Source organism: Methylomonas fluvii, assembly GCF_014850975.1.
Taxonomy (GTDB): Bacteria; Pseudomonadota; Gammaproteobacteria; order Methylococcales; family Methylomonadaceae; genus Methylomonas; species Methylomonas fluvii.
In genome coordinates this window covers 401,897-459,567 of the sequence record NZ_JACXST010000003.1, presented here as the reverse complement: position 1 = coordinate 459,567, position 57,671 = coordinate 401,897, and the positions used below count along the sequence as shown (strand labels likewise).

50 protein-coding genes and 1 pseudogene (2 of these 51 running past the window's edge) are annotated in these 57,671 nt (G+C 51.6%); 10 read left to right on the top strand and 41 right to left on the bottom strand.

Annotated features, from left to right (window positions below; translation table 11 throughout):
* The 9 genes in view from ccmI to ccmA are tightly spaced (each overlapping or abutting the next) and all read right to left on the bottom strand, a layout consistent with a single transcriptional unit that may run on beyond the window.
* Positions 1-173, bottom strand: partial view of a c-type cytochrome biogenesis protein CcmI gene (ccmI, locus tag EBB_RS19600; protein ID WP_192395431.1) — the 5' portion only. The gene continues 1,036 nt to the left of window position 1, outside the view; the window shows 173 of its 1,209 coding nt (coding positions 1-173); its start codon is at positions 171-173; the stop codon falls past the left edge of the window.
* The gene (locus EBB_RS19595) at positions 170-625 is read right to left on the bottom strand and encodes a cytochrome c-type biogenesis protein (RefSeq protein ID WP_192395430.1); all 456 of its coding nucleotides are present in this window, start codon (positions 623-625) and stop codon (positions 170-172) included. Before EBB_RS19595 ends, ccmI begins: the two co-directional genes overlap by 4 nt.
* Positions 622-1,152, bottom strand: coding sequence for a DsbE family thiol:disulfide interchange protein (locus EBB_RS19590; protein ID WP_192395429.1), 531 nt, complete (start codon positions 1,150-1,152; stop codon positions 622-624). Before EBB_RS19590 ends, EBB_RS19595 begins: the two co-directional genes overlap by 4 nt.
* Entirely contained in the window at positions 1,152-3,095 is a 1,944-nt protein-coding gene (locus tag EBB_RS19585; RefSeq protein WP_192395428.1) for a heme lyase CcmF/NrfE family subunit, read from the bottom strand. Before EBB_RS19585 ends, EBB_RS19590 begins: the two co-directional genes overlap by 1 nt.
* The gene (ccmE, locus tag EBB_RS19580) at positions 3,092-3,526 is read right to left on the bottom strand and encodes a cytochrome c maturation protein CcmE (protein ID WP_192395427.1); all 435 of its coding nucleotides are present in this window, start codon (positions 3,524-3,526) and stop codon (positions 3,092-3,094) included. The genes EBB_RS19585 and ccmE overlap by 4 nt, the downstream gene beginning before the upstream one ends.
* On the bottom strand, positions 3,523-3,690 hold the full coding sequence (gene ccmD, locus EBB_RS19575) for a heme exporter protein CcmD (protein ID WP_192395426.1): 168 nt from the start codon (positions 3,688-3,690) through the stop codon (positions 3,523-3,525). Before ccmD ends, ccmE begins: the two co-directional genes overlap by 4 nt.
* The gene (locus EBB_RS19570; RefSeq protein ID WP_192395425.1) at positions 3,687-4,448 is read right to left on the bottom strand and encodes a heme ABC transporter permease; all 762 of its coding nucleotides are present in this window, start codon (positions 4,446-4,448) and stop codon (positions 3,687-3,689) included. Before EBB_RS19570 ends, ccmD begins: the two co-directional genes overlap by 4 nt.
* Positions 4,448-5,122: a heme exporter protein CcmB gene (gene ccmB / locus EBB_RS19565; protein ID WP_192395424.1), complete on the bottom strand. Its 675-nt coding sequence runs from the start codon at positions 5,120-5,122 to the stop codon at positions 4,448-4,450. The genes EBB_RS19570 and ccmB overlap by 1 nt, the downstream gene beginning before the upstream one ends.
* Complete coding sequence (ccmA, locus tag EBB_RS19560) at positions 5,113-5,745, bottom strand: cytochrome c biogenesis heme-transporting ATPase CcmA (RefSeq protein WP_192395423.1); 633 nt, start codon at positions 5,743-5,745, stop codon at positions 5,113-5,115. Before ccmA ends, ccmB begins: the two co-directional genes overlap by 10 nt.
* Before the next feature lie 146 nt (positions 5,746-5,891).
* Here ccmA and purE point away from each other — a divergent pair, with 146 nt between their 5' ends.
* The 3 genes from purE to ftsH all read left to right on the top strand — a co-directional run bounded on the left by purE (position 5,892) and on the right by ftsH (position 9,394).
* Positions 5,892-6,389, top strand: a complete 498-nt coding sequence (purE, locus tag EBB_RS19555) for a 5-(carboxyamino)imidazole ribonucleotide mutase (protein WP_192395422.1) — start codon at positions 5,892-5,894, stop codon at positions 6,387-6,389.
* Entirely contained in the window at positions 6,386-7,480 is a 1,095-nt protein-coding gene (locus EBB_RS19550) for a 5-(carboxyamino)imidazole ribonucleotide synthase (RefSeq protein WP_192395421.1), read from the top strand. Before purE ends, EBB_RS19550 begins: the two co-directional genes overlap by 4 nt.
* 72 nt (positions 7,481-7,552) lie before the next feature.
* Entirely contained in the window at positions 7,553-9,394 is a 1,842-nt protein-coding gene (gene ftsH / locus EBB_RS19545) for an ATP-dependent zinc metalloprotease FtsH (RefSeq protein ID WP_192395420.1), read from the top strand.
* A 33-nt stretch (positions 9,395-9,427) separates the two neighbouring features.
* Here ftsH and EBB_RS19540 read toward each other — a convergent pair whose 3' ends face one another.
* From EBB_RS19540 to EBB_RS19480, 13 genes are all read right to left on the bottom strand, one after another.
* Positions 9,428-10,156, bottom strand: coding sequence for an esterase family protein (locus tag EBB_RS19540; protein ID WP_192395419.1), 729 nt, complete (start codon positions 10,154-10,156; stop codon positions 9,428-9,430).
* A gap of 3 nt (positions 10,157-10,159) precedes the next feature.
* Positions 10,160-11,119, bottom strand: a complete 960-nt coding sequence (locus EBB_RS19535) for an acetylxylan esterase (protein ID WP_192395418.1) — start codon at positions 11,117-11,119, stop codon at positions 10,160-10,162.
* Positions 11,120-11,286: 167 nt separating this feature from the next.
* Positions 11,287-11,592, bottom strand: coding sequence for an integration host factor subunit beta (locus tag EBB_RS19530; protein ID WP_084153381.1), 306 nt, complete (start codon positions 11,590-11,592; stop codon positions 11,287-11,289).
* A 66-nt stretch (positions 11,593-11,658) separates the two neighbouring features.
* On the bottom strand, positions 11,659-13,320 hold the full coding sequence (gene rpsA / locus EBB_RS19525; RefSeq protein WP_020481456.1) for a 30S ribosomal protein S1: 1,662 nt from the start codon (positions 13,318-13,320) through the stop codon (positions 11,659-11,661).
* A gap of 96 nt (positions 13,321-13,416) precedes the next feature.
* Positions 13,417-14,073, bottom strand: a complete 657-nt coding sequence (gene cmk / locus EBB_RS19520) for a (d)CMP kinase (protein ID WP_192395417.1) — start codon at positions 14,071-14,073, stop codon at positions 13,417-13,419.
* A 1-nt stretch (position 14,074) separates the two neighbouring features.
* On the bottom strand, positions 14,075-15,391 hold the full coding sequence (gene aroA, locus EBB_RS19515; RefSeq protein ID WP_192395416.1) for a 3-phosphoshikimate 1-carboxyvinyltransferase: 1,317 nt from the start codon (positions 15,389-15,391) through the stop codon (positions 14,075-14,077).
* A 10-nt stretch (positions 15,392-15,401) separates the two neighbouring features.
* The gene (locus EBB_RS19510; protein WP_192395415.1) at positions 15,402-16,277 is read right to left on the bottom strand and encodes a prephenate dehydrogenase; all 876 of its coding nucleotides are present in this window, start codon (positions 16,275-16,277) and stop codon (positions 15,402-15,404) included.
* Positions 16,270-17,373: a histidinol-phosphate transaminase gene (hisC, locus tag EBB_RS19505; protein ID WP_192395414.1), complete on the bottom strand. Its 1,104-nt coding sequence runs from the start codon at positions 17,371-17,373 to the stop codon at positions 16,270-16,272. The genes EBB_RS19510 and hisC overlap by 8 nt, the downstream gene beginning before the upstream one ends.
* 11 nt (positions 17,374-17,384) lie before the next feature.
* Entirely contained in the window at positions 17,385-18,470 is a 1,086-nt protein-coding gene (pheA, locus tag EBB_RS19500) for a prephenate dehydratase (RefSeq protein WP_192395413.1), read from the bottom strand.
* An 11-nt stretch (positions 18,471-18,481) separates the two neighbouring features.
* Positions 18,482-19,561, bottom strand: coding sequence for a 3-phosphoserine/phosphohydroxythreonine transaminase (gene serC / locus EBB_RS19495; protein WP_192395412.1), 1,080 nt, complete (start codon positions 19,559-19,561; stop codon positions 18,482-18,484).
* A gap of 2 nt (positions 19,562-19,563) precedes the next feature.
* Complete coding sequence (gene gyrA / locus EBB_RS19490) at positions 19,564-22,173, bottom strand: DNA gyrase subunit A (protein WP_192395411.1); 2,610 nt, start codon at positions 22,171-22,173, stop codon at positions 19,564-19,566.
* 126 nt (positions 22,174-22,299) lie between these two features.
* Complete coding sequence (locus EBB_RS19485; RefSeq protein WP_192395410.1) at positions 22,300-23,019, bottom strand: dienelactone hydrolase family protein; 720 nt, start codon at positions 23,017-23,019, stop codon at positions 22,300-22,302.
* Positions 23,020-23,041: 22 nt separating this feature from the next.
* Complete coding sequence (locus tag EBB_RS19480) at positions 23,042-23,524, bottom strand: low molecular weight protein-tyrosine-phosphatase (RefSeq protein ID WP_192396407.1); 483 nt, start codon at positions 23,522-23,524, stop codon at positions 23,042-23,044.
* 125 nt (positions 23,525-23,649) lie between these two features.
* Here EBB_RS19480 and EBB_RS19475 point away from each other — a divergent pair, with 125 nt between their 5' ends.
* Together EBB_RS19475 and EBB_RS19470 are read left to right on the top strand one after the other, a co-directional pair.
* A complete protein-coding gene (locus EBB_RS19475; protein WP_192395409.1) occupies positions 23,650-25,401 on the top strand; it encodes a methyl-accepting chemotaxis protein in 1,752 nt (583 codons plus the stop codon).
* A gap of 146 nt (positions 25,402-25,547) precedes the next feature.
* Entirely contained in the window at positions 25,548-26,378 is an 831-nt protein-coding gene (locus tag EBB_RS19470) for an HDOD domain-containing protein (protein WP_192395408.1), read from the top strand.
* A gap of 108 nt (positions 26,379-26,486) precedes the next feature.
* Here the strand turns inward: EBB_RS19470 and EBB_RS19465 are convergent, their stop codons facing one another.
* The 15 genes from EBB_RS19465 to EBB_RS19395 all read right to left on the bottom strand — a co-directional run bounded on the left by EBB_RS19465 (position 26,487) and on the right by EBB_RS19395 (position 45,004).
* Positions 26,487-27,131 carry a response regulator transcription factor gene (locus EBB_RS19465; protein WP_192395407.1) on the bottom strand — a complete coding sequence of 215 codons (645 nt, stop codon included), beginning with the start codon at positions 27,129-27,131 and terminating at the stop codon, positions 26,487-26,489.
* Positions 27,128-28,441, bottom strand: a complete 1,314-nt coding sequence (locus EBB_RS19460) for a sensor histidine kinase (RefSeq protein WP_192395406.1) — start codon at positions 28,439-28,441, stop codon at positions 27,128-27,130. The genes EBB_RS19465 and EBB_RS19460 overlap by 4 nt, the downstream gene beginning before the upstream one ends.
* A gap of 184 nt (positions 28,442-28,625) precedes the next feature.
* Entirely contained in the window at positions 28,626-32,519 is a 3,894-nt protein-coding gene (gene purL / locus EBB_RS19455) for a phosphoribosylformylglycinamidine synthase (RefSeq protein WP_192395405.1), read from the bottom strand.
* A gap of 99 nt (positions 32,520-32,618) precedes the next feature.
* On the bottom strand, positions 32,619-33,368 hold the full coding sequence (gene bamC / locus EBB_RS19450) for an NlpB/DapX family lipoprotein (protein ID WP_192395404.1): 750 nt from the start codon (positions 33,366-33,368) through the stop codon (positions 32,619-32,621).
* Between the two features lie 2 nt (positions 33,369-33,370).
* On the bottom strand, positions 33,371-34,246 hold the full coding sequence (dapA, locus tag EBB_RS19445; RefSeq protein WP_192395403.1) for a 4-hydroxy-tetrahydrodipicolinate synthase: 876 nt from the start codon (positions 34,244-34,246) through the stop codon (positions 33,371-33,373).
* A gap of 69 nt (positions 34,247-34,315) precedes the next feature.
* Positions 34,316-34,777 (bottom strand): YaiI/YqxD family protein, encoded by a 462-nt coding sequence (locus EBB_RS19440; RefSeq protein WP_192395402.1) that lies wholly within the window; start codon positions 34,775-34,777, stop codon positions 34,316-34,318.
* Positions 34,774-35,469 (bottom strand): phosphatase PAP2 family protein, encoded by a 696-nt coding sequence (locus EBB_RS19435; protein WP_192395401.1) that lies wholly within the window; start codon positions 35,467-35,469, stop codon positions 34,774-34,776. Before EBB_RS19435 ends, EBB_RS19440 begins: the two co-directional genes overlap by 4 nt.
* The gene (locus EBB_RS19430) at positions 35,450-36,991 is read right to left on the bottom strand and encodes an ArnT family glycosyltransferase (RefSeq protein WP_225587605.1); all 1,542 of its coding nucleotides are present in this window, start codon (positions 36,989-36,991) and stop codon (positions 35,450-35,452) included. Before EBB_RS19430 ends, EBB_RS19435 begins: the two co-directional genes overlap by 20 nt.
* Before the next feature lie 6 nt (positions 36,992-36,997).
* The gene (gene recJ / locus EBB_RS19425; protein WP_192395400.1) at positions 36,998-38,743 is read right to left on the bottom strand and encodes a single-stranded-DNA-specific exonuclease RecJ; all 1,746 of its coding nucleotides are present in this window, start codon (positions 38,741-38,743) and stop codon (positions 36,998-37,000) included.
* 54 nt (positions 38,744-38,797) lie between these two features.
* The gene (gene thrC, locus EBB_RS19420) at positions 38,798-39,892 is read right to left on the bottom strand and encodes a threonine synthase (protein WP_192395399.1); all 1,095 of its coding nucleotides are present in this window, start codon (positions 39,890-39,892) and stop codon (positions 38,798-38,800) included.
* Positions 39,893-39,895: 3 nt separating this feature from the next.
* A complete protein-coding gene (locus EBB_RS19415) occupies positions 39,896-41,206 on the bottom strand; it encodes a homoserine dehydrogenase (RefSeq protein WP_192395398.1) in 1,311 nt (436 codons plus the stop codon).
* A gap of 37 nt (positions 41,207-41,243) precedes the next feature.
* Positions 41,244-42,428, bottom strand: a complete 1,185-nt coding sequence (alaC, locus tag EBB_RS19410) for an alanine transaminase (RefSeq protein WP_192395397.1) — start codon at positions 42,426-42,428, stop codon at positions 41,244-41,246.
* Positions 42,429-42,556: 128 nt separating this feature from the next.
* Positions 42,557-42,712, bottom strand: coding sequence for a hypothetical protein (locus EBB_RS19405; protein ID WP_165385966.1), 156 nt, complete (start codon positions 42,710-42,712; stop codon positions 42,557-42,559).
* Positions 42,713-42,791: 79 nt separating this feature from the next.
* A complete protein-coding gene (locus EBB_RS19400) occupies positions 42,792-43,910 on the bottom strand; it encodes a GNAT family N-acetyltransferase/peptidase C39 family protein (protein WP_192395396.1) in 1,119 nt (372 codons plus the stop codon).
* Entirely contained in the window at positions 43,907-45,004 is a 1,098-nt protein-coding gene (locus EBB_RS19395) for a DUF2817 domain-containing protein (protein WP_306790027.1), read from the bottom strand. The genes EBB_RS19400 and EBB_RS19395 overlap by 4 nt, the downstream gene beginning before the upstream one ends.
* Positions 45,005-45,165: 161 nt before the next feature.
* Here EBB_RS19395 and EBB_RS19390 point away from each other — a divergent pair, with 161 nt between their 5' ends.
* The 4 genes and pseudogenes from EBB_RS19390 to EBB_RS26065 form a co-directional block, all read left to right on the top strand.
* Positions 45,166-46,644 (top strand): RimK family ATP-grasp domain-containing protein, encoded by a 1,479-nt coding sequence (locus EBB_RS19390; RefSeq protein WP_192395395.1) that lies wholly within the window; start codon positions 45,166-45,168, stop codon positions 46,642-46,644.
* Entirely contained in the window at positions 46,641-47,549 is a 909-nt protein-coding gene (locus tag EBB_RS19385) for a carbohydrate kinase family protein (RefSeq protein ID WP_192395394.1), read from the top strand. Before EBB_RS19390 ends, EBB_RS19385 begins: the two co-directional genes overlap by 4 nt.
* Positions 47,550-47,869: 320 nt before the next feature.
* On the top strand, positions 47,870-49,099 hold the full coding sequence (locus EBB_RS19380; RefSeq protein ID WP_223146877.1) for a DUF262 domain-containing protein: 1,230 nt from the start codon (positions 47,870-47,872) through the stop codon (positions 49,097-49,099).
* Between the two features lie 53 nt (positions 49,100-49,152).
* A pseudogene (locus EBB_RS26065) lies at positions 49,153-49,644 on the top strand (AlbA family DNA-binding domain-containing protein); the annotation flags it as partial.
* 1,329 nt (positions 49,645-50,973) lie between these two features.
* Here the strand turns inward: EBB_RS26065 and EBB_RS19375 are convergent.
* Entirely contained in the window at positions 50,974-51,858 is an 885-nt protein-coding gene (locus tag EBB_RS19375; RefSeq protein WP_192395393.1) for a LysR family transcriptional regulator, read from the bottom strand.
* Between the two features lie 154 nt (positions 51,859-52,012).
* Here EBB_RS19375 and EBB_RS19370 point away from each other — a divergent pair, with 154 nt between their 5' ends.
* A complete protein-coding gene (locus EBB_RS19370; RefSeq protein ID WP_192395392.1) occupies positions 52,013-52,591 on the top strand; it encodes a beta-class carbonic anhydrase in 579 nt (192 codons plus the stop codon).
* A 524-nt stretch (positions 52,592-53,115) separates the two neighbouring features.
* Here the strand turns inward: EBB_RS19370 and EBB_RS19365 are convergent.
* The 3 genes from EBB_RS19365 to EBB_RS19355 form a co-directional block, all read right to left on the bottom strand.
* Positions 53,116-54,123 (bottom strand): cytochrome-c peroxidase, encoded by a 1,008-nt coding sequence (locus EBB_RS19365; protein ID WP_192395391.1) that lies wholly within the window; start codon positions 54,121-54,123, stop codon positions 53,116-53,118.
* A 267-nt stretch (positions 54,124-54,390) separates the two neighbouring features.
* On the bottom strand, positions 54,391-56,763 hold the full coding sequence (locus tag EBB_RS19360) for a serine protease (protein WP_192395390.1): 2,373 nt from the start codon (positions 56,761-56,763) through the stop codon (positions 54,391-54,393).
* Positions 56,760-57,671, bottom strand: the 3' portion of a protein-coding gene (locus EBB_RS19355; protein ID WP_192395389.1) for a serine protease. It continues 900 nt past the right edge of the window; 912 of the gene's 1,812 nt are visible here — the last part of the coding sequence; its start codon lies beyond the right edge, outside the window — the gene reads right to left on this strand; the stop codon is at positions 56,760-56,762. The genes EBB_RS19360 and EBB_RS19355 overlap by 4 nt, the downstream gene beginning before the upstream one ends.

Genomic DNA, 57,671 nt, shown 5'->3' with positions numbered 1-57,671 from the left:
ACCCCGTTTTGCAGTTGCACTTTCAGTTCAGCGAGTTGTTGGCGCGCAATCGCCGTGTTGCGTTGTTCGCCATCGGCGGTGCGCAGCGGCGTGAGCTTAAACAGAGGCGGTAAAATCACCAGCAAGGCCAGCGCCACTAAAACGGCTATAACTAGCCAAAACTCAAGATTCACGCGTCGTCACCTTTGTCCAAAATACTCTCTAGCTTAGCCCGCTGCTCTTTGCTTAACGGCTCTTCCGTCACAGTCGTCTTGCTGCGCAAAACCCAAACTGTCGCCAAGCCAATGACCAAGAACAGCACCGGCCCCAGCCAAAGCAGCATGGTTTTCAGTTTCAAGGCTGGTTTGTACATGACAAAATCGCCGTAGCGGTCGGTCATGAAATCGACGATGTCCTGGCGGGATTTACCTTGTTGCAACATTTCATAGACTTGCCGGCGCAAGTCCTTGGCTAGGTCGGCGTTGGAATCGGCGATGGTTTGATTCTGGCAAACCAAGCAGCGCAGCTCGGAAATCAAGGTTTGATAGGCCTGTTCCTGCTCGGGTTGCTTGAAGTCACGGTATTCAATGTCGGCCTGGGCTTGATTTAAGGCCAACGCTAAAATCAAGACGTAAAGAAATCTCATGGGTTTTCCGCCTCCAGTCGTTGAATCCACGGCAGAAAGACTTTTTCCAGATCGCCAGGCTGCACCGGCCCGGTATGTTTATAACGAACCACGCCGCGTTTATCGATCACAAAGGTTTCCGGCACGCCATACACACCATAATCAATACCGGTACGACCGTCGGCATCCATCACGCTAACGGTATAAGGATTGCCGTGTTTAGTCAGCCAGGCGTTAGCAGCCGGCATTTCATCTTTGTAATTCAACCCCACGAGGATGACCTTATTTTGCTTGGCCAATTCGATCAATAAAGGGTGTTCTTCCCGGCAGGATACACACCAGGACGCCCAGACATTCAACAACCAGACTTTGCCTTTAAAATCGGCTTGGCTAAGGCGCTGTTCCGGCGTGGCGAGAATCGGCAGGTTAAAAGCCGGCGCGGGTTTGTCGATCAGCGGCGAGGGTATTTCTCTGGGATTGAGATTTAAGCCAATCGCCAAAAACACCGCCAATACGATGAATAAAAGCAGCGGTAACAAATATTTCATCAACTTTGCGAAAGAGGTTTGTTAAGCAAACGATAGCGGCGGTCGCTGGCGGCAATCAAACCGCCCAGGGCCATGAATACCCCGCCCATCCAGATCCAACGAATGAAGGCTTTGTAGTAAACCCGCAAACTCCAGGCGCCTTGTTTGTCTAAAGGCTCACCCAAAGCCACGAACAAATCGCGGAATACGCCGGCATCGATAGCCGCTTCGGTCATCGGCATGGTTTGCACCCGGTATACGCGTTTTTGTGGCGACAGTTCGGCGACCGTTTCACCATTGTGGCTAACGGTCAGATAAGCTTGTTCGGCCCGGTAGTTGGGGCCCTCGGTGCTTTTCACGCCGTGAAACTGAAACACATAGCCGAATAAATCCAGGGTTTCTTCCGGGGCCAAGCGCACGTCGCGCTCGATGCTGTAAACCGAGGTATAAGTAATGCCAATCACGAATACGGCGATACCCAAATGCGCCAAGGTCATGCCGTAAAACCCGGCCGGGATTTGCTTCAAGCGCTCAATTGACCAGCTTTGCAGGCGTTGTTTGAATGCCAAGACAGTAATAGCCAAAGTCCATAACGCCAGACCGGTACCCAAAGCCGCGCCCCAGGAATAAAACGGCATTAACAGCGGCGTCAGTAATGCCAGACCCACGGAGGCCGCAATCAACCAACGCACGCGCAAGCCCAAGGCTTTCAAATCGTCGCTTTTCCAGCGCATCAAGACACCCAAGCCAACTACCAAGGCCAAAGGTGCCATCAGTGGAATGAAAACGGCATTGAAGTAAGGCGGGCCCACCGACAATTTACCCAAACCCAGCGCGTCAACCACTAGCGGATACAGAGTACCCAGCAAGATACTGGCGGCAGTGACGACTAGCAGGACATTATTAATCAGCAACACCGATTCTTTGGAGACCAGCTCAAAACGGGCGTGGCTTTTAACCTGCGGCGCGCGAATAGCGTACAACAGCAAGGAACCGCCCACTACCACCCCGAGGAAGATCAAGATAAACAAGCCACGGGCAGGGTCGCTGGCAAAGGCGTGTACTGAGGTCAATACCCCGGAACGAACCAGAAAGGTGCCGAGTAAGCTCAAGGAAAACGCGAAAATGGCCAGCAATACGGTCCAGGTTTTGAACACCCCGCGCTTCTCGGTGGCGGCCAGCGAGTGAATCAAGGCGGTGCCGACCAACCACGGCATGAAAGAAGCGTTTTCGACCGGGTCCCAAAACCACCAACCACCCCAGCCCAGCTCGTAATACGCCCACCAACTGCCCAGCGTGATACCTATGGTCAAAAACATCCAGGCGATATTGGTCCAGGGTCGCGACCAGCGCGCCCAAGCCGCATCCAATCGCCCTTCCAGCAAAGCAGCTATGGAAAACGCGAACGCCACCGAGAAACCAACATAGCCCATGTACAGCATCGGCGGATGAATCGCCAAACCCGGGTCTTGCAGCAGCGGATTCAAATCACGGCCTTCGGCCGGATAGGGAAACAAACGCTCGAACGGATTGGAGGTCAATAACAAAAACAGGATAAAGCCGATGCTGACTAAACCCATCACTCCCAGCACCCTGGCCCGGGTGGCGTCAGGAATGTGGGCGCTAAATGCCGCGACCAGCGCGGTCCAAATCGACAGCGTCAAAGCCCATAGCAGCAAAGAACCTTCATGCGCGCCCCACACCCCGGAAATCAGATAGATCAGCGGCAACGCGGTATTGGAGTTCTGCGCGACGTAAGCCACAGAAAAGTCGTGGCTGATGAAGCTGGCGGTCAAACAGCCGTAAGCCAGGCCCATGAACAGTAATTGCCCGAAGGCGGCAGGTTTGGCGACATGTACCCAACCGGTGATCGATTTAGCAGCGCCGAAAATCGGCAAGATGCCTTGTACAATCGCCATGCACAAGGCCAGGATTAATGAGAATTGGCCGATTTCCGGGATCATTGTTTAGCCGCCGGTTTTTTCAAGCTGCCGGCCACTTCGGGCGGCATGTAATTCTCGTCATGTTTAGCCAGCACTTCTTCCGCAACAAACACGCCACGGCCATCCAGAGCCCCCTTAGCGACGATGCCCTGCCCTTCCCGGAACAAATCCGGCAAGATGCCTGAATATTCCACCGTCACTTCCTTTTCGAAATCGCTGAGTTTAAATCGCACCAATAAATCGGCATTGGGCCGCTCCACGCTGCCTTTCACCACCATGCCGCCCAAGCGAAATACTGCATTGCTCGGCGCTTTGCCGGCCGCAACGTCACTGGTAGAGAAAAAATACATCAGGTTTTCGTTAAAGGCTTTTAAGGCAAAGGTTGCTGCTAAGCCCAATCCCGCCAACATCAGAATGATCAAAAACAAGCGTTGTTTTCGGATTGGCTTCATCGCGCTTGTGACCGTTTTTGTTTGATAGTGAGTTCGCGTAGCAACTGTTTACGTTGTAGCACCGGCAAGACGATATTCACGACCAACACACATGCCGTCACGCCGTAAGCCGGCCAGACGTAAACGGCGTAACCGCCCATATATAAAAAGCTTTCCCAGCTCATGCTTGTTTCTCCAGTAGCGCTTTTACCCATTGCGAGGTGGTTTCGCGCTTTAATAATTCCAATTTGGCAGCCTGCAATACGGCAATCAAGTAGTAAAACTTGAAAGCCACCGCCATCAGTAACAAGGGCACCAACATGCTAACGTGTATGGACGGCTTATCCATCTTGCTGACGGTCGGTCCTTGATGCAGCGTGTTCCACCATTGCACCGAATAATGAATGATGGGGATATTCACCACGCCCACCAGCGCCAGAATCGACACCGCTCGCGCGGCCGCCCGTTTTTCTTCAATGGCACCGTACAAACTGATCACGCCCAGATACAGAAATAAAAGGATCAATTCCGAGGTTAGGCGCGCGTCCCATACCCACCAAGTGCCCCACATCGGCTTGCCCCACAAGGAACCAGTGACCAGAGCCACAAAGGTAAAGCCGGCACCAATAGGCGCGCTGCTGATCAGCATCACCTCGGCCAGCTTCATGCGCCAAATCAGCGCAATCCCGCCCATGATTGCCATCAGCACGTAAATAAACAAAGACATCCAGGCCGCCGGCACGTGGATATAGATGATTCGGTAACTATCGCCCTGCTGGTAATCGGTGGGGGCCAGATATAAGCCACCATAGAGACCGGCACCGAGCAATAACAGAAAAATAATCGTCAACCAGGGTATAAAACGATCCGCCAGAGCGTAAAAATACGGTGGCGAGGAGGTACGATGAAAAAACCGGCTAACCGGCGCAGGAATCCAAGACATCAATTAACACTCATTTTTAACGCGGCTGCGGTTGGCAACGGCACTAACACTAATGCCGACAGCAACATAGCCAATAAAATATTCAGTTGGGCACCGACTGGCAATCCGCTGGCGGCCCTATCCACGGCGCCGCTGGCGAAGATCAGTACCGGCACATATAAAGGCAATACCAATAAGGACAATAACATACCGCCCCGGCGCAAACCGACTGTCAATGCCACACCGATGGCACCAATCAAGCTCAGCAGCGGAGTAGCTAAGATCAATGTCAGCCATAAAGTTCCCATAGCTTGTTCGGGCAAACCCAAAAACACCGCCAACAAGGGCGCAATCAACAACAAAGGCAGACCGGTCACCAGCCAATGGGCGATGATTTTGCCCAGCACCAAAATCGATAAGGCGTGCGGACTGAGCAGCATCTGCTCCAGCGAGCCGTCATCAAAATCGCTGCGAAACAAGCCATCCAGGGATAACAAAGCCGCCAACAAGGCGGACACCCAAATCACACCCGGCGCCATCGCCCGCAACAAATTGGGTTGTGCGCCTACCGCCAATGGGAACAAAGTCACCACCAACACGAAAAAAAACAAGGGATTGGCCATTTCCGCCCGGCGCCGAAAAGCCAGCAACAAATCCCGGCGAATAATCGCCCAAAAAGCCCGAATTATTGGCATGCTTGCAGGTGAATGCGTTTTAGATTGAGATCAGCCATGCTTAGATCGTGATGCGAAGTCAAAACCGCCATACCGCCTTGAGCAATATGTTCGGCCATCAGCGATTCTATCAATTTGATGCCTTGCCTATCCAGCGAGGTGAACGGTTCGTCGAGTACCCACAACAAATTGTGCGTGATCAACAAGCGGGCCAGCGACAGGCGCCGCTTTTGGCCGGCCGACAAGGTATGCACAGGATTGTCGTCGAATCCGGCCAGCTGCACTTTGTCCAATGCTTGTTCGATGCTGTATTTACCGGCGCTGCCCAGAGCCAACGCAAACTTAAGGTTTTCCAACACCGTCAATTCCTTTTTTGTGCCATCGGCATGACCGACATAAGCCATGTCATCGTAATAGCTGCTATCGGCGATTTTGCTGCCGCACCAATAAATCTCGCCGGTATCGGCTTCTCTGAAGCCGCACAGGATACGCAATAGCGAGGTTTTGCCGCTGCCGTTGGCGCCTTCGAGCAATAACACCTCCCCGGCATTCACGGTAAAACTCAAATCGGAAAACAACAAGCGCTCGTCGCGAAAACACGATAACCCACTGGCTTGCAGCGAAGCGTGTTGCGGGTTTTCCATCCTTCCATCCTTAGGCTGACACATTACAAGGGGCGCTATCTTATCATTAAGCCCGGCATAGTTCGCAATTTGCCGACAGAGAAAATCTCCCCAATTATGCGATAATCGGGCTTGTTTCGATTGACCGCAAATACCGGAGATTTTGCATGACCGCATTGATAGGCATCATCATGGGTTCCACATCCGATTGGGAAACCATGCAACATGCAGCGCAAACCCTAGAGCATCTTGATATTCCGCATGAAGTGGAAGTGGTTTCGGCCCACCGCACCCCAGACAAGTTGTTTAAGTATGCAGAAACCGCGGAAGGCAAAGGCTTGGAAGTCATCATCGCCGGCGCCGGCGGTGCCGCGCATTTGCCGGGCATGACCGCAGCCAAAACCGCGCTGCCGGTGTTGGGCGTACCCGTGCAATCCAAGGCTCTGAACGGCATGGATTCTTTGTTATCCATCGTACAAATGCCGGCCGGTATTCCGGTGGGCACGCTGGCCATCGGCAAGGCTGGCGCCATCAATGCCGCGTTACTGGCCGCCTCTATCATCAGTAATAAACACCCGCAATACCGCCCCGCTCTCGATGCATATCGTCAACAACAAACCGATAGCGTGATCGCCACCCCCGACCCAAGACAGGTGGCCGGATGAAAATTGGCATACTAGGCGGTGGTCAACTCGCCAGAATGATTGCGTTGGCCGGTTATCCACTGGGCTTGAAATTCATCGTGCTTGACCCAGACGAGAATGCCGGCGCTGCCGGTTTAAGCGAACATTTACTGGGCGCTTACGACGATCCGGATTTGTTGGCTCAACTAGCCGAAAAAGCCGACATTGTGACTTACGAATTCGAAAACGTGCCGGCGCATGTCGCCGAATTCCTGTCCAGCCATACTACTGTATACCCACCCGCCGGTGCATTGGCCGTCGCCCAAGACAGATTACTGGAAAAGAATTTCTTCAAGGATTTAGGCATCCGCACCGCACCGTTCGCGGCCATCGATAGCTTAGCCGACTTGGAACAAGCGCTGCCCGAAATCGGCTACCCAGCTATTTTGAAAAGCCGACGCATGGGTTACGACGGCAAGGGCCAGGTGGTTTTAAAATCAGCCGATGAACTGGAATCAGCCTGGCAAAGCATGCAAGGTGCTGCCTCCATCGTCGAAGGTTTCGTGCCGTTTCAGCGTGAAGTATCCATCATTGCTGCTCGCAGTCCATCCGGCGAAATTGCCTACTACCCACTATCTGAAAATCAACATCGCGGCGGCATTCTGCGTGTTGCCGAATGCTGCACTAGCGACCCCGAACAAACGATTGCCGAAAACTATGTGAGTCTGTTGCTGGAAAAACTCGATTACGTCGGCGTCATTGCACTGGAATTGTTCGATCTGAACGGAGAACTCCTGGCCAATGAATTTGCGCCGCGGGTGCATAACTCCGGTCACTGGACCATTGAAGGCTCGGAAACCAGCCAATTCGAAAATCACTTAAGGGCAATTCTGGATTTGCCGCTGGGCTCAACGAAGCCGCGCGGCTATGCCGGTATGGTGAATTTTATCGGCGGCCTGGCCGACGACGCCACATTGTTAAACATTCCCAACGCGCATTTGCATCTGTACGATAAAACGCCGCGGAAGGGCCGAAAAGTCGCGCATGCAACGGTCAGAGCCGACGCGGAATCCGCCTATCGCGAGGCCTTACAGCATTTGGCTAATTTAGCGTTGGCTGTCGACGCATCATGATCTCTTAGCTTGAATCTGGGCGGTTTTGGCACACAAGCCAAAATCGCTCCGCAGAACATAGAGGCCAAAACCATGAAAAAAATTTTATTCTTGTTGTTCATAATGGCCGGCATCGCCATCGCGGCGTTTGTCATTTTTAATCCTGCCCCTGCCACCTACAAATCACAAGGCGATATTCCTTATTCCGACTTCATCCAGGATGTGCGCGGCAAAATGGTAGCCGAAGTGGTGATCGACGGCAGAGCCATCGACGGCCTAAGGCATAACGGCACACGTTTTACCGCTTATAGCCCCGGCGATGTGACGGTGATAGACGATCTATTACAGAACGGTGTGAAGATCGTCGTGCAAAGACCGTTAACCCAATCGACATTCATGCAGGTGTTTTACTCCTGGGCGCCGACCTTTTTGCTGATTGGCGTATTGATTTATTTCATGCGCAAACAACTACTGGGTGCCGGCGCGCAAAACAATTTCGGTAAAAGCCGAGCCAAGTTGATGACGGAGAATCAGGTAAAGATCCGATTCAGCGACGTTGCCGGCGTCGAAGAAGCCAAGCAGGATGTTGCGGAAATGGTCGATTTCCTGAAAGCACCGGGTAAATACGAGGCCCTGGGCGGCAAAATTCCGAGAGGCGTGCTGATGGTCGGCCCTCCCGGAACAGGCAAAACCTTGCTGGCCCGAGCGATTGCAGGGGAAGCCGGTGTGCCGTTCTTCTCAATTTCCGGCTCCGACTTCGTGGAAATGTTTGTCGGCGTTGGTGCGTCCCGCGTTCGAGACTTGTTTGTACAAGCGAAAAAGCAAGCGCCGTGCATCATTTTTATCGACGAAATCGATGCGGTCGGCCGGCAGCGTAGCCCCGGCAATATGGGCGGCACGGAAGAGCGCGAACAAACGCTGAATCAATTATTAGTGGAAATGGACGGCTTTAGCGGCAACGAGGGCATCATCGTCATCGCCGCCACCAATCGTATTGACGTGCTGGACAAAGCCTTGCTGCGCCCTGGACGATTCGACCGGCAAGTGCAAGTTAGTCTACCGGACATCAAAGGCCGCGAACAAATCCTCAGGGTGCACTCAACTAGGGTACCCTTGGCCGATGACGTCAATTTGAATGATCTGGCACGCGGCACGCCGGGCTTTTCCGGCGCCGAATTAGCTAATCTGATCAACGAAGGCGCATTGTTCGCTGCCCGCAATAATCAGCGGGAAATCACGATGAACGATCTGGATAAGGCCCGTGACAAAACCATTATGGGCGCGGAAAAACGGACGATGATTATGAGCCGCGAAGACCTGTTGATGACCGCTTACCACGAAGCCGGTCACGCCATCGTTGGCCGTTTGGTACCCGAGCACGATCCGGTTTACAAAGTCAGTATCATGCCGCGCGGCGGCGCGCTGGGCATCACCATGTTTTTGCCGGAGCGCGATGAATACAGCGCCAGCAAAGACAAATTAGAAGGACAAATCTCCAGCTTGTTCGGCGGCCGAGCCGCGGAAGCGCTGGTTTACGGTAAGAATAAAGTCACCACCGGCGCGAGCAACGACATCCAACGCGCCACGCAATTGGCACGCAACATGGTCACCAAGTGGGGGCTATCCGACAACCTGGGTCCGCTGGACTACGGCGATAACGAAGGCAGCTATTTGGGACCGCAAGCCAAACCCATGTCGGAACACATGGCGCGGTTGATTGATCGGGAAATCAGGTTAATTGTGGACAACAATTATCTAAGAGCCGAAAGCCTGCTGAAGGAAAATATCGATATTCTGCATAATATGGCGCAAGCCTTGTTAGACTGGGAAACATTGGACAAACATCAGATAGATGAATTGATGCAAGGTCGAACCATCGCGCCGCCGACACCTGATGTAAAACAATCATTGGACACAGACACTCCAGAGCAGTAGCGCACTTTTCTCATCGAGCAGAACTGGAGTCTGTCAGATATATAGCGGAGCCATTCTGCGCCAGTAGTGGCCTTGATGCGCGCGCCCTTCCCATTCGTATAAGGCATGGGGAATGCCCTTGGCAGCTAATATGTGACTTAACTCGTGATTGTTCTGCAAAAACGGATCTTCCTTACCGATCACCAAAGTAATTTCCATTTGCTGCAAATGCTTTAATTGCGCTTGGCAATTCAAGTTGGGTAGAAAGTGCGTTGGCGTATGAAAATAGACATGATCGTCATAGTAGCCGTCGAACAGGTTTTTGAAACACTCCACTTCCAGCGTCAAATCGAAACGACCGGAGAAGGCTACTAATTTTTTGAACAAATGCGGGTGGCGGAAAGCAATATTGGCCGCATGATAACCTCCCAAACTACAGCCATGAGCGATGACGCAGGGGTGTGGATTTTTCAAGGCCATGAACGGCATGATTTCGTTCAGTATGTAGTCTTCGAAAAACATGTGCCGCTGAATACGGTCTTTCGGCCGCCGCCAAAAGCAGTAAAAAGTTTCATGATCAATGCTGTCAACACAGTACAGTTGTATGTGTCCCGCTTCAATTTTATTGCGTAACCGTTCGACAATGCCGAGGTTCTCGTACTCGTAAAAACGGCCGTCCCGAGTAGGAAAAATCAGTACTTTGGCCCCGGCGTGACCGAAAACCAGGAACTCCATGTCGCGACCCAAGCGCGGGCTGTACCAGTGGTGATATTCGCGATTCATAATCTAAAGCGACGATTCCCCGAAAAAATTTTGCAGCTCCGCAATCAGCTGTCGCTCCTGATCATGTTGGCGTGGATATTCAAAATGCCCCGCATCCAGTATAAATAAATGTTTGTCACCGGCCCAAGCGTTATAGATTGCAAATTGTCCGGGTGGCGCTACGACCGGGTCGAATAACGCGACGGCGCCATGCAAGGGCTGCAATGCATAACGCGCCGAAACAGCGGCATCATAATAGGCTAATGTGTCAAACACATTATGGTGAGATTGACTATAGGCTTTCAAAGCCGCGGCACTGCCACTGGTAGGCAAGCTTAAACGCAAGGGTTGGTTGCCAAAGGTGGGCACATTCAAGTGCACTCGCTTGATTCTGGCGTCCCATGGCGCGGCCAATGCTCCGATTCCGCCACCAAAGCTAATGCCCATATAGCCGATCTTATCCGCGATTGCCGGATAACGCTCGGCCAGAACGGTTACAGCCAGCCAGAGATCTTCTACACATCCGCCGATCACGTAATGATTAGGATCATCGATGTCTTGCACGACATGTTGATTCGGCTGTTCCGGCAAGCGCTCGCAGCGGCTGCGAGATATGCCGCGAAAGCAAGGAAAAAGCAAAGCGGCGCCCGGTATGTTCAGATGAAAATCGGGTTGCTCTCTGCCGCCATAACCATGGCCGACCACTATGCTCCGAGTAATGGGGTGTGCATCCGGCTCAAGCAACCAGCCGGCTATCTGAAAATCATCGGTAGACCGATAGCTTATGTCATAAACCCGGTAGCCCGCGCGCTGGCATTGGTAATTCAGAGAAAATTGCGGAGAGACCGTTAAGGCTTTTTGATACTTATCCCACCAAAACCGACAGAAATCGGCAGGCTCTTGCGGTGTGGGAACACTTAATAAATCGTCGAGACTGTAGCCATAGCCAGGATCATAGCTGTAATAATGATCGAATAAGCTCACGGGCTACCGGCCTGATTAAATTCTACCTAGGTCCTGTATTAAAGGCCTATTTAGTAGTGTGGCAAAATTTTAAGAGGCGGACTCTGCCGCCACTAGAAATCATCTAAAGTACAACACCATCCCTTACACGGGGCGTTGCGTCGTTATTGTTGGTTTATAAGCTATCGTCAATCGACGATTTTGTATTTTTCCCTGGAAGCATCAACCATATCCCGTAACTCCTTTCCCGGTTTAAAATGCGGCACATGCTTTTCTGTTAAGGACACTGAATCGCCGGTCTTGGGGTTACGTCCCAGTCGTGCAGAACGATGGTGTAATGAAAAACTGCCAAAACCTCTAATTTCTATCCTATCGCCACTTGCCAATGTATCGCTCAAGTGGTCAACAACGCATCTAACTGCCAATTCAACATCTTTAAGCGCGAGATGAGGCTGTTTTCGTGCCAGCATCTCTATCAATTCTGATTTCGTCACATCCAGCCCTGAATAATCAAAAAAGGGTGACATGAGCTAGTCATGCCACCCTTGGAGATGGTTTTACTACTTGTCCATTTGTTTAAAGATATCGCCTAATGTGGCTGTGCCAGCATTTTGTGACGAGTAATCTTTAATAGCATTAGACTCTTCTTCGACATCTTTCGCTTTGATAGACAAAGAAATAGATTTAGTCTTTTTGTCAACGCCGACAAATTTGGCTTCGATTTCTTCGCCTTCTTTTAACAAAGTACGCGCATCTTCGACGCGGTCACGTTGAATTTCAGAAGCGCGCAAGTAACCTTCGACGTTATCCGCCAAAGTTACAATCGCACCTTTAGCATCGATTTCTTTGATGACGCCCTTAACTAAGCTGCCTTTTTCGTGCACAGCAATGTAGTTTTGGAAAGGATCTTGTTCCAGTTGTTTGATGCCCAAGGAGATACGCTCGCGCTCGGAATCAACAGCCAGAATGACGGTTTCGACTTCATCGCCTTTTTTGTAATTGCGAATGGCTTCTTCGTCGTTCTCGTTCCAGGAAATGTCGGACATATGCACCAAACCGTCGATACCGCCGTCCAGACCGATGAAGATACCGAAATCGGTGATCGATTTGATTTTGCCGGAGATTTTGTCGCCTTTGTTGTGAGTAGCGGCAAATTCATCCCATGGGTTCGAACGGCATTGCTTCATGCCCAGCGAAATACGACGGCGTTCTTCGTCGATTTCCAGAACCATGACTTCAACTTCGTCACCCAATTGTACGACTTTAGATGGGTTAACGTTTTTGTTGGTCCAGTCCATTTCGGAAACGTGCACCAAACCTTCAACACCTTCTTCGATTTCCACGAAGCAACCGTAATCAGTCAAGTTGTTAACTTTACCAAACACGCGAGTGCCGGCTGGGTAACGGCGGGCGATGTTTTGCCATGGATCTTCATCCATTTGTTTCATGCCCAATGAGACGCGAGTTTTGTCTTTGTCGAATTTCAGGACTTTAACTTTAACTTCCTGACCGATTTCTACGCACTCTGATGGGTGACGTACGCGACGCCATGCCATGTCGGTGATGTGCAGCAGACCGTCGACGCCGCCCAGATCGATAAACGCACCGTAATCGGTGAGGTTTTTAACGATACCGGTAACAATCGCGCCGTCTTGCAGAGTTTTAACCAACTCTTCACGCTCTGCGCTGTATTCGCTTTCGACGACCGCACGACGTGACAACACCACGTTGTTACGTTTTTGGTCGATTTTGATGACTTTAAATTCCAGATCGCGATTTTCCAGGAAAGCAGTATCGCGGATAGGACGAACGTCAACCAGTGAACCCGGCAAGAAGGCACGCAATGCACCGACTGCCACAGTGAAACCACCACGCACTTTGCCGTTGATGCGGCCGACAATGGTTTCTTGGGTTTCAAAGGCTTTTTCCAGTTCAGCCCAAGCTTTGCTCTTCTTGGCTTTATCACGGGAAAGAAGAGTGGCGCCCAGGCCATCTTCGAATAAATCGAGAGCAACCTCAATTTCGTCGCCTACATTGACCTCAAGGTCGCCGTCGGCATTCAGAAATTGCCATTTAGGAATGACCCCTTCTGATTTGGCTTGTGTGCTGACGATAACAAATTCGTTTTCGATATCAACAACTGTACCAATTAGCATTGCGCCAGGACGCATTTCGGTCTTGGCATAACTCTCTTCAAACAACTCTGCAAAGCTTTCGCCCATCTCTTCTTTCCCAAACTTGCTAAGACTCAAGCAAGCTTTCTCTTCTCTGAAATTAAAATAAAGTCACCGATAACAATTCGGTAACCACCAATAGCCTTAATTGACTAAATTTACTACTTGATCAATCACTTGCTGAATAGTCAAACTGGATGAATCAATATAATGCGCGCCTTCCGGCACGGTGAGCGGAGCCGTAGCTCGCTGCTGATCGCGAAAATCGCGTTCTTCTATTTCCCTAGTGATTTGTGGAAGGTTAGCATCAATCCCCTTTTCAATCAACTGTTTATATCGCCTAAGCGCCCTTTCCTCTGCGCTGGCGGTTAAATAAACCTTGATTTTGGCATCCTGAAACACCACGCTACCCATATCGCGGCCGTCTGCAACCAAACCCGGAAGTCTTTGAAAATCCTTTTGTTTTTGCAACAAAATCGCTCTCACTTCGGGGTACGCGGCGATGATCGACGCGGTATTGCCAGTGGTTTCGGTACCCAGTTGGGCGGTAATATCGGTACCATCAAGCTTAACGACTAACTCGTCACCGCAATCGAATTCTAACGACATAACTTCAGCGACTCTACAAACAGCCGCGATATCAGCCAAATCCAAACCTGATTTTAAAACAGCCACCGCTAATGATCGGTATATCGATCCGCTATCCAAATAATGCCAACCCAACAATTTTGCAACCGCTCGACTGACCGTACCTTTACCGGCGCCGCTGGGGCCATCTATAGTTAATACAGGTGCTTGCATCTTAAAAGCTCGTCAGAGCCAAACCTAATTTGGTCGCCAAATCACGAAACTCGGGGAAGGATGTGTTGACATTCGCACAGTCATTAATGGTAATCGGACCCGACGACCGCAAACCGGCAATCGAAAACGACATTGCGATACGGTGATCGCCATGCGATTCCACTTCACCACTACCGATGTAGCCACCGCCCTTAATCACCATACCATCTTTGGTTGGCTGCGCATCGACACCTAGAATTTGCAAACCATCTGCCATCACTTGGATCCGGTCTGATTCCTTAACCCGCAATTCTTCCGCACCAGTCAATACAGTTTGCCCGTCAGCACAAGCAGCGGCGACAAACAACACTGGAAATTCGTCGATAGCCAACGGCACCAGATGCTCGGGAATATTGATCCCTTTCAACTGTGCGGAACGCACGCGCAGATCGGCAACCGGCTCGCCGCCCACTTCTCTCTCGTTTAATACTTCGATATTCGCCCCCATTAAACGCAAAATATCGATGATACCGGTGCGGGTTGGATTAATCCCTACGTGGCGCAAAGTCACATCGGAATCTGGGGCGATGCTGGCACCCACCAGAAAGAACGCTGCCGATGAAATATCGCTGGGCACATCAATGCGCGCGGCGGTCAATTTGCCTATATTGGTAATACGGGCTGTGCTACCTTCGCGGGTGACTGGATAACCAAAGCCGTTCAACATCCGCTCGGTATGATCGCGGGTCGGGGCAGGTTCGGTGACGCTGGTTTCGCCTTCGGCATACATGCCTGCCAACAGCAAACAGGATTTGACCTGAGCGCTGGCAATCGGCATGTCGTAATGAATGCCTTGCAATTTGCCGGCCTTACCTTTGATATGCAGCGGTGCGGTGCCGTTTTCCTGGGTAACAATCTCGGCACCCATCTGCGCCAGCGGCACGGTGACACGCTTCATCGGCCGCGATTCCAACGATTTATCGCCAGTCAATACACAATCAAACGGTTGGCCGGCCAACAAACCCGACAGCAAACGCATGGAAGTACCGGAATTGCCCAGATACAAAGGTTTCTCGGGTGCTTTCAGGCCATGCTTGCCCACGCCGTGTATTGTCACTTCACCATTGACCGGCCCTTCAATTTCCACGCCCATGGCCCGGAAGGCTTCAAGGGTCGAGATGGCATCTTCCGCATTCAAAAAACCGGTAACGTGCGTGACGCCTTCCGCCAGTGAACCCAGCATAATCGAACGGTGTGACATGGACTTATCGCCCGGCACACGGATTTCGCCGCGCAAACTACCGCCCGGCTGCACTTGAAAAGTAATGGTTTGTGACATGTTAATCTTCTTAGTCTTCTTGTTGATCGAGAAAACGCTGCCGGGCATTTCTGGCATACGTAAAGGTTTCGAACAGTTGCGCGGATTGATCTTCAACCAGCAATTGTTCTATTTTGCTTAATTCCGCTTGAAATTGGCGAATCAAGGGCACGATTTCCTGCTTGTTTGCCAGACAGATGTCCTGCCACATGGTCGGATCGCTGGAGGCGATACGACTGAAATCCCGGAAACCGCCGGCGGCATATTTGAATATCTCGCGCTGTTCGTCTTTGCGCCCCAACAAACCGACCAAGGCGAAAGCCAGAATATGTGGCAAATGGCTGGTGGCGGCCAACACGGTATCATGATGTTCCACTGACATAACCGAAACGCTGGAGCCGATTTTTTCCCAAAATGCTTGGACTTTCGCCAGCGCCTGCTGGTCGGTGCTTTCTAGCGGCGTCAGGATCAGGCGGCGATTGACAAACAAATCGACGGTTGACGCGTCTACGCCGCTGCGCTCCGCACCGGCAATCGGATGAGCCGGTACAAAATTCGCCGGCACGCTGCCGAATACCGCTTCCAGCGCGGATACCACACTGCCTTTAGTGCTGCCGGCATCGCTATAAATAGCGTCCGGATTCCAGTGCGGTTTAATTTGTTCGAAAATAGCCTTCATGCTGCCGACCGGCGTGGCGACGATTACGCAATCGGTATTTTGCAATGCGGCACCGATGTCGGTGTAAAACTCATCAACCACACCGAGTTGTTTAGCCAATTGCATATTCGGCAGATTTTTCTCACGACCGTAGGCAACAACCTCACGGCATAAGCCCTGTGCGCGTGCGGCCCTGGCTATCGAACCGCCGATTAAACCAATACCGATGATGCAGAGGCGGTTAAACACCGCTCAACACCTCGCGCAATGCGTTTATAAATATGGCGTTTTCGCGCTTGGTGCCAATGCTGACACGCAGGTGATTGGGCATTTCATAATTGGCTACCGGTCGCACGATCACACCATTGCGCAACAAGGCCTCGTAAATCGGCATGGCCGCCTGTTTGACATCCACCGAAACAAAATTGCCGGATGAAGGAATCCAGGGCAAATCCAGCCCCTTAAATGCGTCGGTCAATTGCGCCATGCCCGCATTATTAAGAGCCACGGTCTGATTCAGGTAATCTATGTCCCCCAGCGCGGCTTCCGCTGCGGCTAATGCCAGCATGCTGCAATTGAATGGTTGGCGCACTCTGTTCAGCAAATCGGCGATGTCAGGCGAGGAAATCCCGTAACCGATGCGTAAACCCGCCAAGCCATATGCCTTGGAGAACGTACGGGCTATGATCAGATTCGGATAACGATTCGGCCAATCCAGCGATTCGGTTCTGAGGGCAGGATCGACAAATTCATAATATGCCTCATCCAAGACGCACAACACATGAGCAGGCAAATTGGCGATGAAGCTTTCCAGTTCATCTTTATCCAACAAAGTGCCGGTGGGATTATTGGGATTGGCGATAAACACCAAGCGTGTTTGCGGACCGATTTGTTCGTGCATCGCCGGCAAATCATGACCGTAATTTTTGGCCGGCACGACTTTGGCTTTGGCGCCGACGGCTTGTGTCAGAATCGGATACAGCGCGAACGCGTGCTGGGAAAATACCACTTCCAATTCCGGTGTAACAAAAGTCCGCATCACCAATTCCAGAATCTCGCTGGAACCGTTACCCAAGGTAATTTGTTCCGGCAACACACTTAATTTGGCTGATAGCGCCGCTTTCAACGCAAAACCGCTGCCATCGGGATAACGAGTCAGTTCAGGCAGCGTCGCCTGGATCGCGGCAGCCACTTTGGCACCGGTACCAAGAGGATTTTCATTGGAAGCCAGCTTGATGACCTCTGCGATACCTAGCTCACGTTGCAATTCATCAACCGGTTTACCGGGGACGTACGGCACCAGCTGTTGAACGCCGGCAATAGCAAGTTCTAAAAATTTGTTCATCGACCTAAGATTTAAATGACGGCTTTTGGATAAGAGCCGAGGATTTTCAACATTTTGACGTTGTTTTGCAGAGTTTCCAGTGCCTTGGCTACATCAGGATCGTCTCGATGACCATCAATATCGATAAAAAACACGTATTCCCACAAGCCTTGTCGCGAGGGACGTGACTCAATATGCGCCATGCTGATGCCGTATTCGGCAAACGGCCCCAAAATCTTATGCAAGGCGCCGGCTTGATTGCCGGTGGACACCAAAATGGAGGTTTTATCGAGTCCGGTGGATGCCGGCTGCTGCTTGCCAATGACGATAAAGCGTGTGGTATTGTTGGATTCATCTTCAATGTGTTGCTCGATGATATTCAACTCATACAATTCGGCGGCCATCAAGCCGGCTATTGCGGCTTTATTATGATCCAAAGACGCGAGTCTGGCCGCTTCGGCATTACTGCTCACAGCCGTACATGGCACGCCAGGCAAATAAGTATTCAACCATTGCCGACACTGCGCCAACGATTGCTGATGGGAATAGACTTCGTTAATCGCCGCCAAATTATCCATTTTGCCGAGCAGATTTTGATGCACGCGAATTTCCACCTCGCCGCAAATTTGCAATGAGGTAGTCATGAAACGGTCCAGCGTATGTGCGATCACGCCTTCGGTGGAGTTCTCCACCGGCACCACGCCGAACTGACAATGACTGGTTTCCACCGCCAAAAAAATCTCCGGTATCGTCGCCACCGGAATACCCTTTACGGCGTGACCGAAATGTTTGAAGGTTGCTTGCTGAGTAAACGTGCCGACCGGCCCTAAAAACGCTACTTCCAAGGGCTTTTCCAAAGCCAAACAGGCCGACATCAATTCGCGGAATAGATGCACCGAGGCATGGTCACTCAAGGGGCCGGGGTTCAACTCCTTGATTTTACGCAATACTTGAGCTTCGCGATCAGCGCGGTAAAAACTGCCGGTTTCGCCTTCGGCCATTTTGGTTCTCGCTACTTCAATAGCGCACTCCGCCCGTCGATTGATCAACTGTAATATTTGCTGATCAATCGCGTCGATACGTTCGCGCAGCTCCGATAAAGGAATAATCGCCGTCATCTTTTGATTGCTTAGTGAGTACGTTCGAACTCGGCCATGAAATCGATCAAGGCATCGACCCCGGCTTCCGGCATAGCGTTGTAAATACTCGCGCGCATACCGCCGACCGAACGGTGACCGGCGAGCGTGCTGAGGCCGTTTTTCTCGGCCAAGGCCAAAAATTCTTTGTCCAGCGCCGCATCCGCCAACACGAAAGGTACGTTCATTCGGGAGCGATAGTCTTTCACCACCGGATTGCTATAAAGGCTGGATTCATCGATAGCTTGGTATAGCTTGCCAGCCTTACGAATATTTTGTTGTTCAATGGCCGCGATACCGCCTTGCTGCTTCAACCATTGCAGTACCAAACCCAACAAATACCAGTTATAGGTGGCAGGCGTATTCAACATCGAGTCGGCTTTTGCTTGCTGTTGATAATCAAAAACTGCCGGAACGGTTTTTGGTGCCAAGCCGACCAAATCATCGCGGACAATGACCACGGTTACACCGGAAGGCCCCATGTTTTTCTGTGTACCGGCGTAAATAATACCGTAGCGACTGACATCGACCGGACGCGACAAAATGTTCGAAGACATGTCGCACACCAATGGCAAATCGCCGGCATCGGGAACCTCAGAAAACTCGACACCGTGGATAGTTTCGTTAGAGGTGTAGTGCAGATAAGCGGCATCTTTATCGATATTCCAGGTCTCGAACGTTGGAATAGTGGTAAATTTTTCGGCTTCCGACGTGGCAACAAGCTGTACTTCGCAATATTTGCCGGCTTCTTTGATGGCGCTGGTAGACCAGGCGCCGGTATTCACATAACCGGCTTTGGTTTTACCATTGAGAATATTTTGCGGAATCATCGCGAACTGTGCGCTGGCGCCGCCTTGCAGGAATAACACTTTATAATTGGCCGGGATGCCGAGCAGTTCGATCAAATCGTTTTTCACCGCTTCGGCGATAGCCATGAAATGCTTGCCGCGATGGCTCATTTCCATCACTGACATGCCGCTGCCTTGCCAATCCAGCATCTCTTGTTGAGCTTGCAGTAAAACCGATTCCGGCATCATGGACGGGCCGGCACTAAAGTTATAAATCCTTGCCATATTTATTCCTCTTCTCCGCCAGATTCGGCGCTATCTGCTGGGACATCGGTTTCGTCAATATCGCCTTCGGCATCATCTTCTTCATCGCCTAGACCATCGATACGATCAACGCCAACGACTCTTTCGCCCTTATCCAGACGAATGACGGTAACGCCTTGAGTATTTCTGCCGACTACGGAAATTTCCTTCACCCGCGTCCGCACTAAAATACCGCCATCGGTAATCAACATAATTTCGTCGGTATCGTTGACCAATACCGCGCCGACTACTGCACCATTTCGCTCTGAGGTTTGAATCGCAATCAAACCCTGACCGCCGCGTCTATGCTGGGTAAACTCTTCCAGTTTAGTACGCTTGCCGTAGCCGTTTTCGGTGATATTCAAAACCGTGCCTTCGCTGGCGATTATCAGCGAAATCACCTTTTGACCTTCCTGTAAGCGAATACCGCGCACCCCGGTAGCTGTTCTACCCATCGAGCGCACATCGGTTTCGTTGAAGCACACCGCTTTGCCGTCGCTGCTGAATAGTAGGACGTTTTGCTGACCGTCGGTAATCGCCACGCCCACTAAAGTGTCGTTTTCGTTTAAATCGATCGCAATTTTACCGTTGCTGCGTTGGCGTTCGAATTCAGGCAACGGGGTTTTTTTCACGGTACCGGACGAGGTAGCCATAAAAATGTATTTATCGGCGCTGTACTCACGGACCGGCAACATTGCGTTGATTTTCTCGCCCTCTTCCAGCGGCAATAAATTCACAAACGGCTTGCCGCGCGATGCCCGGCTGGCGACCGGTAAATTAAACACCCGCAACCAGTAGACTTTCCCCGCGGACGAGAAGCACAAAATCGTATCGTGGGTATTGGCGATGATCAGTTTTTCGACGAAATCGTTTTCCTTGGTCGCCGTCGCCGACTTACCGCGGCCACCGCGGCGCTGGGCTTTGTAATCGCTGAGCGGTTGAGTTTTTACGTAACCCTCATGCGACATCGTCACCACCATATCTTCTTCGGTGATCAGATCTTCAGCGGACAGATTGGAGTAATCCTGGACGATTTCGGTGCGGCGGGCATCGCCGTATTGGGTTTTGATTTCTTCCAGCTCTTCGCGGATCACTTCCATCAAGCGCACGTCGTTACCGAGAATATGCAGATATTCGTCGATCAACTCCAACAATTGCTTGTATTCGTTGACGATTTTTTCTTGTTCCAAACCGGTCAAACGATGCAGACGCAAATCCAGAATCGCTTGCGCTTGGGCTTCCGACAAGCGGTAAGCGCCATCTGCCAAACCAAACTCAACAGATAAATCATCCGGACGCGAACGGTCGGCATCGGCTCTATCCAACAACGCGGCAACCAAACCGGCTTTCCAGGTCTGCGCCAGCAAACCCACTTTAGCTTCTTGCGGGTTCGGAGAAGATTTGATCAGCTCGATCATTTCGTCGATATTGGCCAGCGCAACCGCCAGACCTTCCAGAATATGCGCCCTCTCCCGCGCCTTACGCAGGTTGTAAATGGTTCTGCGGGTGACGATCTCTCGCCGGTGGTCGACAAACGCCAATAGAATGTCTTTCAGCCCCATCAAGTGCGGCCGACCGTCGTACAGAGCAACCATATTGATCCCAAATACAGTCTGCATCTGGGTTTGTTTGTACAGATTATTCAGCACCACGTCCGGCACTTCGCCACGACGCAACTCGATCACCATGCGCATCCCATCCTTGTCAGACTCATCGCGCAGGCCCGAAATGCCGTCCAGCTTGCCCTCTTTGACCAATTCGGCGATTTTTTCCAGCAAGCGGGCTTTGTTGACCTGGTAAGGTAACTCGGTGGTGATGATGGCTTGCCGACCGCTATCGCCTATGTCTTCAAAATGGCTGCGGCCGCGCAGATAAATCCGACCACGGCCCGTGGCATACGCTTCAAAAATGCCGGAGGCGCCGTTAATGATACCGGCCGTTGGAAAATCAGGCCCCGGCACGATTTGCATCAATTCCGGGATAGTCAAGTCGGGGTTTTCGATTAGCGCCAAACAAGCGCTGATAATCTCACTGAGATTATGCGGCGGTATATTGGTGGCCATACCGACCGCGATACCTGACGAACCGTTGACCAACAGGGTGGGCACCCGAGTCGGCATGACAGTGGGTTCGGATTCCGATTCGTCGTAGTTGGCGACAAAATCGACGGTTTCCTTGTCCAGATCCGCGAGTAATTCATGAGCGATTTTCGCCATCCGCACTTCGGTATACCGCATGGCCGCCGGCGAATCACCGTCCACCGAACCGAAGTTGCCTTGACCATCGATTAACATATAGCGCAAAGAAAACGGCTGGGCCATCCGCACCATGGTGTCATATACCGCCGTATCGCCATGCGGGTGGTATTTACCGATCACGTCACCGACGATACGCGCCGATTTTTTATAGGGTTTGTTCCAATCGTTTCCGAGCTCGTTCATCGCGTAAAGGACGCGACGGTGCACCGGCTTGAGGCCGTCTCTGACATCGGGAAGTGCCCTGCCGACGATAACGCTCATGGCGTAATCGAGGTAGGATTGTTTCATCTCGTCTTCGAGATTGACGGGGATAATTTCTTTAGCGAAGTCTGACATGGGTCCGTGGTTCCAGTGCAGTCGAAAGCTTATCGATCGACGGGTTAGCCTGAAGCATCAATTCCATTTAAGCATGGCTAACAGGTTTATAAAGCCGTCGATTATAGCAAACGCCACCCTCTGCCGTCAGGCAAAAATCTCGCTCAAAAAGTTTTGCATCGCTTGCCAAGACCGGCGATCAGCAACCGGCTGATAAACTGTACCAAAATCAGGATTATTAGCCACAGGATTGGTAAACGCGTGCATCGTGTGGCCGTAACTATGCAACTGCCAGTCCACACCTGCCTTGGTTAATTCATCTTGTAAGGCAAGTACCTGCTCAGCGGAGGCCATAGGGTCATCATAGCCATGCAACACCAGCACCTTCGCCTTGATTTGGGGGTTTGGGATATTTTCAGGCGCACCGAGCAACCCATGAAACGACACTACCCCGCGCATATCCGCGCCGGTCCGCGCCAAATCCAGCGCGCATAAACCACCAAAACAAAAGCCTATCGCCGCAATCCTGGCGTTATCGGCCCAAGGCATTAGTTTGACTGTGGATAGAGCCGCTTTTAAGCGCTGTTGCAATTTCGCCCGATCTTGCATGAAGGGTTGCATCAATTTGGCGTTTTGTTCCGGCGTCTTGCCCAGGACGCCTTTGCCGTACATATCGGTAGCGAACGCCAAATAACCCAATTCCGCCAGCTTGAGGGCTTTGTCAGCAACAAACTGGTCTCGTCCGCCCCAAGCATGATGGATCAGCACCACCGGTCTCTGCCCAACAATCGCATCGTCATAAGCAAAAAAACCTTCCAACACCGTGTCGCGATCCAGATAACTGACGGTATTCGACATTATCGTCATAAACTTTTTCCTATCCGGTTAATCACAGCTCGCCCGTTTTCTGCAATGCTTGCAAAAATCCCGCCGATGCCTCTTCGACCATATCCAGCACCCGCTCGAAACCATAACTGCCACCGTAGTAAGGGTCTGGCACTTCGCGTTGATTCAAGTGCGGTGCATAATCGAGAAAATGCCGAATCTTATGACTCAAGTCAATCGGACAGGCTTCTTTTAATATGGCGTGATTTTCGTCATCCATGACCAATATGTGATCGAACGCTTCAAAATCGGCGGATACAACTTTGCGCGCCCGCAGATGCTTCAATTCAACCCCTCGGTCGCGAGCAGCTTTTTGCGCGCGCAGATCGGGCGCGTCACCAATATGGTAGGCATGGGTACCCGCAGAATCTATTTCAAAGCGTTCCGCCAGGTTTCTTGTAGACACCAAATGAGAGAAAACGCCTTCCGCGGTAGGTGATCTACAGATGTTACCCATACACACAAACAAAACCTTGATTTTCCGCATAGTTGTTAAGTTTTTAGAATAGTTGACGCTAAATTGTAAGCTATACTCGGTTGGCATGTCTTCAGGGCGGTACTGGAAAGACAGTTAATACAAGAAATTTAAAGCGTATTTTAGGGGAGTTTCGGATGTTGATGATGAACTGGCATTCTGTAGGGGTAAAGGTGGTTTCTATCACCATGTCGGTGCTAACGCTTTTAGGCATAGCGATTTTGGTTGTTTACTCAAGCTTTGAGAAACAAAAGCTGATTGACCGGGAAATCAAAGCCTCGCGGCAACTACTCACTTTATCCGAATCAATCCGCGACAATGTCGTAAAAAAATGGGAAGCCGGCATCTACACGCCTGAGCAACTCATGCAATTGGTCGAACAAAAAGGTAGCTCTAAAGCCAGAGAACTGGTGGTCGCCACCGTACCCACAGCCAATGCCTGGGACGTGATTGAAGCAGAAGCCAAAGAGCACGGCTTTCGTTTTAAAGCACCGTCTCTTAACCCCAGAAATCCTCGAAACGCAGCGGATGACATCGAACGCCAAGCGTTGGAGTTTTTCAGAAGCAACCCGTCCGCCCAAGACTTTAGCTACGTAGACGAAGAAAAACAGGAAGTCCGCTATTTACGTCCGGTCAAATTAGTCAAACAATGCGAATTGTGCCATGGCGACCCTAAAACATCGCAAAGTCTCTGGCATAACGAGAAAGGCCAAGATTTACTGGGGTATCCGATGGAAAATCGCCACGCCGGCGACTTACATGGCGCATTCGAAATCGTCACCCCATTCAGCGTGACGCTTGCCGAACTGAGGAGTAATACCTTTTACGCTATCGGCTTCTTATGCGTAACGTTGATCATCATCGGCTTTACCGGCTACTTCACGATGAGCAAAATCATCATCGGTCCTTTGACAGCATTGGCTTTGAAGCTGCAAGACATAGGCAGTGGCGAGGGCGATCTGCGGGCTCGCCTGGATGCAAGCGGCAAATCTGAGTTTGCCTGGATCGCATCGAGTTTTAATACCTTCGTGCGCAAAATAGCTAAAACCATCGATCAAATCAGCTCCACCAGCGAAAAACTGGCCAGCTCTTCTCACAAGCTTGCGAATATCACCCAATCGACTCAAGCCGGTGTCGAGCGGCAATTGCACGAAACCACGTTAGTGGCGAATGCCATGAAACAAATGACATCGACGGTGCAAGAAGTCGCCAAAAATGCCGTCAGAGCATCGGAAGCGGCGGAAATCGCCGACCGTGAAGCGTCGTCAGGCAAAAACATTGTGAAAGATGCGGTACATGGCATTAACAGCTTGGCGTCTGAAGTGGAAAACGCCGCCAATGTGATTCACGAGCTGGAAAACGACAGTAACAGCATCGGTGAGGTATTGGGAGTCATTCAAGGCATTGCCGAGCAAACCAATTTGCTGGCATTGAACGCGGCCATCGAAGCCGCCAGGGCTGGCGAGCAAGGTCGAGGCTTCGCGGTGGTGGCCGACGAAGTCAGGACATTGGCTAGCAGAACCCAAAATTCCACATTGGAAATTCAAAAAACCATCGAACGCTTGCAGGACCGGGCGAAACAGGCGGTGGCGGTGATGGAAAACGGTAGAAGCCGCGCCAACTCCAGCGTAGAGCAAGCCGCATCCGCCGGTGGCTCGATAACCACTATCAGCGAACGTATCGATACTATTAACGATATGAATAACCAGATAGCCAGCGCTGCCGAGGAACAAACCGCAGTGGCCGAGGAAATCAATCGCAACATCAGCAATATCAGCCGGGTATCCGAAGAGACTTCGATAGGTGCAAAAAATACGGCGGATGCCTGCCACGAGTTACTTGACCTGGCGAATCAGTTGCGCTCCATGGTTGGAAATTTTAAGACCTAGCTAAACCTCTATCGGCTTGGCTCGGCGTAACCATTATTCAGGCTGCGCCGAGCGCAGAACCGATGTCAAATTTGTACGGTTTGTTCGCCGAGGCTGGCTATAATTCTCTAAAAATAATTACAATTTCGTAGCTTAAGGATGAAGACATGCCCACAAAAATGAACCAACTGTTCGATGAAATCCACAAAATTCCGCAAGTACCCGAAGTCGTAAGATCCCTCATCAATCAGCTAAACAATCCCAACGCGGATATGCTCGATATAGCCAAAAACGTGGAAAAAGAACAGGTGATTGTTTTAAAGATCCTGCGTTTGGTTAACTCCGCGCATTTTGGTTTATCCCGTAAAATTGGCTCCATAGATGAAGCCATCACCTTACTGGGCATGAACCAGCTGAAAACCTTGGTGATCGCATCCGGGATTGTCGGCGTGGTACCGCAATTGGATAATTTCGATGTCAAACAAAGCTGGCGGAATAGTTTTCGCACAGCAGGTTATGCAAGATGGTTCGCCGCCCAAGCGGGCCTAGCAGCCGACATCGCCTATACTGCCGGGCTGATCAGCAATCTGGGCAACCTACTCATTCACATTGGCAGTCCCCGTGAAGCCAACGAAATTGATCAGCATGTGAAAAACGGCAACGTTAGACTGGAAATTGAGAAGAGGCGCTTGGGCTATACCAGCCCGGCGGTTTGCGCGGAGCTTTGCCGTCGCTGGAAATTTGCTGACGAATTAGTCGAAACCATCGAACAATCGGCGGAACCTTTAGCCACGGACACCCCTAACAACCTAGCTTGCGCAGTTTTCCTCGCCCATGCAATCAGCGATTACCAAGACCAGGGTTTCGATGAAAATCAGATTTTAGCCTCGCTACCCAATCAAGTCACCGCAATTTTAGGTCTATCGGAGCAACTTCTTAAGGAAAAATTGCCGGATGTTCTAGCGGTTAAATCTGAGCTCGACGGCCTTCTGGATTAAGAAACATAATTTTCAATAATCGTTCAGACGAATTTATTTGCCTGAACGATTGCTAACCAGCCTCGCTATTTAAGCCCCGCTAAAATCCGCCGCTCCCTAAACCGAATATCAGCGCGCCGTCATCCCCAAATTGACCGCAATATGAGCAAGCTCGGTGGTCGTGTCCACCTGTAGCTTTTTCTTGATTTGCGTGGCGTAATTCGCCACGGTTTTATGGCCCAGACACAGTTGATCGGCGATCTTATGCACCGTCAAGCCTTGGGCTAGCAAACTAAATACATCGAACTCGCGTGCAGAGAAACCAGCGATTATCGCTTGATAACCGGTGTGCTGCCGTTCTTCCCCGCCGCCCTTGACCAAACCGCGCTCGACATACTGTTGGCCAGCCATAATTGCCGCTATCGCTTCGGCAAGAATACCGGGAGCGCTATTTTTAGTGATATAACCCTGTGCTCCGGCTGCCAATGCCCGGCTGACATAAACTTGTTCATGATGCACACTAAAAACTAAAATTCTTGCCTCACTATCGCGCTGAATGATCCGCCGAATAGTTTCCAAACCGCCAATCCCCGGCATGGACAAATCCATCACCAACATATCAGGCTGCAATTCTTGATAAAGCTGAATAGCCTGCTCACCACGCTCGGCTTCGCCAATGACTTCGACACTATCCCCGGCAGCCAACAGCATTTTAAAACCAGCCCGCACTACCAGGTGGTCGTCCACCAACACGATTTTTATCTTGTTATTCATACGAGTGGGATTCGTGCATTAACCAACATACCTGAACCAGGGCGAGACAACACCTGCAGTTCGCCGTCCAGCGACTTGATGCGTTCTTTTATGCCCAGTAAACCAAAGCCATGACTGGTTGTCTGCAAATCGCAGCCGCGTCCGTCATCCTGCACTTTAAGTTGCAAATACGCCTGCGGTAGCTCGAGCTTTTCCAAGTCGATAGTCACACTGTGCGCTTGCGCATGGCGCACCACGTTGGTCAAACACTCTTGAATTACCCGAAATACCTGAATAGTCAGATTTTTATCCAAACCGTCCACGGCGTCGCTACAGCGAATCGTCAGCCGCAGGTCGGCATTGCGTTCCGACCAATGATTAACCATCTCTTCCAAAGTGGCCTTCAATCCCAACTCGGTCAAGACCAGAGGATGCAATTGCTGCATCATCGAACGCACCACGGTCATTAAGTGATCGCAAATTTCCGAGATTGTTGAGGTTATTTTCGCCGCGTCGGCTTTGCGATGCGCTGCCGTAACGGCCATCACTTTAATAGCTGTCAGGGATTGGCCAAATTCGTCATGCAACTCCTGCGACAGACGTTGGCGCTCTTCTTCCTGAATGGCTAGCGAATGCTGCGTCAATGCGCGATTTTCCTGGCGGGTTTTTTCCAATTCAACCGTCATATGATTGATTGCCTTGGCAATATCATCGAATTCCTGCGTGGAAAACGGCGGCAATTGTTGCCGATATTGACCAGTTTCGATCAGACGCAAGGTATCGACGATGACCGCAATCGATTGCAACGACTTATTAAATACCAGATTGACCGCCAGGAAGGTCAACATGGTCAACAAGGAAATCGACGCAAAAAACGCCACGCTTTCCTGCCAGACTTCGGTGATTTCATCGAGTGGTTGAGCCTGAATAATCAGAGTCAACAACTTGCCGTCCTGCATATTCAATTGGTGCTCGACCTTGGGATAATCACCCTTTACCAAGCGGATAAACCAGCTGGGCGGCATTTCTTCGGGATTGGTCGGTTGATTTTCGCCGGCGAAATGGATCAGTTGTCCATCCGGCTTTTGCAATTGAATGCTCAAATGCCGCGTTTGCCGCAAGGCGCTGAAGCGTGATAAATCATCGCTTTGTTGAAATACCGGGGTATCGGTAATGCCCAAGGTGATCAGCTGCAAGGCCAGATGAATCGAGGCATCCACCTCCTTCTCGACCGCTTGGCGCGCTTGCCAGACCGCAATCGCTCCTCCCAACACCAAAATACAAACCGAAGACAGCAGGATGCGACAGATAATCTGGTAGCGAAGGCTCATAACGTGGAGTGCGTTGAAAACCTTCTATTATCCCGTCTAGCTTCCCACACAGCTATAGGAAAAATTCTTATTTATTTCCTGGCGGTGAGACCTGCAAATTGGAGCCTCTTAATTATTGAGAGACTCCGGACGTTTCTTACTCAAGCTCGATCATATTTAACCAAACGAAAGCCTCGGCGTTAACTCAGCCTACCCAAACCCGGGCATTTCTGAACATCCGCAACCACGCGCCATCTTCCTGCCACTCTGCTGGATGCCAGGAATTTTGTATCGCTCTGAAGCAACGCTCCGGATGCGGCATCATGATGGTAAAACGGCCGTCGGCGGTGGTTAACCCGGTAATCCCCAGCGGCGAGCCGTTCGGGTTGGCCGGAAAGGCTTCGGTTTCCTTGCCGTAGTTATCGACATAATTGATCGCAACCTCGGCTCCGGCAGGGTTTTCGGAATCGAACTCGGCGCGGCCTTCCCCATGCGCCACCACGACCGGCAGTATCGAACCCGCCATGCCTTGAAAGAAAATCGACGGCGACGCCTGCACTTTGACCATCGCTACCCGCGCTTCAAATTGTTCGGACAGATTACGTTTGAACTGCGGCCAGTGTTCCGCACCGGGAATAATATCCTTCAGGCCGGACATCATCTGACAGCCGTTGCAAACACCCAAGCCAAACGTATCGGGACGTGCAAAAAACGCGGCAAATTCGTCGCGCGCTTTCGGGTTGAATAAAATCGATTTGGCCCAACCGCCGCCCGCACCTAGCACGTCACCATAAGAAAAACCGCCACAAGCCACCAGACCGGTAAAATCGGCCAGCGACACTCTGCCGCTGATGATGTCGGTCATGTGCACATCGATAGCCGCGAAACCGGCTCTATCGAAGGCTGCCGCCATTTCCACATGGCCGTTGACACCTTGCTCCCGCAAAATCGCGACTTTGGGTCGGGCCGCGTCCACAAATTTCGCCGCGATGTTATCGTTGATGTCATAAGTTAAATTAGCCGACAAGCCCGGATCGTTGTCGTCAGCGATCCGTTCGAATTGTTGCCGCGCGCAATCGGGATTGTCGCGCAAGGCTTGCATCCTGAAGCTGACTTCCGACCAGGTTTGTTGCAATTCCGCGCGTTTCGCGCTGTAAATTTCCTTGCCGTTGCGGACGATTCGTAACTTTTGATCTGAACTTAATTTACCGACTATATGGGTAAATTCGTCCAGCCCGGCCTGATCCAACAGTCGCGCGACATGATCCAACTCAGCCGTTTTTATTTGCAGCACCGCGCCCAATTCCTCATTAAACAAGGTCGCCAGCGCGTCGCCGGCCAATTCGGAAATATCTAATTCAACGCCTATACGACTAGCGAACAGCATTTCGGTCACAGTTGCCAGCAAACCACCGTCGGCCCGATCATGGTAAGCCAGAATCAGCCCTTGTTCGTTCAAGCCTTGAATGGTGTCGAAGAAACGCTTGAACAAACTCGCGTCGTCCAAATCCGGTGTCTGGTTACCGAGCTGATTGTAAACTTGGGCCAGCACCGAACCGCCGAGACGGTTCTTGCCCCGGCCAAGATCGATCAACAGCAACACGCTATCGGCATTTTTCAACTCGGGAGTGAGTGTACGACGCACATCCTGCACCGGCGCGAAGGCAGTGATGATCAGAGACAGCGGCGAGGTCATGGTCTTCTCATGCCACACGCTTTTCATAGACAGCGAATCCTTGCCTACCGGAATCGCAATGCCCAATTCCGGGCACAATTCCATACCGACTGCCTTGACGGTATCGAACAGCGCGGCGTCTTCACCAGGACTGCCGCAAGCAGCCATCCAGTTGGCGGACAGTTTGACATCGTTTAGCTTGCCGATACGGGCCGCTGCCAAGTTGGTCAACGCCTCGCCTATCGCCATGCGACCCGACGCCGGGCCGTCGATCAAAGCCAAGGGTGTGCGCTCACCCATAGCCATCGCTTCGCCAGTGTGGGCATAAAAGCCGGACGCGGTGGCCGCAACATCAGCCACCGGCACTTGCCAGGGGCCGACCATCTGGTCGCGAGCGACCAAACCCGTCACTGAGCGGTCACCGATGTGAATCAAGAAGCTCTTGTCCGCTACGGCTGGAAACGCCAAGACCCGTTTCACCGCTTCGGCCAACTCGACATTGTCTAGTTGCAAGTCGGGCAAATTCTTGGTCAAACGCTGGACGTTTCTGTGCATTTTCGGTGGCTTGCCGAACAATACCGACATCGGCAGGTCAACGGGTTTACCACCCAGCCATTCATCGCTCAGCGTCAGATGCTCCTCATCGGTGGCATGACCGATGACTGCATACAGACAATGCTCGCGTTTACAAAAGGATTCGAATAATGCCAGCGACTCCGGCTTGATCGCCACCACATAGCGCTCCTGGGCTTCGTTGCACCAGATTTGCATCGGCGACATGCCTTTGTCGGCGTTCTGCACCTTGCGCAATTCAAAACGACCGCCACGATCACAGTCGTGAATAATTTCCGGTACTGCGTTGGACAAGCCGCCGGCGCCTATATCATGAATTGAAACAATCGGCGTATTCTCACCCAAGGAATTACAGTGGTTGATCACTTCCTGGCAACGGCGTTCCATTTCCGGATTTTCGCGTTGAACGGACGCGAAATCCAATTCCGCCGCACTTTCGCCGGAGGTCTGCGACGATGCCGCTCCGCCACCCAAACCGATCAACATCGCCGGGCCGCCAAGGATGACGATCAACGAGCCAGCCGGAATAGGATGTTTATCCACCAGCATCGGCCGGATGTTGCCCATGCCGCCGGCGATCATGATCGGTTTGTGGTAGCCGCGATATTGGTTGGGCTCGCCAGTCTCGGAGGCTTGTTCGAAGCTGCGGAAATAGCCGGCGATATTGGGCCGGCCGAATTCGTTATTGAACGCCGCGCCGCCGATGGGGCCTTCCAGCATGATGTCCAACGCCGAAACAATACGCTCGGGTTTGCCGTAATCTGCTTCCCAAGGTTGCGAAAACCCGGGGATTTTCAGATGCGAGACGCTGAAACCGGTCAAACCGGCCTTGGTCGCCGAACCTCGGCCAGTGGCGCCTTCATCGCGAATCTCGCCGCCGGAACCGGTCGCTGCGCCGGGATGCGGTGAAATTGCGGTCGGATGATTGTGGGTTTCCACCTTCATCAGCATGTGCGCCTGTTCTTCGACATAGCCGTAGGCATAGTTATTCGCCGCATCGCGGATGAACACCTGCGCGGTCGGGCCTTCCAGCACCGACGAGTTGTCACTGTAGGCCGACAGCACGCCTTGCGGGTTCAGCGTGTGAGTGTTGCGGATCATCGCGAACAAAGACTTGGCTTGCTCTTCACCGTCTATCGTCCAACTGGCGTTGAAAATTTTATGCCGGCAGTGTTCCGAGTTGGCCTGTGCGAACATCATCAGCTCCACGTCGGTCGGGTTGCGGCCTATATTGATGAAGCTCTCGGTCAAATAATCGATCTCATCGGCCGACAAAGCCATGCCTAACTCAGCGTTGGCTTTAACCAATGCATCCCTGCCCTGCTCGATGATAGCCACAGTTTGTAGCGACTTTGGATCATGCTCGGCAAACAAATCAAGTTCTGCTTGATCGTAAACCACTTGCTGAATCATTCTATCGTGCAGTAAAGACGCCAGTTGGTGTTTAACGGCATCGCCCAAAGGGGCGGTAGTGGTAAAGCGATATTCGATACCGCGCTCAATGCGCTTTACCGCAGTTAGGCCGCAACGCTCGGCTATTTCAGAAGCCTTGCTAGACCAAGGCGAAATAGTGCCCAAACGCGGCACCACCCACAAGGAGACAAACTGGGGTTCAGGTGATTCACCACCCTCTTCCACCGCCGCATTTTCGCTGTTTTCCTCGCTTTGACCATAATCGAGCAAGCGTTCCAGCATCGCCAATTGCTCGGCGGTTAGCTGACCATCGATTTGCACGAAATGCAGAAACCGGGCACTAACAGCAGTAATGCTGCCGTCCACTGTCTGCAGTTCAGTCAGCAGTTTTTCAATACGAAAACGGGAAAGAGCGGAAGTTCCGGATAGGGTCAACATGGGCTGTGTTTGAGTGGTTTTTTATAGCTAAAAGAGTAAATACAGGACATTCCGGAGATAAAACACGGTAAGCCCCAAACCGCAAACAATGCGGCGATTTTATGGCGCCGCGGTGTTGTCGGTGGCTTTGTCCGACTTGTCAGCGTTATTGCTGGGTATATCCTGGTTGATGCCTTCGGTGATTAATCTGAGCAAGGAGGTCGCAGCGACATTTGACAGGGTTTTGCCGTCACTATCTTGCACCGTCACTTCGGTAAGCAATTCATCGAGTTGATGCAGGCTTATCCGGTATTCCTGTTCCTGGCTAGGATCGTCGCCGAATAAAAAAGTGATTTCGTCCAGAATGGAACCGTCTTCAGGCTTAATCGCGTCAGGATCGTATTTGACGAAGAAATAGCCTTTGTCCATATTCCGCTCGACCACTTCCAATTTTTGCCGGCTCAAGGCTTTGCCGACTATCCACCACGCCTGAGTGGCGGATTGATCGATTTGTAAACTGCTGACGCCACTGCTGCCGGCCGCTTGCACGCTTTTCCCGGAACCGGCTGCCGCGACAGTGTCTTTAGCTTCGGTTTTTTCCGGCTTACTGGGCGCCGGTTCTACGGCGGCTGCCGCGGATCGGACAGGCTCCTGCCGCATCGGCTCTGATGCAGGTTCCGGCGTATTGCTTACCGGGCGGGTCGCCAAGGTCTTGGTTTTCAGATCGTCCGGGACGACTAATTCGGGGATTTCGGTAGTAAACTGATAATCTCTTTCCTTATCCGGAAACCAGCTCTTGATGGTGCTGCACGAGGCGTTCAACAGCAACGCCGAAACCAGCGCCAGACGACCATATAGGCGAGTTTTCATGGTTATAAAACGCCGGCTTGACGCATCGCCGCGCGCACGGTAGCGAAACATTCCTCGGTCAGCCAAGTCAAAGGCAATCGAATACCTTGGCCCATCAAACCCATTTCCGCCACCGCCCATTTGACCGGAATGGGGTTGGATTGTATGAACAGGCTGCTGTGCAAACCCGTCAATTTGGCATCTATCGCCTCGGCAGTCGCGCGATCACCCGCCATCGCCGCTGCCAACATTTCATGGACCAGTTTGGGCGCCACGTTGCCGGTCACGGTAATGCTGCCGTTGCCGCCCAGCAAACAAAATTCGCAGCTGGTGGCGTCGTCGCCGGTATACAGCGCAAAATCGCCGCCGGTTAAATCGCGGATTTGTTTAACCCTTTCCAACTTGCCGGTCGCTTCCTTCACACCCACGATGTTATCGATTTTCGCCAGTCTGCCCACGGTTTCCGGCAACAAGTCGCAGGCGGTGCGCCCCGGCACGTTGTACAGAATTTGCGGAATATCGACCGCTTCGGCGATGGCTTTGTAATGCAGGTACAAGCCTTCCTGGGTCGGTTTGTTGTAATAAGGTGTGACCAGCAAACAGGCGTCCGCACCAGCTTGCTTGGCTTTTTGAGTCAGGTGTATCGCTTCGCGGGTGCAATTGGCACCGGTGCCGGCGATGACCGGTATCCGTCCGCCCACGCAGTCGACGATAAGTTTAATGACTGCGCAATGTTCGTCTTCATCCAGAGTTGCCGATTCACCCGTCGTACCGACCGCCACCAATGCGTCAGTCCCTTGCTCTATATGAAATTCGACCAGCCGTTTCAGACTGGCTTCATCCACCGCACCGTCTTCCATCATCGGGGTTACCAGCGCAACGATACTACCTTGAATCATGCAAATCTCTCGTGTTTAGGTATATAAAACCGGGGCATTATATCAAGCTAACCCTGAAAACTCAGCCTGTTATATTTGCCGGGCGGCCAAAAATCTATCCAGCGCGTTGGCGAAATTTTGGACATCTTTGGCCGTCATCGCCGCCGCACCACCGGATGCCAAACCGTTGTCGCGCAAGCCTTCCATAAAATCACGCATGGCCAGTTTCTCACCGATATTCTCGACCGTATACGCTTCGCCACGCGGATTAATCACAAACCCCTGCTTGGCTAAGATTTTTGCGGCCAGCGGAATATCACCGGTAATCGCCAGATCGCCGGCCCGCAGATGCTCGACGATATAATCATCAGCGACATCGAAACCGCCGCTGACGCGAATGGATTTGATGTAACGGGATGGTGGCGCGGCGATGCTTTGATTGGCAATCAGCAGCAATTCCAACTGCCTTTTTTGGGCGACGCGGAACAAAACGGTTTTGATCAAATTAGGACAGGCATCCGCATCCACCCAAATCTTGATTGCCACCGTCATTGCGCGATCTTCACGTCCGGTTTTATTCGAATATACCAACCATAGTACAAGGCATAAGCCACTAAAAATACCAGGTATCCGGACCACAAAATATCCGACGCAAAATGTCCGCCCGAGGTCATTCGAGTAAAGCCCAAGGTCCAAGCCAAGACTATCGTCAGCAGAAAATAAATGGCTTTGTGGTTTTGCGACAAAAAATACAATACAAAAAATGTATAGCCCACCGAACAGTGGCCGCAGACGAAAGACTTATCCGGGGTGTGGCCAAATTTGGCAGGCGGCACATACTGATACTCGCCGCCGAACTGGCTAACATGCACCGGCCGGGGTCTTCCCCAATGATCTTTAACGATAAGATTGACCACCAAGCCCGGACCTAAAGCGATGACCAGCAGAATATATAAGGCCTTCCTGCGAAAACGCTGCGTAGAAGCGTGGAAATGACTCAGAACATAAACCGCCAACGCGATCAAACCTGCCCACAAGGTGAACGGAAAAGCGTAGTCATACAGCAGTTTCCATGGCCACCAATGCTGGGTCGGCCAGACATCCCCGGAATTTTCCGGATGATAAAACAAGGCCGCCAGGCGTAAATCCAGGTCAGTCAGCCCGAACAATAGTGTGGTCAGTGCCGCCAATAGCAACACGAGCATGAGTTCGTTGCGCGCGCGTCTAATTTTCAGATGGGGCATAGCTTTCCTTATCTAATGTTAGCCGGACGGTTTCCGGCCAAAACTTCAGATTTTCACCTAAGTACAGGTAATACGGGGAATTCGGCTTGGCAGGATTGGGGATTTGCGCCAAGAAGCGAAAATTTTGAAACGCCGCTTTCAATTCCGCGGGTAGGTTTTCCTCCGAGGTTTCACCGACCACAAAGCCCTTTTTGCCGACAAACCCATGCGGACCGGGCCAAACTTCGTACTGCGACGTCACCAAACCACTGGTTTCATAACGATAAACCTGGGGATGATCGGGCAAATAAAACGCCAACTCGCTCGCCAGATAACGATGGCCCAAGGCCACCACAAAGGTATTATCCAGATTGGGCAGACTGATCAAGCGCTCGAAATGCACGTCAATCGCCAACTCCTGCCAGCTGTTAAAACGCTTGGTGGGATCGAACGCCGTGTTTTGCAATTTAAACACTTGTAACACGATGGGCAGCGAATAGGTCAACAGTACCATCACCAAACCCAGTACGATGCCGTATTTCAAGGCTTTTTTCCAGGCACCAGCCAACCAGTTGCCGGCCAACAAAATCAAGCCGGTAAAATAAAACGGCATAGGCCAATTACCTTGGGCTTTTTGCAGCACACTGAGCAGCAAAACGCCCAGTAACAAGGCTGGCCCCATCAATAATAAAAACCGTTGCTCCGCAGTCAGGCGTTTAAAATTGAACGCCGCTTGCGCGCTGCTAATCAACACCAGCACAAACAGCACCGGCGAAACGAGTAATAGCTGATAAAGCAGAAAATCTCGAGCCCATTGTAAATGCTTGAGCACGCTGACCGGTTCATGGTTACCGAAATGGCCTTTGCTATGCCCGAACATCACCCAATCGTGCTGTTGGTTCCACCATAAAATCGGCACTGCCGCGATCACAATAGGGCTTAAATAAATCAGAAACTCTTTTTTCAACAAACCTCGGCGTTGCTTATCCAAGGCTAAAAAGATCAGCAACATTAACGGTAAGATCAGTGCCGATTGCTTGCTGAGCAAGGCGGCGGCGCTAGCCAAACCGGCCCATAGCCAGGCGCGCGCCTGATTGTCGAACAGCGCCCGTCTTAAATAGTAAACGGTGATTATCCAGAAACAATACAGCGGTGCATCGATGGTCATCAGGAAGTTGGCCAACACATTGATCGGCGTCGCCAACACCAGCAACAGCGCCAAGGCACCACCCCGCGCACCGTAAAATGCTTTGGCGGTCGCGTGAAAATACCCTAGAAATACCGTGCCCAACAACAGGGCCGGCAAGCGTACGGTAAACGTGTAATCGCCCAACAGCCAGGTAAACGCACCTATCAGCCAGGCGATCATCGGCGGCTTGCTGTAATAGCACCAATCCGGTCGGCGCGACCAATCCCAGTAATAGCTTTCGTCACCGATCAAATCAAAACCGTTGATCAGCAAAAATCCACCGCGCAACAGCATAATCGCCAGCAGCAAAGCCAGTGTATGTGCGTCTATCCAGCGTAACAATCTCTCAGACATAGGCGCTTATTCCCATTTCTCCAGATAATGTAACAACAGTTGCAGGCTGCGTTGGCCGCGAAATTCGTTAATATCCAGTTTATAGGCCGCGTTGATTTTTCGGCAACCCAACCATTTTTCCGGGTGATCGGCAAAAAACGCGATTGCATCCAGTAACTGGCCGCTAAACGGCAAGCGCAACACAAATTTTAAATGCTGCTGCCCGACGATTCGGCATTGGATCACATCGAATACCCCATTGAATACCGGCTCGGGAAAGCTTTGCCCCCATACCGCCGCTTGCTGGAGCGTTTCCGCGAAGGCCAAAGTCATATGTTGCTCATCCAGCTCACCGTCGGAATAGACCTTCTGTTCCAGATCCACCAACTCCAGTTTCGCTGCCACTGTCTCGGCAAAGGCTAGCGCAAAATGCGGATAATCGTGTAGCTTAATCGTCAGACCCGCTGCCATCGCGTGGCCGCCAAATTTGCTTAATATCTGCGGATGTTTGGCAGCGATTTCACTGAGCACATCGCGGATATGCACGCCGGAGATGGAACGCGCCGAACCTTTAATATCGCCATTATCGGCTGGTGCAAAGGCGATCACCGGCCTGTGCAAGCGGTCCTTGATCCGAGATGCCAAGATGCCGATCACGCCTTGATGCCAATTACCGTCATATAAACACACTCCAGCCGGCACGTGCTTTTCATCCAGAGCTTTCATTTCCGAGAGCAATACCATCGCCTCGGTCTTCATCTGGCCTTCGACTTCTTTTCGGTCTTGGTTCAAAGCATGCAATTGTTCGGCGATATCATGCGCTAAGCCGGCATCGTCGGTCAGCAAGCACTGAATACCTAAAGACATATCGTCCATCCGTCCGGCAGCGTTCAAGCGTGGCGCGATGGAAAAACCCAGATCGCTGGCATGAATCCCGGCCAATTGCTTGCCGGCCACTTCGGCCAAAGCTTTGATGCCGGACTGGCATTGCCCGGAACGGATGCGCAATAAGCCTTGATGTACCAAGATCCGGTTGACCTGATCCAAAGCCACCACGTCCGCGACAGTGCCCAAGGCCACATAATCCAGCAAACGCGCCAGATTCGGCTCGGGGATACCGGCTTTTTCAAACCAATGCAATTCGCGCAAGCGAATCCGCAAGGCCATCAAAATATAAAACATCACCCCTACGCCGGCGATGTTTCGGCTTGGAAACTTATCGTTAGGCAAATTGGGATTGACGATAGCATCGGCGTCCGGCAGTTCCACCCCCGGTAAATGATGATCGGTAATCAACACCTTGATACCGGCGGCCTTGGCCGCTTTGACACCGTCAATACTGGATATGCCATTATCGACGGTAACGATAATATCGGGGCTCTGCCGCTTCACCAGTTCAACGATTTCCGGCGTCAAGCCGTAACCGTATTCAAAACGGTTGGGCACCACAAAATCCACGGCTTTCGCCCCGAGCAGTGCGAGGCCTTTTAGAGCCAAGGCGCAACTGGTGGCGCCATCGGCATCAAAATCGGCGACCACGCTAATCCGTTGCTGTTGTTTGATAGCCGACACCAAATATTCGACCATCTCCTTCATGCCGGTCAGCAACCAAGGCGACGGCAAACTCGCCAGACTTCGATCCAGCTCATCGGCACTCTGCAAGCCCCGGCTGCTAAAAATCCGTTGCAGCACCGGGTCCATCTCGCCAAAGTGCGGATTTTTAATCTGCACCGGTCTGGGCAGGATGACTTTTTTAACGCTTTGCAAATACATATCAGGCAATAAAAAAGCCGGCAATTGCCGGCTTGTCGATGCTCATCGCTAGACTCACATCGAATCCAGAATGGCTTTTTTCACCGCATCGAGCGTCGCGTCTATCGTGATCGGTTGATCGTCCTTGCATTGCGCGATGGCGATATCAGGGTCTTTGATACCGTTGCCGGTCAAGGTACAGACGATGGTACTGCCTTCCGGGATGTTGCCATTTGCGATGTCTTGCAAGGCACCTGCCAACGAAGTGGCGGAGGCCGGCTCGCAGAAAATACCTTCGTAGGCCGATAACATTTTTTGCGCGGCCAGAATTTGCGGATCGGTAAACGATGCGAACCAACCACCGGATTGTTTCTGCGCGGTCCAGGCTCCATCCCAGGATTGCGGATTACCGATGCGAATGGCCGTAGCGACCGTTTCCGGATTTTCCACCGGATGGCCCGCCAAAAATGGCGCGGCGCCGGCGGCTTGATAGCCGCACATCACCGGACGTTTTTTGGTCACGGCTTTATGAGCGGCCGTATCGGTTGAATATTCTTTATAGCCCTTCCAGTACGCGGTGATATTGCCGGCGTTACCCACGGGCAAACAATGGAAATCCGGGGCATCACCCAAAGCATCGACAATTTCGAACGCGGCAGTTTTTTGGCCGTCGATCCGATAAGGATTGATCGAGTTAACGATGGTTACCGGTGCATGATCCGCAATTTCCTTGACGATAGACATGCCGGCGTCAAAGTTGCCTTTGATCTGGATGATTTTCGCGCCGTACATCATGGTTTGCGCCAACTTGCCCAGCGCGATCTTGCCTTCAGGAATTAGAACGAAGGCGCGTATGCCAGCCCGCACAGCATACGCCGCAGCGGCGGCCGAGGTATTGCCGGTGGACGCGCAGATAATGGCTTGACTGCCCTCTTCCACGGCCTTGGTAACTGCCATGGTCATACCGCGATCTTTAAAAGAACCGGTCGGATTCAAGCCTTCGAATTTCACATAGATATCAACATCCTTGCCGATCAAGCGCGGGATGTTTTGCAGTTGAATCAGCGGGGTATTACCCTCGCAAAGACTGATCAGCCGGGTGTCGGCGGAGACCGGCAAGCGGTCGCGGTAGCGTTCGATAATGCCTGTATAGCGTGTTTGCGTTGCCATTTTTTATCCTAGAGTTTCCAAGCGAATCCGCGCCACTTTGCCGCTAACCGTCGTCAGCGCTTCGATGGCCGCAATCGCGGCGTTCATTTCTTTTTCCAGAGTCAGTTGCGTCAGCATGATGATGGGCACGGAAGTCTCGCCTTGCGGCGGTTCTTTTTGAATCAGTGCTTCGATGCTGATGTTGTGCGCCGCCAAAATGCGACTCACGTCGGCTAGCACGCCGGGCTTATCCTCGGCGGTCAAACGCAGATAGTATGCTGTTTTAATCTCATCGACCGGCAATACCGGAATGTCGGCAATGGCATCGGCCTGGAAAGCCAGGTGTGGCACCCGATTTTCGGGATCGCTGGTCATCGCTCTGACCACATCGACCAGGTCGGCGACGACCGCCGACGCAGTCGGTTCCGCGCCGGCGCCAGCGCCGTAATATAAGGTCGGCCCGACCGCATCACCGCAGACCAGCACCGCGTTCATCACTCCATCAACGTTGGCGATCAAGCGGCGTTTGGGAATCAAGGTGGGATGCACGCGTAATTCGATGCCTTCCTCAGTTTTGCGGGCGATACCCAAGTTTTTGATCCGATAACCCAGCGCTTCGGCGTATTCAACGTCCAAGCGGGTGATTTTGGTGATGCCTTCGGTGAACACCTTTTCGAACTGCAACGGGATGCCGAAGGCAATTGAAGCGAGTATGGTCAGCTTGTGACCGGCATCGATGCCTTCCACGTCAAAGGTAGGATCGGCTTCTGCGTAACCCAAAGCCTGCGCTTCGCCCAAGACATCGGCAAAATCGCGGCCCTTGTCGCGCATTTCGGTGAGGATGAAGTTGCCGGTGCCGTTGATGATGCCTGCCAGCCATTTGATGCGGTTACCGGCCAAGCCTTCGCGGATGGCTTTGATGATCGGTATGCCGCCAGCCACCGCCGCTTCGAACATCACCATCACGCCTTTTTTACTGGCTTCGGCGAAGATTTCGTTGCCGTGCAAGGCAATCAGGGCTTTATTGGCTGTGACCACGTGCTTGCCGTTGGCAATCGCGGTCAACACCAGTTGTTTAGCTAGATCGTAGCCGCCTATCAGTTCGACGACCACATCGATGTCCGGGTCGTTAACGATTTCAAACGGATCGGCCGTCAAGGTGATGCCGTCAGTCGCACAAATTCGCGTCCGGTTCAGGTCGCGCGCAGAAGCGCGGGTGACCACGATTTCACGGCCAGCCCGGCGAGCTATTTCCCCAGCATTCCTTTTCAGTACGTTGACGGTGCCGCCACCGACGGTACCCAATCCCAAAACCCCAACTGTTACCGGCTTCAAACCTGACTCCTGACGTGATACCCAAAAATGGCGGCGATTATACTACGTTGTCTTTTTTCAGCATATTACGGATGCTGCGCAAGGCTTGGCGGGTGCGGTGCTCGTTCTCGATCAAGCTGAAGCGGATGTGATCGTCGCCGTGCTGACCGAAACCAATACCTGGCGACACCGCCACTTTGGCGTCGATGATCAATTTCTTGGCAAACTCGATGGAACCCATTTCCCGGTACGCTTCCGGAATCTTGGCCCAGACAAACATGGTGGCCTTGGGTTTTTCGACATGCCAGCCCATCGCATTCAAGCCGTCGCACAACACGTCGCGGCGGGCTTTATACATATCGCAAATTTCTTTCACGCACTCTTGCGGCCCTTCCAACGCTGCAATCGCCGCCACCTGAATCGGCGTAAACGTGCCGTAATCCATATACGATTTAATCCGGGTCAAGGCTGCCACCAAAGTGGGGTTACCGCACATGAAACCCACGCGCCAGCCAGGCATGTTGTAGCTTTTTGACAGGGAGAAAAATTCGACGGCGATGTCTTTCGCGCCTTCTACCTGCAATATCGACGGAGCCACATAGCCGTCAAACACGATGTCGGCGTAAGCAATGTCGTGAACGATCCAGATCTTGTGTTCCTTACAAATCGCCACTACTTTTTCGAAGAAATCCAGCTCCACGCATTGGCAGGTCGGATTGCCCGGAAAATTCAGAATCAACATTTTCGGCTTAGGCCAGCATTCGGCGATGCCTTTTTGCAATTCCTCAAAAAAATCGACGCCTGGGGTCAACGGCACATGCCGAATATCTGCGCCGGCGATCACTACACCATAGGGATGAATCGGGTAAGCCGGGTTCGGCACCAACACCACATCGCCGGGGCCCAGGGTGGCTAAAGCCAGATGCGACAAGCCTTCCTTAGAGCCTATGGTGACAATGGCTTCGGTGTTAAAATCCAGATCAACGTCAAAACGCCGTTTGTACCAACCGCAAATCGCTTTGCGCAAGCGCGGAATGCCTTTGGAAACCGAATAACGATGGGTATCGTCGCGTTGCGCCACTTCCAACATCTTGTCGAGGATGTGTTTAGGGGTGGGCTGGTCCGGATTGCCCATGCCAAAATCAATGACATCCTCGCCTTCCGCGCGGGCTTTGGCTTTCAGCTCGTTGACGATATTAAAAACGTAAGGCGGCAGGCGGCTAATACGATGAAATTCTTCCATTAATCACTCTTGAGATTCTGAATTTTAAAGACGGCTTCTAAAAGAAAGCCGGCTAAGGTACTGTTGTTGCAGGGCGATGTCAATTTCGGTACAGCGAGACGTGTCCGAAAATGCTGATCGGGCGAAATTTAAGGTTGCGCGGCAGTCGTTGCCGGGACTTGAGCACTATCCGCGCTCTGCTGATGCAGATAAGAACCACCGACCAGAAAAGTCAGCACCAATAGATACAAAACCGCGGCAATATTTTTAACTTTCTTGCTGTCGTCGTGATGCTGGTTGTTCATGGGTTAAAGTCTCGTGAATCGATAGGTTGCTAAGGCAATTGTAACGCTTGCGCAAGCAGCTGAGAATGAAAAGCTCGAACTAAGCACCCGGCCAAACAATGACAGCCGTCCGCAACCTCGATTTACCAAAACAGGACATCCGATCAAAGTCTTCGCGGGCAATCGGGATAAACTGGCAATCCAACTCATTCTGCCGGCCGTCGTCCGGGTCGGAATCGTGCATGTACAAACAATCCTTATCAAAACCGCTCACCACCACCCAATGCGGGGCTTTTTTTCTATCCATCGAAAAGGTACTGATCAAAATGATCGGAATTGCCCCAGCTTCAAACGCGGCGATCAAATCATTCTGTGTGACATTGGCGTAATGGATCGCCACGCCCTGCTCCGCCGCTTCGCGCTTGAAACAGGTATCGACCAACTCGACGATCTGTTTTTTATCATCGCTGCGTACACTGTCGATAAACAAGGAGCCGGTTTGATTAATCCATACTTCCACCGAAAACTGCCGGCGTTTGGCAGCCAAGGCCAAACCTATGGGATGGCAACCACCGTGACCGGAGGTCATGAAAATAGTAGTAGCTTCGCGCCATAACTCGATTTCTTGCTCGCGCGACGGCAAATACGTTTTATTCAGCGCGTGCATCGCCATCATCAACGCCGCCGGGCCGCAGGTAAACGGCGTGGTTTGCCGCAGCCAATGCACCGAGCGATGTTGCGGCGTATCACGATAACGGCGGATGCGCTTTTGATAGCGCAAGGCATCTTTATGGTCCTGGTAATAGTCGCGGTACAAACCAAATTTTTGGAAGCCCAGCGCCTCGTAAAGGCGGATGGCCGGCGTGTTATCCACACTCACCTCCAGGCGCAGATAAAGGCGGCCATCGTCGTGCGCGGCTTGCTCGCCGGCCAGCATTAAGGTCTTGGCTATGCCCTTGCCACGTAACTGCGGGGAAACGGCTAGCGAATAAATCCGCGCCAAGCGCGTACCGGGATGATAAATGATCAAAATATAGCCAACCACCAGCCCCGCCCATTCTGCCAGTAACAGAGCGCGATGATCGGAATTTAACCAATGCCGAAAACTGCGCCGGCTTAATTTATCGGTGGCAAAGCTGGCATTTTCCAAAGCCACCAAGCCCTCCAGATCGGCGCTTTGCGCCGGACGCACCGCCAAATCGTTGGCTAAAGCCGTCACGACGATACCCCGCGTAGCGCCTGACCCAACACTTGCCGCGCCCGAAACAACACCATCTCCTGCCAAGCATTATCGTTGGGGCAAAAATGCTGACGCATCACCATGCTGTGGGCAAAACGTTGATCGTTAATATCCTCGGCGGCCCACAGTTGATGATCGCGCAGAAGCACTTCAAACAAATGGTCGGTGCTATACGTGCCAAACTCCAGCGTCACATAACAACTTTGCGAATTCATGTTGGCGTGCCAGAGATAATCTAACAAGCCCAGTTTCGGCACCGAGCTGGACGTGCCGGCTAAAGGCAAGGTCACCGAATCGCCGTACCAGCTTTGCGCGACCGTCGCGCCAGCACTGTCGGGCTGATGATCGCAAATAATCTCCCCGTAACCGTAAGGCCCCAGGCCGGTATGTAAATCCACCACTGCTAGACGGCGTTGCGTCAAATTGTGACGTCGAATCAAATCCTCGCAGACCAGCCGGCCATGCGCCGGCGCCCGGCCACCGTAAAACGGCCCGGACGGGTCACGGTATTGGCCACCGCTGATGGCTTTTTCCAGCGCGACGCGGCCGTATTGCCGGCTAAAATCGGCAAACGCCAGCTGCCTTTGTCCAGCATCCGCCACAAATAGCCATTCCCGCAACTTGTCGTAATCCGGGTTCTCCGGCAAGAGCTGGGAAAAATCTACCGCATTGCGATTCAAATCCACGCCATCGCGGTCGCAGCGCCGCGACCAGGCGTAGCCCCAGGGCGTTAAGGCATGGACCAGCAATAGCGCCGTATCATTGGGAATCTCCAGTAGGCGTTTGCTTAAGCCTTGCAGTACATCAAGCTGTATCGCGCTGCCCGCAAAGCCTTCCACACCGTGCGTCGCGGCAAGGCACACCACCACATTTTCCGCTTGTTCATCGCCTATCCAGGCGGTATCGGTCAGCAAAGATTCGCCTTCCGGCCCCAGTCCGGCGCATTGATAAATCTCGTGTCTTAGCGGGTGTGTCACCGCAGTGATTAGTGACAACCAAGCCTCGCGTGCCTTGGCATAGCTGGCCGGGAAGACGCGGGTATCGATTTCGGTGCCGTAGGGGGACAAACTCATCTGCATACTCAACTGTTCGGGGACGGTAATTGTACAGTGTGGCAAACCCCCAAGCCGCAAGCAATAGGTAGCAGCAGAGGGAATTGCAGAATTCGGCTTGTCTTAATACCCGACTGGTTTCAAAATCCCCGCCCAACACAAACCTTTCGGGCATTTTAACCATGGCAAGCACGCTGCTGGTCGTTGACGACCTTTCGGATTGGAATCCTTATTACCCTAGCGACCAGGTGGTCAGCTTTGAAGACTATCTGGCCAGCGAACAAACCGATCCCGACCAGCGGGTGCGGGTAATCAACCTGTGCAGCAGCTACACCTATCTATCTGACGGCTATTATTGCTCGCTACTGGCCGAGGCTCGTAATCATCATGTGATTCCGTCGGTTAAAGTCATCAACGACTTGGGCAAAAATGCTTTGTATCGCCTGCAACTGGAAGATTTAAACCAGCCACTGGCACGTGCTTTCAAACATCAAAACAAAAACGGCGAAGTTACCCTGCACAGCTATTTCGGCACTACGCCGGAACCCGCATTCCAAGAATTGGCGCGGCTATTGTTCGAGCGTTTCGCCTGCCCAATTTTGGAAATTAGTTTGCGCTTTGAGCAGCAATGGCAAATCACCGATCTAAAAGCCGTCTCGCCCAAGCAATTGGACGATGCCATGCAGACTTTGTTTGCCGATGCTCTGGATCGATTTAGCAAAAAAGTCTGGCGAAAAAGCCGGACCCGAAAAACCGCACGTTACGATTTGGCGATTCTGATCAATCCCTCCGAACAACTGCCGCCCAGCAATCGCGGCGCGCTGAAGAAATTTATCGATGCCGGCAGGCAGCTGGGTATCGACGTGGAACTGATTACCTTGAATCATTACGGCCGCCTGCCGGAATTTGATGGCTTATTCATCCGCGAAACTACCGCCATCGACCATCACACCTACCGTTTCGCCAAAAAAGCGGAAGCCGAAGGCTTGGTGGTGATCGACGATCCCACCTCCATCTTGCGCTGCGCCAATAAAGTCTATCTGGCCGACCTGTTTCGCACCCATAAAGTGCCGTCGCCGAAAACCTGGATCTTACACAAGGGCAACACCCAACACTTGGACAATCTGGAGGCCAGCGCCGGTTACCCGGTGGTGATCAAAATCCCGGATGGCTCGTTTTCGCGGGGCATCGTCAAAGTGCATAACCGCCAGGAACTGGAGGACAAAGTCGCCGAGTTATTCGAGCAATCGGCGCTGTTGCTGGCCCAGGAGTTTTTGTACACCGATTTTGACTGGCGCATCGGCATCTTCAACCAAAAAGCCCTGTACGCCTGCCGCTACTTCATGGTGAAAAACCATTGGCAGATCTACCGGCACGGCGCCAAACGCACCGACAGCGGCAATTTCGATACCTTGCCGACTTTCGAAGTCCCCAAAGGCGTGCTGGACGCGGCATTACGGGCCACACAGCCAATAGGCAACGGCTTGTACGGCGTGGACGTCAAAGAAATCAAGAGCAAAGGCTATGTGATTGAAGTCAACGACAACCCCAGCATCGACAGCGGCGTGGAAGACAAGTATCTGGGCGATGAATTGTATAAAGCTATCATGAGCGAATTTCTAAGGCGCATGGACAATCGCAGTAAAGGAGTCGCGCAATGACCGCCACACCGCTCCACGTACTTTGTATCGGCCACGCCAGCTACGACTTGGTGTTTTCGGTACCGCATCATCCCGGTGCCGATGAAAAAATCGTCGCCGACGACTTGCTGGGTTGCGGCGGCGGACCCGCCGCCAACGCCGCGGTCACAGTGGCTAAACTAGGTGGTAAGGCCGGCTTTTGCGGTTATTTGGGTAATGACGTGTATGGCGACAGTCATTTGCAGGAGTTGCAAGACCATAACGTCGATACGCGCTTCGTGGTGCGTGGCGAGTCGCCCACCCCGTTGTCCACGGTGCTGGTAAAACCGAACGGCCAACGCGCCTTAATCAATTACAAAGGACAAACCAGCGCCCTGCCCGCCACCGCTATCGACTTTGACGGCTTAGCAGCCAAAGTGCTGCTGTTCGATGGTCACGAGCCGCATATTTCCCTGCGCTTACTGAATCAGTTAACCCACCCGGTACCATCGGTGTTAGACGCCGGCTCGCTGCACGACGGCACTTTGGCTCTAATGGACAAAGTCGATTATCTGGTCTGTTCGGAAAAATTTGCCGTGCAATATGCCGGCGATGAAAACCTAGCCTTATCCAAACTGGCGCAAATTGCCCCGGTGGTAGTCATTACCCTGGGCGAACGCGGCTTGATCTGGCAACGCGGCCAGGAACAAGGCAGCCTCAGCGCGCCGCCTATCGTCGCCATAGACACCACCGGCGCCGGCGATGCCTTTCACGGCGCCTTTGCCGCCGGCCTTGCCAAAGGCTTGAGCTGGGTAGAATTATTGCGTTACGCCAGTGTGGCCGGCGCGTTATGCTGCACCAAAATAGGCGCCAGGCCAGGTTTACCTAGCTTGAGTGAACACCAAAAGATGCTGGCTAGCTGGCCGGCGAACGGTGAATCAGAATAGACACGAGGCTTTCCGTCTATTCTTCTTGCCAACTCAGTGATCGAGTGATGCAAATAATGAATAAGCGAGTGGAATTGACGCTTAGCGCCCGAATGGGAAGCCTGTTTTCCACACTCTAGTAAATTGCACTCTGCCTGAGTTGTATCCAAATTGAAAACTGCTGTCCATTCAGAAGAATTGTCGGCAATCAATTCCCATAGGATTGTGCAAGCAGGGAACAACTCTATTTTGGCAATGAATTGCGATGATGTGGTAATTTCATGGTAGATATACAAAACCGTTCAATTATTTTAAAAAATTAGTTAGTTAAAGGGAAATATATGAGCATCACTCCAAGGGGTATGAGTATTCAAGAAGCTTATCGAAACTATCGAGATGGGAAACTTATAGTTAACCGGAAATACCAGAGAAAACTTGTTTGGAGTTTGTCCGAAAAACAATCTTTAGTCGATAGCATAATGAAGGACTACCCAATCCCATTAATTCTGTTAGCAGAGGACTCTCAATCGGGATCGTTTGAAATAATGGATGGAATGCAACGTCTTAACGCGATTTTTTCGTTTATAGAGAACCATTTCCCTCTCAATGAGAGATATTTCGATATAGAAGAGTTTTCAAGAGCTAAGCAGTTGGCGAATGATGGTTTATTTAAAGCAGCTGAAAAAGGTGAAAATACGTTCTTGAGTCCAAATGAAGTGGCAGACTTTCTAGATTATCAGCTGGCAGTAACAATTTTTCCCTCTGCAGGGGAAGATAAAACAACTGATGTGTTTGGTCGGATCAACTCCGGTGGGCGTCAATTAAGCTTACAAGAAAGACGCCAAGCAGGCATGGTAGACGACTTTTCTATACTTGTAAGAAAATTGGCGTCTGAGATTAGGGGAGATGCATCCAGGGAAATCCTACCACTATCTGAGATGCCTGAAATAAGCATAGACTCTGTGCGTGCCGATATGGGTTATCAACTTAAAGCAGAAGAAATATTTTGGTGTAAACAAGGTGTGATGTGGACACGTCAACTTCGAGAAAGCGAAGACGAGGAGATTATCTCTGATATCTGTGCATCAATCGTGATGGCCCAACCTATCGCGAGAAGCAAGGAGCTTCTCGATTTATTTTATGATCCAAACAGCAAGGAATATGAGCAATTAAGGCGCGCATTAACACTTTATGGCGTAGACAAGGTTTATGAGGAAGTTAAAGTAACACTATCAGTCTTGCGAGAGATTATTGAAGCATATAGCCGTGAAAATAATGCATTGAGAGCTGTAATTAACCCAGGCTCAACCAATCCTATTAAAACAGCCTTCTATACATTATTCATGGCAATGCATCAGTTGGTGATAGTTGAGGAGCTTTCCCCGAATGACAACCAAAAGATTATGGGGGCAATTAAAAATCTGCAAAGTGACATAAAAACCACAGCTAAGTACTCTAAGACAGAAGATAGAATAAAAAATATCGACAAGACAAAGGGTTTAATTTCGCGCTACTTTGTAAAAAAAGATCCACCAATGCTAAACACGGAGCCGGGCTTGCTCTTGACCTAGAGAATTCGCTTAGAAGATCAAAGGTTGAAACAGGAAGGTATGAATGTAAACAGGGTTTTGTAGATTTATCGATGGATCGATCTATAGATAAAAATCTTCCCAATAAGTTACTGGAAACTATTTGTGGAATAGCTAATGTAGGCCCTGACGCAGATGGTTTTATATTCATCGGCGTTGCAGATAATAAAAGTGATGCTGAACGAATAAAATCACTTGATGGAATTGACTATGTCGTTGTGGGCTCTCGGTATGTAGTTGGTATAGAACGAGAATTCTCGTATTTAAAATGTGATCAGGAATCTTATCTAGAGCGTATTCTCGCCTTCATTAGAAATTCCGAACTAAGTGATAACTTAAAAAATCAAGTTTTGTCTCAAATAGACTGTGTTGAATATAAAGGACTTTCGGTAATTAGAGTAAGAGTACCTTATCAAAAGGAAGTATCCTTTTTGGGTGAAGTTGCCTATACAAGAGAAAACTCATCAACTATTGAGGCTAAAGGTAAAAAGTTATTAGCCATCGACGATCTATTTACAAGGCATTGAATTACAGGACCGTAGGGCGGATAAGCGGAGCGTCATCCGCCGCCTTAGGATGCCTCTCGATGCATGACGCTATCGCTTATGCATCCTACGACTGCGGACGATTATAGGGTTGCAAACGAACAGTTAGAGGTCATTGAAATTGCTTCAGCATGAGACAGTTATTGACCGATAGCCGAGTAAGCCTGCCAACAATACATTGATCAATTGCATTCAATTCCAGTGCGATTGATTGGTGCCCGGTATGATTTTTTTCTGGGATTAGGGATTTCCCCATCATTCGGACCTTGACGCCTAGCGCTAATCGCATTGAGCTATTCGCGCAAACCCCGTTCGCTCGGACCAAACTAAAACACGTTGCCGCCTGGCTTAGTAAGCTGGCGAGTAATAAAGAAAGCTTTGCGACGATAGCAAATTACCTCGTGCGCGAGCCTAATCCCTTTGCGCGCGAGGCATTCTGCCTGACTGGCGAATGAATTTGCCTCGCTCGCAAGGCTTTTAGGTTTAATCGCAAGGTTTGGCAGGCTTGCGCGCAAGATAAAAATGGTTGCGACGATAGCAAAACACCTCGTGCACGAGCTAAAACAGGTTGCGCACAAGGCGTTTTGCCAGAGGGGCAAATCAATTTGCCTTGCCCGCAAGGCTTTTAGGTTTAATCGCCAGGCTTGGCAGGCTTGCGCGCAAGATAAAAATGATTGCGACGATAGCAAAACACCTCGTGCACGAGCTAAAACAGGTTGCGCGCAAGGCGTTTTGCCAGAGGGGCAAATCAATTTGCCTTGCCCGCAAGGCTTTTAGGTTTAATCGCTAGGCTTGGCAGGCTTGCGCGCAAGATAAAAATGATTGCGACGATAGCAAAACACCTCGTGCACGAGCTAAAACAGGTTGCGCGCAAGGCGTTTTGCCAGAGGGGCAAATCAATTTGCCTTGCCCGCAAGGCTTTTAGGTTTAATCGCCAGGCTTGGCAGGCTTGCGCGCAAGATAAAAAGCTTCGCGACGATAGCAAAATGCGTTGCGCGCTAGGCATTTTGCCTGGCGGGCGAATCAATTTGCCTCGCCGGCAAGGCTTTTAGGTTTAATCGCCAGGCTTGGCAGGTTTGTGTGCAAAGTAAAAAAGATTGCGACAATAGCAAAAGACCACGTGCGCGAGCCTAAATGCTTTGAGCGGAGCGTCATCCGCCACGTTGGCTAAGCCTCTCGGGGCATGACGCAATTATTTATGCATCCGGTGATTGCAGACAATTTTACGGCGGCACATAAACAGCCAAAAGGTACGCGATGCGTACCCTACACCCTTATGGGTTTTGACCTGATATGCTCACCCAAAAGCCGCTACCGCTCAAAATACTCCAACAAAAAATCAATGAACGTCGTCAATTTGGCAGGATAAAACCGACGTTGCAGATAGGTGGCGTAAATGGCGATAGCCGGACGGCGGTATTGGCTGAGGATTTCCACCAATTCGCCGCTTTTTAAATACGGCGCGACCGACAATCTCGGTGCCTGTACGATACCCATCCCCAGGGCCGCCGCCTGGCACAATGCCCGCCCATTGTTAGACGCCAACACCCAATCGGATTTGATCTTTTTTAATTCGCCGTCAACATCAAACAACCAAAATTCGCCATGCGGGGTATCCACGTAGTGTAAGCACTGATGCTGGTTCAGTTCGTCTATGCTCTGCGGGCAGCCTTTTTCCGCCAGGTAGGCCGGCGCGGCATAGGTGCACAATTCGGTCTCGGCAATCTTGCGCGCCACTACGCCGGGGTCTAGGGTGTCAGTCACCAACAGGGAAATGTCGATACTACCGACCCGCAAATTCGGCGGCTTGTTATCCAGCGACATTAAAATCTTCACTTCGGGATAACGTTTTAAGTAGCTCTCGATGGCCGGCACCATATACATGCCGCCAAAATCGATGGGCGCGCTGATCTTGATGGTGCCTTTCACCCGCTCGCCCAGCTGCGCGGTGGATGCTTCCAAATCGGCCAAATCTTCCAGCAATTGCTTGCTGCGGTTGTAGTAGGCTTCGCCGGCACTGGTCAGGCTTAGGCTGCGCGTAGTCCGATGCAGCAATACCACGCCCAGGGATGCTTCGAGTTGGGCGATATACTTGCTAATCATCATCGTCGATAGCTTTAACTCCTTCGCTACTGCGGAAAAAGTCCCTAACTCGACGATTCGGCAAAATACCCGCATGTTGTTAAACTTGTCCATGACGCCTTCACTATAAACTTATGGTTTATATTTTATAAACCAATTAGCGTCTTTAAACCAGGATTCCGCTTGGCTACAATGCCGCCCGGAGATAGTCGTTACCTCGTCTGGTTTGCAGTTCAGGCCAGACGTTTTTTCACCCACCGAGGTTTTTATGAGCAAAATTCACAACGAAGTACTATTAGCCAACCGCGATTATGTATCCAGCTTCACCAAAGGCGATTTGGCTATGCCCCCCGCTCGTCAGTTTGCCATTCTGACCTGTATGGATGCCCGACTGGATCCCGCTAAATACGCCGGTTTATCGGAAGGCGACGCGCATGTGATTCGCAACGCCGGTGGCCGCGCCAGCGACGACGCGATTCGCTCCCTGGTTATTTCTTACAAATTACTCGGCACCAAGGAATGGTTTGTGATTCATCACACCGACTGCGGTATGGAAACCTTTACCAACGACATCATGAGCGACTTGTTGGCCAGCAGCTTAAAAACCGCCAGCGTTGATGCCACCGGCTGGCACGACAGCGGCGTTGGCCCAGGCTCCACCGATGGTAAATATATCAACTGGCTGACCATCAAAAACCAAGCCGAAAGCGTGTTGGAAGATGTGAAACGCATTAAAGCCAGTTCGCTGGTGCCTAGCGACATTCCGGTTTACGGTTATGTTTACGACGTCAAAACCGGCCGTTTGATCGAGGTACCGGAAGCGACTGCCGCCGGCCAAGCCAGCTAAAATTTGCTGCCAGCCTTCGGGACCCGTGATTTCTATTGCCTGATAGGCAATGGCATTCCCGTAGAAATTGAAGTGATAGAACTCAAAGTTACGCTACTTTGATCAATGCGCTCCCGCCAATGCGGGAGTGCCCTAATTGCCAAAGATCGCGCCAGTCTATCCAGCTGAGTAGCAGGCCTAGATATGACGCAACGCACACGGCAAAGGCGTGCCGGCTTCTTCGCCCGACTGGGCAAAAACCTGCGCTGAACCAAATCTTTACACACCATTCCCCGAGGCTCAACGCACTATTAACCCGGCCCTATTGATCAGTGCGATTCCGTTCGGACTGAGGGCATCAAAGCCGTTGCTAGTGTGCCCTTCTACAGACTCAGTACCCTCAAGGACATAAAGGCGAACGGTTTTTAAGGGGCGGGAATAATTTGCGCTTAGCCCCGATGCCCCCTGATTTCACCGCAAAGCCGCTATCATGTCGAAAAAAAGGGGCCTTTCGGCCCCCTTAATATTTAGCTACCTGGTAAAGCTCAGTTAAAACTGGAACCGGGTGTTCCTGGCAATTGCGGCATGGTTTGCGCTGGGAATTCGCCGGTCAGCGCATTCAAAAACGCGACGATGTCAGCCACGTCGGCATCGGACAACTCTTGATTTAATTGCAATTTACCCATTAACCAAACGGCTTTATCCAAGGTTTTGACCGAACCGTTGTGCATGTATGGTGCGGTCAAAGCAACGTTACGCAGAGTCGGCACTTTAAACATGTGCTCGTCGCTTTCTTTTTTGGTGACTTCCGCCAAACCTTTGTCTTTTTGGAAGTGGTATTGCGCTTCGAAAAAGCCGCTGGAGTTAACAGGGAATTTTTGGAACACCCCTGGGCCATTAAAGGCCGGACCACTGTGGCAGCTGGTGCAACCCACTTCCACGGCTTTTTTCAGGCCGCGTTCTTGCTGTTCGGTCAAGGCGTCTTTATCGCCTTTGACATATTTGTCATAAGCGCTATTTGGCGTAATCAACGTTCTTTCGTAGGCGGCAATCGCTTTGGTGGCGTTGTCTTTGGTTATGGCTTCCGCGTCGCTACCGAAGGCCACTTCGAAAGCATGGCGATAGCCTTTGATGGTTTTCAAGCGCGCGACCACGTCATCCCAACTTTTCATGCCCATTTCAATAGGGTTGGTGACTGGACCTGCCGCTTGCGCTTCCAGGCTGTCGGCGCGGCCGTCCCAGAATTGCACTTTATTGAATGCCGCATTCCAGACTGTCGGCGCACTGCGGCCGCCGGTTTGGCCGTTGACGCCCATAGAGTTGGGCCGATTATCTTCGCCGCCCAGCATGGTGTTGTGGCAAGACGCGCAAGAAACGGTGCCCGTGGAAGATAGACGCGGATCGTGATATAGCATTTTACCCAGTTCAACCTTTTCGGGGGTTGTGGGGTTGTTGGCAGGCGCTGGCGCCGTGGTGGGCAGCGCGTCCGCCGCCATGACAGACATCGAACCAGTCAGCGCTATCGCAGAAACCAGCATACGAAATTTAAACATGAGATCCTCCTAAGTAATTATAGTTAGCCGTGGGCTACGGAATTGTAAGATATTGACGCTCGGCAGGTAAATTAAATTGCATCGTATCGACCGCAAACTGCAAAGCTGGCAGCCGGGCTTATAAAACCGTCAGATGTATTTATGAACTCGCCATGCGCTGCCGTCGCTACACACGTTTAATGGGCACTTGTTCGCAATCGATAAATTTTGTATCTATAACATTTATAGGGACTGCTTGATAAGCAAAAACTACCCAGAGCAATACGATTAATCAGGCAAAGCTTGCGCTCCAGACACCCCTTGAGATACAGCCATTGCCTTAACTGATTGTGCCAATTGAGGGCTCCTGGCTTTGATTTTATGATAGTTAGTCAGTGCCGCATCACGATTGTTGTCCATCAAATAAGCCAAGGTCACAATTGCCAAAGCTTGCGGCAACTCGGGCTGAGCTTTTAGCGCTACATTGGCGTGGGTTCTGGCTTTTTCCGCTTGCCGAGAGTTTAGGTAAGATTGCGCCAAATACAAACGGGCATCAAGCGCGGCCGGTGCCAAGGTAATCGCTTTTTCCAGGGACGGTATTGCCTTACCCAGGTTATTGCTGCGCATGTGCGCCTCACCTAAATTGATCCAGGCATTAGGCAACTGGGGGTCTAAATTGGTCGCGGTTTCCAGCGCGCTGACTGCTTCTGGCAAACGGCCAAGCTTCAGAAGAGCGTAGCCTTTACTGCTCCAGTTAACTGCGGTTGACGGATCGATCTTCAACGCCCGCTCTATGTACGCCAAGGCTTTTTGCAAATCTCCGTTCCGGCCGTAATACCCGGTCAAACGTTGAAGTACCAGCGCATTGTTGGGCGCTAACTTTTCGGCTTTTTCCAAAGTCTCTAGGGCCTGTTTTTTTTCGCCCAGCATTTCCAATGCTTCTCCGAGTGATGCCCAATCGGCGCCGTCTGCAACTTCCGAGTTCACCACCTTGGAAAAGGCTTCCACCACGCCCTTGTAGTCGCGGTTTTCTTGTTTCAATATGCCTAGCGACCGCCATACATTCCCTGAGCTTGGGTCGAGTCGAACGGCTGCTTGGATATCCTGCAATGCCCCCTGCTTATCGCCCAGTTTACTTTTGACATTGCCGCGATTAGCCAATATCTCGGCGACGATTTTCGGGTTGTCCGGCCTTAGCGTGTATGCCTTGTCATAAGCCTGCTCGGCTTCCTTTAAGCGGTTGGTACTTTGCAATACCCCGCCTAAACCGGTCCAAGCGTTGGTGGTTTCCGGCGCAATCTCAATCGCTTTCCGAAAGGCTTTTTCGGCATCGGCGTAGTGTTTGCGGTTCGATTCGGTAAATCCCATCGAGACCAAGGTCCCGGCACTGGACGGATTGTTGTCGGTATTTTTGCCAATCGCCAAGTGGGCGGCATCGGGATTGCCGTTACGGGCCAGTACATTCGATAAAGCCTGTTTTATCTTATCGTCCAGCGGGTTTAATCTTAGCGCTGTCCGGAAGGCTTTCGCCGATTCATCGGCTTGGTTAAGTCTATCGGTAACCATACCAAGTATGCGCCAGTGGTCGCTTACCCCGGGTTCTAAGCGTATCGCCTGCTGAACCGCACTATAGGCCTCCTTGAGTTTACCGTCTTCCAGCAACCATTCGGCCTTGGTTGTATAAAGATTGCCTTGTGTCGGCGCTATCTGCTCCGCTTTTTGTAATATCTGTTTCGCCTCGTTTTTATGCCCTTGGCTATACAATAATTTTGCGAGTACAAACCAAGCGAATTCATTTCTGTCGTCTAATCGCACTGCGTCTCGTAAAGCAGCTTCCGATTCAGCCGAGTTTTGAGTGATCGTTGCCACACCCAAATAGGCTGCAGCCATTGATGAGTCCGGCTGCGCAGCTCGCCAGTTACGAACGTGCTTTTCAAATTCCGATAGTTTGGCAGCCGCTTGTAGCGCCTGAGCTTCTTCCATCCAGTGTGGCTCTGGTCCCGGAAACTCGGCAACGGCAGGCGCGGCGACGCCGCGTTTGTTCAATTCGGTTACCCAATTCGCAGGAAGCACAATATTCAGGTTTTGGCCGGCGCTGAGTATAGCGGTAGTAATACCCAATAACCGACCTCGGCTGTCGAACAGGCCTCCTCCGCTGGAACCCGGCGATAGCGGCACACTTGCCAAAATCACCTGTTCGTCGCGATAGGGACTGATACTGGAAATCAAGCCGGAATTGACAGAAAGTCCAAACCCAAGCGGATTGCCGACTGCGTAAACGGTTTCGCCGATTTTTAAATCATCAAGCAATCTGAATTCCGGCAGTGGCATTGGCGTCAAGCCCTCCACGCTGAGCAGGCAAATATCCCGGGTGGGGTCCGCCTGGGTCCAGGTCGCCGCGTAGTCGTGATCGCCAGCGGTTACTTTCAAGCTATGAGTCTCTCGAACCACATGGCAGTTGGTGACGATACGGTCTTTATCTATCGCCACGCCGCTACCTTGGCCCTCTTGCTGGCCTTTTTCATCGAAAGCGATGATAGTCACTACCGATGGCGACACATATTTAAACAAGCCTTCGGCATCGTACTCGGCGCGCGTTTCGCAGCCCGGTAAACCCAATAAACAGAGAAAAATTGATACAGCCTGTTGTACTTTGTTCACGGCTGATGCTCCTCGAAGGGCAAAATGGCCGTTCGGTAAGCGGTCTCCGCATAGGTGCTATCGACTCCTCGCAGTTTTTCGTAGGCAATCCTGACATCCTTATCCCGGCCTGCTTGGTGGTATTCTTCGATCAAAGCTGCCCAGACCTTGCCTTGTTTAGGGTCGATTTCCAGGGATTTTTCCAGCGATTTAATACTTTCCCGAGTTCGTCCGAGAATCCCCTCGGTAAAACCTTTTTGCCGCCAAACCATAGAATCGTTAGGAAATTTTTTTAGCAATTGAGCGTCAATTTCCAAGGCCTCTTGCCCGCGAAAGCTATCTTTCAAAGATAAGGCCAGTCCGTATTGCCATTCAGGGTTGTCGGGTTCCAGCCGAACCGCTTCCCGATAGGCTTGGATCGATTCCGGAAAACGCTGTAATTGAAAATAACTGCTGCCCAAAGCCGCGTAGACCCAAGCTTTGCCTGTTGGGCTGCCCTGCAAGCTTTTTTTGAAAGCTTGGCTTGCATCCAATGGTCTGCCGAGTGCAATCAAGGTTTGTCCTTTCCAATACTCAGCGTCGGCTTTTTGTTCGTCGGGTACGTTGAGTCTTTCCAAGAGGACGTAGGCGCGGGCTGGCCGGCCTTCGCGGATATAGGCCTCGACCAACTTAAATTGGACCGCCGGTACGTCGGGATTTAGTGCCGACAAGCTTCGCCATAATTGGGTGACCAATCCTCGATCGTTTCGCCGTTCGGCAATGCCAATCAAACCTTGATACGCGGTCAATTGCCAGGGATTGAAAGACAACGCCTTGCGATAGGCTTCTTCTGCTTTGGCTGCGGTACCGGCAGTTTGCTCGGTTTGCCCGACGATAGTCCATATTTCGGCGTCTTCCTGGCGTAACGAAAGCAGTTCATGAGCCAATTG

Excerpts from the sequence above, each read along its gene's own strand:
- EBB_RS19475 (WP_192395409.1), top strand. The coding sequence starts at position 23,650 with ATGTTGATGATGAACTGGCATTCTGTAGGGGTAAAGGTGGTTTCTATC.
- EBB_RS19405 (WP_165385966.1), bottom strand. The coding sequence starts at position 42,712 with ATGAACAACCAGCATCACGACGACAGCAAGAAAGTTAAAAATATTGCC.
- EBB_RS19460 (WP_192395406.1), bottom strand. The coding sequence starts at position 28,441 with ATGAGCCTTCGCTACCAGATTATCTGTCGCATCCTGCTGTCTTCGGTT.
- EBB_RS19540 (WP_192395419.1), bottom strand. The coding sequence starts at position 10,156 with ATGAATCGCGAATATCACCACTGGTACAGCCCGCGCTTGGGTCGCGAC.
- EBB_RS19440 (WP_192395402.1), bottom strand. The coding sequence starts at position 34,777 with ATGACGGTGGCAATCAAGATTTGGGTGGATGCGGATGCCTGTCCTAAT.
- EBB_RS19435 (WP_192395401.1), bottom strand. The coding sequence starts at position 35,469 with ATGCCCCATCTGAAAATTAGACGCGCGCGCAACGAACTCATGCTCGTG.
- EBB_RS19365 (WP_192395391.1), bottom strand. The coding sequence starts at position 54,123 with ATGTTTAAATTTCGTATGCTGGTTTCTGCGATAGCGCTGACTGGTTCG.
- recJ (WP_192395400.1), bottom strand. The coding sequence starts at position 38,743 with ATGTATTTGCAAAGCGTTAAAAAAGTCATCCTGCCCAGACCGGTGCAG.
- EBB_RS19395 (WP_306790027.1), bottom strand. The coding sequence starts at position 45,004 with ATGAGTTTGTCCCCCTACGGCACCGAAATCGATACCCGCGTCTTCCCG.
- purE (WP_192395422.1), top strand. The coding sequence starts at position 5,892 with ATGACCGCATTGATAGGCATCATCATGGGTTCCACATCCGATTGGGAA.
- EBB_RS19375 (WP_192395393.1), bottom strand. The coding sequence starts at position 51,858 with ATGGACAAGTTTAACAACATGCGGGTATTTTGCCGAATCGTCGAGTTA.
- serC (WP_192395412.1), bottom strand. The coding sequence starts at position 19,561 with ATGGCAAGGATTTATAACTTTAGTGCCGGCCCGTCCATGATGCCGGAA.
- EBB_RS19480 (WP_192396407.1), bottom strand. The coding sequence starts at position 23,524 with ATGCGGAAAATCAAGGTTTTGTTTGTGTGTATGGGTAACATCTGTAGA.
- dapA (WP_192395403.1), bottom strand. The coding sequence starts at position 34,246 with ATGATTCAAGGTAGTATCGTTGCGCTGGTAACCCCGATGATGGAAGAC.
- EBB_RS19585 (WP_192395428.1), bottom strand. The coding sequence starts at position 3,095 with ATGATCCCGGAAATCGGCCAATTCTCATTAATCCTGGCCTTGTGCATG.
- EBB_RS19430 (WP_225587605.1), bottom strand. The coding sequence starts at position 36,991 with ATGTCTGAGAGATTGTTACGCTGGATAGACGCACATACACTGGCTTTG.
- pheA (WP_192395413.1), bottom strand. The coding sequence starts at position 18,470 with ATGACGGCGATTATTCCTTTATCGGAGCTGCGCGAACGTATCGACGCG.
- EBB_RS19465 (WP_192395407.1), bottom strand. The coding sequence starts at position 27,131 with ATGAATAACAAGATAAAAATCGTGTTGGTGGACGACCACCTGGTAGTG.
- ccmD (WP_192395426.1), bottom strand. The coding sequence starts at position 3,690 with ATGAGCTGGGAAAGCTTTTTATATATGGGCGGTTACGCCGTTTACGTC.
- ccmA (WP_192395423.1), bottom strand. The coding sequence starts at position 5,745 with ATGGAAAACCCGCAACACGCTTCGCTGCAAGCCAGTGGGTTATCGTGT.
- ftsH (WP_192395420.1), top strand. The coding sequence starts at position 7,553 with ATGAAAAAAATTTTATTCTTGTTGTTCATAATGGCCGGCATCGCCATC.
- EBB_RS19380 (WP_223146877.1), top strand. The coding sequence starts at position 47,870 with ATGAGCATCACTCCAAGGGGTATGAGTATTCAAGAAGCTTATCGAAAC.
- EBB_RS19390 (WP_192395395.1), top strand. The coding sequence starts at position 45,166 with ATGGCAAGCACGCTGCTGGTCGTTGACGACCTTTCGGATTGGAATCCT.
- ccmB (WP_192395424.1), bottom strand. The coding sequence starts at position 5,122 with ATGCCAATAATTCGGGCTTTTTGGGCGATTATTCGCCGGGATTTGTTG.
- EBB_RS19590 (WP_192395429.1), bottom strand. The coding sequence starts at position 1,152 with ATGAAATATTTGTTACCGCTGCTTTTATTCATCGTATTGGCGGTGTTT.
- EBB_RS19370 (WP_192395392.1), top strand. The coding sequence starts at position 52,013 with ATGAGCAAAATTCACAACGAAGTACTATTAGCCAACCGCGATTATGTA.
- hisC (WP_192395414.1), bottom strand. The coding sequence starts at position 17,373 with ATGAACAAATTTTTAGAACTTGCTATTGCCGGCGTTCAACAGCTGGTG.
- bamC (WP_192395404.1), bottom strand. The coding sequence starts at position 33,368 with ATGAAAACTCGCCTATATGGTCGTCTGGCGCTGGTTTCGGCGTTGCTG.
- EBB_RS19550 (WP_192395421.1), top strand. The coding sequence starts at position 6,386 with ATGAAAATTGGCATACTAGGCGGTGGTCAACTCGCCAGAATGATTGCG.
- EBB_RS19470 (WP_192395408.1), top strand. The coding sequence starts at position 25,548 with ATGCCCACAAAAATGAACCAACTGTTCGATGAAATCCACAAAATTCCG.
- EBB_RS19595 (WP_192395430.1), bottom strand. The coding sequence starts at position 625 with ATGAGATTTCTTTACGTCTTGATTTTAGCGTTGGCCTTAAATCAAGCC.
- aroA (WP_192395416.1), bottom strand. The coding sequence starts at position 15,391 with ATGTCACAAACCATTACTTTTCAAGTGCAGCCGGGCGGTAGTTTGCGC.
- purL (WP_192395405.1), bottom strand. The coding sequence starts at position 32,519 with ATGTTGACCCTATCCGGAACTTCCGCTCTTTCCCGTTTTCGTATTGAA.
- thrC (WP_192395399.1), bottom strand. The coding sequence starts at position 39,892 with ATGGCAACGCAAACACGCTATACAGGCATTATCGAACGCTACCGCGAC.
- EBB_RS19570 (WP_192395425.1), bottom strand. The coding sequence starts at position 4,448 with ATGTCTTGGATTCCTGCGCCGGTTAGCCGGTTTTTTCATCGTACCTCC.
- rpsA (WP_020481456.1), bottom strand. The coding sequence starts at position 13,320 with ATGGGCGAAAGCTTTGCAGAGTTGTTTGAAGAGAGTTATGCCAAGACC.
- alaC (WP_192395397.1), bottom strand. The coding sequence starts at position 42,428 with ATGGAAGAATTTCATCGTATTAGCCGCCTGCCGCCTTACGTTTTTAAT.
- cmk (WP_192395417.1), bottom strand. The coding sequence starts at position 14,073 with ATGCAAGCACCTGTATTAACTATAGATGGCCCCAGCGGCGCCGGTAAA.
- ccmE (WP_192395427.1), bottom strand. The coding sequence starts at position 3,526 with ATGAAGCCAATCCGAAAACAACGCTTGTTTTTGATCATTCTGATGTTG.
- EBB_RS19385 (WP_192395394.1), top strand. The coding sequence starts at position 46,641 with ATGACCGCCACACCGCTCCACGTACTTTGTATCGGCCACGCCAGCTAC.
- EBB_RS19485 (WP_192395410.1), bottom strand. The coding sequence starts at position 23,019 with ATGACGATAATGTCGAATACCGTCAGTTATCTGGATCGCGACACGGTG.
- gyrA (WP_192395411.1), bottom strand. The coding sequence starts at position 22,173 with ATGTCAGACTTCGCTAAAGAAATTATCCCCGTCAATCTCGAAGACGAG.